Source organism: Bacillus sp. JNUCC-22 (assembly GCF_018861275.1).
Classification (GTDB): Bacteria; Bacillota; Bacilli; order Bacillales; family Bacillaceae; genus Bacillus; species Bacillus velezensis.
This window is the reverse complement of sequence record NZ_CP076408.1, coordinates 1,805,860-1,862,593: the sequence shown is the minus strand read 5'-3', so window position 1 is coordinate 1,862,593 and position 56,734 is coordinate 1,805,860. Positions and strand designations below refer to the sequence as shown.

At 42.0% G+C, this 56,734-nt stretch carries 59 protein-coding genes and 6 pseudogenes (2 of these 65 running past the window's edge); 20 read left to right on the top strand and 45 right to left on the bottom strand.

Annotation, left to right across the window (positions count from 1 at the left end; translation table 11 throughout):
• A protein-coding gene (locus JNUCC22_RS09110; protein WP_007410311.1) for an alanine/glycine:cation symporter family protein crosses the window boundary here: on the bottom strand, positions 1-1,374 show its 5' portion. The gene continues 45 nt to the left of window position 1, outside the view; the window shows 1,374 of its 1,419 coding nt (coding positions 1-1,374); its start codon is at positions 1,372-1,374; its stop codon lies off the left edge, out of view.
• Positions 1,375-1,749: 375 nt separating this feature from the next.
• Between JNUCC22_RS09110 and JNUCC22_RS09105 the strand changes: the two genes are divergently transcribed.
• Together JNUCC22_RS09105 and JNUCC22_RS19625 are read left to right on the top strand one after the other, a co-directional pair.
• The gene (locus tag JNUCC22_RS09105; protein WP_216062284.1) at positions 1,750-2,103 is read left to right on the top strand and encodes a hypothetical protein; all 354 of its coding nucleotides are present in this window, start codon (positions 1,750-1,752) and stop codon (positions 2,101-2,103) included.
• Positions 2,104-2,127: 24 nt separating this feature from the next.
• Positions 2,128-2,253, top strand: coding sequence for a hypothetical protein (locus JNUCC22_RS19625; RefSeq protein WP_007410313.1), 126 nt, complete (start codon positions 2,128-2,130; stop codon positions 2,251-2,253).
• Between the two features lie 52 nt (positions 2,254-2,305).
• Here JNUCC22_RS19625 and parC read toward each other — a convergent pair whose 3' ends face one another.
• From parC to JNUCC22_RS09090, 3 genes are all read right to left on the bottom strand, one after another.
• The gene (parC, locus tag JNUCC22_RS09100; RefSeq protein WP_216062283.1) at positions 2,306-4,729 is read right to left on the bottom strand and encodes a DNA topoisomerase IV subunit A; all 2,424 of its coding nucleotides are present in this window, start codon (positions 4,727-4,729) and stop codon (positions 2,306-2,308) included.
• 2 nt (positions 4,730-4,731) lie between these two features.
• Positions 4,732-6,699, bottom strand: a complete 1,968-nt coding sequence (parE, locus tag JNUCC22_RS09095; RefSeq protein ID WP_007611767.1) for a DNA topoisomerase IV subunit B — start codon at positions 6,697-6,699, stop codon at positions 4,732-4,734.
• Positions 6,700-7,122: 423 nt separating this feature from the next.
• The gene (locus JNUCC22_RS09090) at positions 7,123-7,530 is read right to left on the bottom strand and encodes a CoA-binding protein (protein WP_007410316.1); all 408 of its coding nucleotides are present in this window, start codon (positions 7,528-7,530) and stop codon (positions 7,123-7,125) included.
• 151 nt (positions 7,531-7,681) lie between these two features.
• Between JNUCC22_RS09090 and plsY the strand changes: the two genes are divergently transcribed.
• Both plsY and JNUCC22_RS09080 read left to right on the top strand, forming a co-directional pair.
• Positions 7,682-8,263 (top strand): glycerol-3-phosphate 1-O-acyltransferase PlsY, encoded by a 582-nt coding sequence (gene plsY / locus JNUCC22_RS09085; protein ID WP_007410317.1) that lies wholly within the window; start codon positions 7,682-7,684, stop codon positions 8,261-8,263.
• Positions 8,264-8,351: 88 nt separating this feature from the next.
• Positions 8,352-8,639, top strand: a complete 288-nt coding sequence (locus JNUCC22_RS09080) for a HesB/YadR/YfhF family protein (protein WP_007410318.1) — start codon at positions 8,352-8,354, stop codon at positions 8,637-8,639.
• Between the two features lie 33 nt (positions 8,640-8,672).
• Here the strand turns inward: JNUCC22_RS09080 and JNUCC22_RS09075 are convergent, their stop codons facing one another.
• From JNUCC22_RS09075 to acnA, 7 genes are all read right to left on the bottom strand, one after another.
• Positions 8,673-8,972 (bottom strand): hypothetical protein, encoded by a 300-nt coding sequence (locus tag JNUCC22_RS09075; RefSeq protein ID WP_216062282.1) that lies wholly within the window; start codon positions 8,970-8,972, stop codon positions 8,673-8,675.
• A gap of 15 nt (positions 8,973-8,987) precedes the next feature.
• A complete protein-coding gene (locus JNUCC22_RS09070; protein ID WP_025284790.1) occupies positions 8,988-9,404 on the bottom strand; it encodes a YbgC/FadM family acyl-CoA thioesterase in 417 nt (138 codons plus the stop codon).
• Between the two features lie 86 nt (positions 9,405-9,490).
• Positions 9,491-9,733 (bottom strand): small acid-soluble spore protein Tlp, encoded by a 243-nt coding sequence (gene tlp, locus JNUCC22_RS09065; RefSeq protein ID WP_007410320.1) that lies wholly within the window; start codon positions 9,731-9,733, stop codon positions 9,491-9,493.
• A 24-nt stretch (positions 9,734-9,757) separates the two neighbouring features.
• A complete protein-coding gene (locus JNUCC22_RS09060; protein ID WP_003153977.1) occupies positions 9,758-9,904 on the bottom strand; it encodes an acid-soluble spore protein N in 147 nt (48 codons plus the stop codon).
• Positions 9,905-9,967: 63 nt separating this feature from the next.
• Complete coding sequence (locus JNUCC22_RS09055; RefSeq protein ID WP_012117651.1) at positions 9,968-10,093, bottom strand: FbpB family small basic protein; 126 nt, start codon at positions 10,091-10,093, stop codon at positions 9,968-9,970.
• 78 nt (positions 10,094-10,171) lie between these two features.
• The gene (locus JNUCC22_RS09050; protein WP_003153980.1) at positions 10,172-10,681 is read right to left on the bottom strand and encodes a TlpA family protein disulfide reductase; all 510 of its coding nucleotides are present in this window, start codon (positions 10,679-10,681) and stop codon (positions 10,172-10,174) included.
• A 61-nt stretch (positions 10,682-10,742) separates the two neighbouring features.
• Entirely contained in the window at positions 10,743-13,469 is a 2,727-nt protein-coding gene (gene acnA / locus JNUCC22_RS09045; protein WP_094031739.1) for an aconitate hydratase AcnA, read from the bottom strand.
• A 231-nt stretch (positions 13,470-13,700) separates the two neighbouring features.
• On the opposite strand from acnA, the gene sspO reads away from it, so the two are divergent.
• The 4 genes from sspO to JNUCC22_RS09025 all read left to right on the top strand — a co-directional run bounded on the left by sspO (position 13,701) and on the right by JNUCC22_RS09025 (position 15,152).
• Positions 13,701-13,847 carry an acid-soluble spore protein SspO gene (gene sspO / locus JNUCC22_RS09040; protein ID WP_003153982.1) on the top strand — a complete coding sequence of 49 codons (147 nt, stop codon included), beginning with the start codon at positions 13,701-13,703 and terminating at the stop codon, positions 13,845-13,847.
• Positions 13,848-13,876: 29 nt separating this feature from the next.
• Positions 13,877-14,023, top strand: a complete 147-nt coding sequence (locus tag JNUCC22_RS09035) for a small acid-soluble spore protein P (protein WP_003153984.1) — start codon at positions 13,877-13,879, stop codon at positions 14,021-14,023.
• A 95-nt stretch (positions 14,024-14,118) separates the two neighbouring features.
• Positions 14,119-14,490 carry an Hsp20/alpha crystallin family protein gene (locus JNUCC22_RS09030; protein WP_007611737.1) on the top strand — a complete coding sequence of 124 codons (372 nt, stop codon included), beginning with the start codon at positions 14,119-14,121 and terminating at the stop codon, positions 14,488-14,490.
• Between the two features lie 233 nt (positions 14,491-14,723).
• Entirely contained in the window at positions 14,724-15,152 is a 429-nt protein-coding gene (locus JNUCC22_RS09025; RefSeq protein ID WP_007410325.1) for a DUF2621 domain-containing protein, read from the top strand.
• Positions 15,153-15,179: 27 nt separating this feature from the next.
• Here JNUCC22_RS09025 and JNUCC22_RS09020 read toward each other — a convergent pair whose 3' ends face one another.
• From JNUCC22_RS09020 to JNUCC22_RS09010, 3 genes are all read right to left on the bottom strand, one after another.
• Entirely contained in the window at positions 15,180-15,671 is a 492-nt protein-coding gene (locus tag JNUCC22_RS09020) for a CcdC family protein (RefSeq protein ID WP_216062281.1), read from the bottom strand.
• A 79-nt stretch (positions 15,672-15,750) separates the two neighbouring features.
• Positions 15,751-16,113 (bottom strand): response regulator, encoded by a 363-nt coding sequence (locus JNUCC22_RS09015; protein WP_007410327.1) that lies wholly within the window; start codon positions 16,111-16,113, stop codon positions 15,751-15,753.
• Positions 16,114-16,197: 84 nt separating this feature from the next.
• Entirely contained in the window at positions 16,198-16,905 is a 708-nt protein-coding gene (locus tag JNUCC22_RS09010) for a cytochrome c biogenesis protein CcdA (RefSeq protein WP_216062328.1), read from the bottom strand.
• A 201-nt stretch (positions 16,906-17,106) separates the two neighbouring features.
• Here JNUCC22_RS09010 and JNUCC22_RS09005 point away from each other — a divergent pair, with 201 nt between their 5' ends.
• Positions 17,107-17,280, top strand: coding sequence for an aspartyl-phosphate phosphatase Spo0E family protein (locus JNUCC22_RS09005; protein WP_012117647.1), 174 nt, complete (start codon positions 17,107-17,109; stop codon positions 17,278-17,280).
• Between the two features lie 73 nt (positions 17,281-17,353).
• Here the strand turns inward: JNUCC22_RS09005 and JNUCC22_RS09000 are convergent, their stop codons facing one another.
• The 6 genes from JNUCC22_RS09000 to yneA form a co-directional block, all read right to left on the bottom strand.
• A complete protein-coding gene (locus JNUCC22_RS09000; RefSeq protein ID WP_003153994.1) occupies positions 17,354-17,572 on the bottom strand; it encodes a YneF family protein in 219 nt (72 codons plus the stop codon).
• A gap of 85 nt (positions 17,573-17,657) precedes the next feature.
• Entirely contained in the window at positions 17,658-18,104 is a 447-nt protein-coding gene (sirA, locus tag JNUCC22_RS08995; RefSeq protein ID WP_216062280.1) for a sporulation inhibitor of replication protein SirA, read from the bottom strand.
• A gap of 151 nt (positions 18,105-18,255) precedes the next feature.
• Positions 18,256-20,259: a transketolase gene (gene tkt, locus JNUCC22_RS08990; protein WP_216062279.1), complete on the bottom strand. Its 2,004-nt coding sequence runs from the start codon at positions 20,257-20,259 to the stop codon at positions 18,256-18,258.
• 166 nt (positions 20,260-20,425) lie between these two features.
• Positions 20,426-20,659 (bottom strand): DUF896 domain-containing protein, encoded by a 234-nt coding sequence (locus tag JNUCC22_RS08985; protein WP_003153997.1) that lies wholly within the window; start codon positions 20,657-20,659, stop codon positions 20,426-20,428.
• Between the two features lie 68 nt (positions 20,660-20,727).
• Positions 20,728-21,378 carry a YneB family resolvase-like protein gene (locus tag JNUCC22_RS08980; RefSeq protein WP_003153998.1) on the bottom strand — a complete coding sequence of 217 codons (651 nt, stop codon included), beginning with the start codon at positions 21,376-21,378 and terminating at the stop codon, positions 20,728-20,730.
• A gap of 15 nt (positions 21,379-21,393) precedes the next feature.
• The gene (gene yneA / locus JNUCC22_RS08975) at positions 21,394-21,705 is read right to left on the bottom strand and encodes a cell division suppressor protein YneA (RefSeq protein ID WP_003154001.1); all 312 of its coding nucleotides are present in this window, start codon (positions 21,703-21,705) and stop codon (positions 21,394-21,396) included.
• Positions 21,706-21,861: 156 nt separating this feature from the next.
• Between yneA and lexA the strand changes: the two genes are divergently transcribed.
• Positions 21,862-22,482 (top strand): transcriptional repressor LexA, encoded by a 621-nt coding sequence (lexA, locus tag JNUCC22_RS08970; protein ID WP_007611720.1) that lies wholly within the window; start codon positions 21,862-21,864, stop codon positions 22,480-22,482.
• Positions 22,483-22,820: 338 nt separating this feature from the next.
• Here the strand turns inward: lexA and JNUCC22_RS08965 are convergent, their stop codons facing one another.
• Positions 22,821-23,249, bottom strand: coding sequence for a hypothetical protein (locus JNUCC22_RS08965; protein ID WP_003154006.1), 429 nt, complete (start codon positions 23,247-23,249; stop codon positions 22,821-22,823).
• A 153-nt stretch (positions 23,250-23,402) separates the two neighbouring features.
• Between JNUCC22_RS08965 and JNUCC22_RS08960 the strand changes: the two genes are divergently transcribed.
• On the top strand, positions 23,403-23,852 hold the full coding sequence (locus JNUCC22_RS08960) for a YndM family protein (protein ID WP_003154009.1): 450 nt from the start codon (positions 23,403-23,405) through the stop codon (positions 23,850-23,852).
• Between the two features lie 27 nt (positions 23,853-23,879).
• Here JNUCC22_RS08960 and JNUCC22_RS08955 read toward each other — a convergent pair whose 3' ends face one another.
• The 3 genes from JNUCC22_RS08955 to JNUCC22_RS08945 all read right to left on the bottom strand — a co-directional run bounded on the left by JNUCC22_RS08955 (position 23,880) and on the right by JNUCC22_RS08945 (position 25,776).
• Positions 23,880-24,710: a prohibitin family protein gene (locus tag JNUCC22_RS08955; RefSeq protein ID WP_042635232.1), complete on the bottom strand. Its 831-nt coding sequence runs from the start codon at positions 24,708-24,710 to the stop codon at positions 23,880-23,882.
• Positions 24,697-24,846, bottom strand: a complete 150-nt coding sequence (locus JNUCC22_RS08950; RefSeq protein WP_007410334.1) for a hypothetical protein — start codon at positions 24,844-24,846, stop codon at positions 24,697-24,699. The genes JNUCC22_RS08955 and JNUCC22_RS08950 overlap by 14 nt, the downstream gene beginning before the upstream one ends.
• Before the next feature lie 108 nt (positions 24,847-24,954).
• Positions 24,955-25,776: a poly-gamma-glutamate hydrolase family protein gene (locus tag JNUCC22_RS08945; RefSeq protein ID WP_042635231.1), complete on the bottom strand. Its 822-nt coding sequence runs from the start codon at positions 25,774-25,776 to the stop codon at positions 24,955-24,957.
• A gap of 211 nt (positions 25,777-25,987) precedes the next feature.
• Here JNUCC22_RS08945 and JNUCC22_RS19525 point away from each other — a divergent pair.
• A pseudogene (locus JNUCC22_RS19525) lies at positions 25,988-26,094 on the top strand (DUF4177 domain-containing protein); the annotation flags it as partial.
• A gap of 89 nt (positions 26,095-26,183) precedes the next feature.
• Here the strand turns inward: JNUCC22_RS19525 and JNUCC22_RS08940 are convergent.
• Positions 26,184-26,618 carry a dUTP diphosphatase gene (locus JNUCC22_RS08940; protein ID WP_216062278.1) on the bottom strand — a complete coding sequence of 145 codons (435 nt, stop codon included), beginning with the start codon at positions 26,616-26,618 and terminating at the stop codon, positions 26,184-26,186.
• A 378-nt stretch (positions 26,619-26,996) separates the two neighbouring features.
• Between JNUCC22_RS08940 and JNUCC22_RS08935 the strand changes: the two genes are divergently transcribed.
• The 4 genes and pseudogenes from JNUCC22_RS08935 to JNUCC22_RS08920 all read left to right on the top strand — a co-directional run bounded on the left by JNUCC22_RS08935 (position 26,997) and on the right by JNUCC22_RS08920 (position 31,448).
• Positions 26,997-29,414, top strand: a complete 2,418-nt coding sequence (locus JNUCC22_RS08935; protein WP_020955875.1) for a peptidase G2 autoproteolytic cleavage domain-containing protein — start codon at positions 26,997-26,999, stop codon at positions 29,412-29,414.
• 168 nt (positions 29,415-29,582) lie between these two features.
• Positions 29,583-29,744 (top strand): hypothetical protein, encoded by a 162-nt coding sequence (locus JNUCC22_RS08930; protein WP_020955874.1) that lies wholly within the window; start codon positions 29,583-29,585, stop codon positions 29,742-29,744.
• 305 nt (positions 29,745-30,049) lie between these two features.
• Positions 30,050-30,568: pseudogene (locus tag JNUCC22_RS08925) on the top strand (stress protein).
• Positions 30,569-31,349: 781 nt separating this feature from the next.
• A complete protein-coding gene (locus JNUCC22_RS08920) occupies positions 31,350-31,448 on the top strand; it encodes a YjcZ family sporulation protein (RefSeq protein ID WP_003154022.1) in 99 nt (32 codons plus the stop codon).
• 163 nt (positions 31,449-31,611) lie between these two features.
• Here JNUCC22_RS08920 and JNUCC22_RS08915 read toward each other — a convergent pair whose 3' ends face one another.
• From JNUCC22_RS08915 to JNUCC22_RS08875, 10 genes and pseudogenes are all read right to left on the bottom strand, one after another.
• Positions 31,612-32,232, bottom strand: coding sequence for a lytic polysaccharide monooxygenase auxiliary activity family 9 protein (locus JNUCC22_RS08915; RefSeq protein ID WP_003154023.1), 621 nt, complete (start codon positions 32,230-32,232; stop codon positions 31,612-31,614).
• 207 nt (positions 32,233-32,439) lie between these two features.
• Positions 32,440-33,513 (bottom strand): LLM class flavin-dependent oxidoreductase, encoded by a 1,074-nt coding sequence (locus tag JNUCC22_RS08910; protein WP_020955872.1) that lies wholly within the window; start codon positions 33,511-33,513, stop codon positions 32,440-32,442.
• 208 nt (positions 33,514-33,721) lie between these two features.
• A complete protein-coding gene (locus JNUCC22_RS08905; protein WP_020955870.1) occupies positions 33,722-34,342 on the bottom strand; it encodes a DUF3885 domain-containing protein in 621 nt (206 codons plus the stop codon).
• Between the two features lie 559 nt (positions 34,343-34,901).
• Positions 34,902-35,381: pseudogene (locus JNUCC22_RS08900) on the bottom strand (DUF4944 domain-containing protein).
• A gap of 129 nt (positions 35,382-35,510) precedes the next feature.
• Positions 35,511-35,846: a DUF3902 family protein gene (locus JNUCC22_RS08895; RefSeq protein WP_042635229.1), complete on the bottom strand. Its 336-nt coding sequence runs from the start codon at positions 35,844-35,846 to the stop codon at positions 35,511-35,513.
• 129 nt (positions 35,847-35,975) lie between these two features.
• Positions 35,976-36,215: pseudogene (locus tag JNUCC22_RS19520) on the bottom strand (hypothetical protein).
• A 273-nt stretch (positions 36,216-36,488) separates the two neighbouring features.
• Positions 36,489-37,031 (bottom strand): GNAT family N-acetyltransferase, encoded by a 543-nt coding sequence (locus tag JNUCC22_RS08890; RefSeq protein ID WP_020955868.1) that lies wholly within the window; start codon positions 37,029-37,031, stop codon positions 36,489-36,491.
• Positions 37,032-37,263: 232 nt separating this feature from the next.
• On the bottom strand, positions 37,264-38,022 hold the full coding sequence (locus JNUCC22_RS08885) for an N-acetyltransferase (RefSeq protein WP_042635228.1): 759 nt from the start codon (positions 38,020-38,022) through the stop codon (positions 37,264-37,266).
• A gap of 96 nt (positions 38,023-38,118) precedes the next feature.
• On the bottom strand, positions 38,119-38,535 hold the full coding sequence (locus JNUCC22_RS08880; RefSeq protein WP_136803540.1) for a UPF0715 family protein: 417 nt from the start codon (positions 38,533-38,535) through the stop codon (positions 38,119-38,121).
• Positions 38,536-38,713: 178 nt separating this feature from the next.
• Positions 38,714-38,929, bottom strand: a pseudogene (locus tag JNUCC22_RS08875) (hypothetical protein); the annotation flags it as partial.
• Positions 38,930-39,156: 227 nt separating this feature from the next.
• Between JNUCC22_RS08875 and adhP the strand changes: the two are divergent.
• Positions 39,157-40,173, top strand: a complete 1,017-nt coding sequence (gene adhP / locus JNUCC22_RS08870; RefSeq protein WP_042635226.1) for an alcohol dehydrogenase AdhP — start codon at positions 39,157-39,159, stop codon at positions 40,171-40,173.
• Between the two features lie 150 nt (positions 40,174-40,323).
• On the opposite strand, the pseudogene JNUCC22_RS08865 reads toward adhP, so the two are convergent.
• Together JNUCC22_RS08865 and JNUCC22_RS08860 are read right to left on the bottom strand one after the other, a co-directional pair.
• A pseudogene (locus tag JNUCC22_RS08865) lies at positions 40,324-40,578 on the bottom strand (DinB family protein); the annotation flags it as partial.
• A gap of 413 nt (positions 40,579-40,991) precedes the next feature.
• Complete coding sequence (locus JNUCC22_RS08860) at positions 40,992-41,177, bottom strand: hypothetical protein (protein ID WP_149061697.1); 186 nt, start codon at positions 41,175-41,177, stop codon at positions 40,992-40,994.
• Positions 41,178-41,989: 812 nt separating this feature from the next.
• Here JNUCC22_RS08860 and JNUCC22_RS08855 point away from each other — a divergent pair.
• Positions 41,990-42,088: a YjcZ family sporulation protein gene (locus JNUCC22_RS08855; RefSeq protein WP_003154037.1), complete on the top strand. Its 99-nt coding sequence runs from the start codon at positions 41,990-41,992 to the stop codon at positions 42,086-42,088.
• Here JNUCC22_RS08855 and JNUCC22_RS08850 read toward each other — a convergent pair.
• The 4 genes from JNUCC22_RS08850 to xylA all read right to left on the bottom strand — a co-directional run bounded on the left by JNUCC22_RS08850 (position 42,060) and on the right by xylA (position 48,555).
• Positions 42,060-42,536 carry a hypothetical protein gene (locus JNUCC22_RS08850; RefSeq protein ID WP_108724954.1) on the bottom strand — a complete coding sequence of 159 codons (477 nt, stop codon included), beginning with the start codon at positions 42,534-42,536 and terminating at the stop codon, positions 42,060-42,062. The genes JNUCC22_RS08855 and JNUCC22_RS08850 overlap by 29 nt on opposite strands.
• A gap of 275 nt (positions 42,537-42,811) precedes the next feature.
• A complete protein-coding gene (gene ppsA, locus JNUCC22_RS08845) occupies positions 42,812-45,409 on the bottom strand; it encodes a phosphoenolpyruvate synthase (RefSeq protein ID WP_216062277.1) in 2,598 nt (865 codons plus the stop codon).
• Positions 45,410-45,582: 173 nt separating this feature from the next.
• Positions 45,583-47,082 carry a xylulokinase gene (gene xylB, locus JNUCC22_RS08840; protein ID WP_216062276.1) on the bottom strand — a complete coding sequence of 500 codons (1,500 nt, stop codon included), beginning with the start codon at positions 47,080-47,082 and terminating at the stop codon, positions 45,583-45,585.
• 135 nt (positions 47,083-47,217) lie between these two features.
• Positions 47,218-48,555, bottom strand: coding sequence for a xylose isomerase (xylA, locus tag JNUCC22_RS08835; RefSeq protein WP_216062275.1), 1,338 nt, complete (start codon positions 48,553-48,555; stop codon positions 47,218-47,220).
• A 263-nt stretch (positions 48,556-48,818) separates the two neighbouring features.
• On the opposite strand from xylA, the gene JNUCC22_RS08830 reads away from it, so the two are divergent.
• Positions 48,819-49,973, top strand: a complete 1,155-nt coding sequence (locus JNUCC22_RS08830; RefSeq protein WP_025284775.1) for a transcriptional repressor XylR — start codon at positions 48,819-48,821, stop codon at positions 49,971-49,973.
• 142 nt (positions 49,974-50,115) lie between these two features.
• Here the strand turns inward: JNUCC22_RS08830 and xynB are convergent, their stop codons facing one another.
• A complete protein-coding gene (gene xynB, locus JNUCC22_RS08825; RefSeq protein ID WP_216062327.1) occupies positions 50,116-51,717 on the bottom strand; it encodes a xylan 1,4-beta-xylosidase in 1,602 nt (533 codons plus the stop codon).
• Between the two features lie 42 nt (positions 51,718-51,759).
• The gene (locus tag JNUCC22_RS08820) at positions 51,760-53,151 is read right to left on the bottom strand and encodes an MFS transporter (protein WP_007410362.1); all 1,392 of its coding nucleotides are present in this window, start codon (positions 53,149-53,151) and stop codon (positions 51,760-51,762) included.
• 561 nt (positions 53,152-53,712) lie between these two features.
• Here JNUCC22_RS08820 and JNUCC22_RS08815 point away from each other — a divergent pair.
• On the top strand, positions 53,713-54,807 hold the full coding sequence (locus JNUCC22_RS08815; RefSeq protein ID WP_216062274.1) for an L-dopachrome tautomerase-related protein: 1,095 nt from the start codon (positions 53,713-53,715) through the stop codon (positions 54,805-54,807).
• A gap of 214 nt (positions 54,808-55,021) precedes the next feature.
• On the opposite strand, the gene glnA is transcribed toward JNUCC22_RS08815, so the two are convergent.
• Positions 55,022-56,356, bottom strand: coding sequence for a type I glutamate--ammonia ligase (glnA, locus tag JNUCC22_RS08810; RefSeq protein WP_007410365.1), 1,335 nt, complete (start codon positions 56,354-56,356; stop codon positions 55,022-55,024).
• Positions 56,357-56,413: 57 nt separating this feature from the next.
• Positions 56,414-56,734, bottom strand: the 3' portion of a protein-coding gene (locus JNUCC22_RS08805; protein ID WP_007410366.1) for a MerR family transcriptional regulator. 84 nt of this gene lie beyond the right edge of the window; only the last 321 of its 405 coding nucleotides appear in the window; its start codon lies beyond the right edge, outside the window; it ends in the stop codon at positions 56,414-56,416.

The following is a 56,734-nucleotide window of genomic DNA, read 5'->3' as shown; positions in this document are numbered from 1 at the left end:
CCATGTTTCAATATGCTTGAGCTCCGGAGTATTCTCGGCTTTGAATACGGGATCAAGACCTTTTTTGCGCTGAGCGGCATAATCCTTATAGATCTTGTAGGCTACATTACTCAGCAGTAAGATTGCCACTAAGTTAATGAGAGCCAACAGTCCCATAAACAAGTTTGCCATGTCCCAGACGATCTGGAAGTCAGCCAAACATCCGTATACCACCATTACTACAACGAATACGCGGTAAATATTAAGCCATGTTTTGCTTGTTTTAATAAATTCAATATTCGTTTCACCATAGTAATAGTTGCCTACGACAGAGCTGAATGCGAATAAAAACATCGCAATCGCAATAAATGTCGGGGCCCAGCCGCCGAGGTGGTGCTGCAGTGCGGCTTGTGTCACTTGGATGCCGTCGCCTTTAGGCGTAAAGCTGTACAATAAAATGATAAAAGCAGTCGATGTACAAACGATAAATGTATCAAAAAACACGCCGAGCGTCTGAATTAATCCCTGCTTAGCCGGATGCGACACATGTGCAGCCGCTGCGGCATTCGGCGCGCTTCCCATACCCGCTTCGTTAGAAAACAGGCCGCGCTGCGCTCCGATAATAATGATGCTTCCTAAGCTTCCGCCGACGATCTGTTCAAGACCGAACGCATTTTTCACAATCGTAACAAACAGCTCAGGTACCGCCGTAATATTTACAATCACGACATACAGCGCGATCAGAATATACATACCCGCCATGACCGGAACGATTAATTGCGAAACGGAAACAACACGTTTCAGACCGCCGAATATAATGAAAGCCGTTAATACAGCTAAAATGATTGCGATAACTGTTTTATTCACATGGAATGCTTCGTCAAACGCGACAGAAATCGTATTTGACTGCACGGCGTTAAAGATAAGTCCGAAAGAAACGGTAATCAATACGGCGAATAAAATACCGAGCCAGCGGGCGCCCAGTCCCTTTGCCATGTAATATGCCGGACCGCCGCGGAATTCGTCACCGGAACGCACTTTATACAGCTGCGCCAAGGTACTTTCCACAAAGCTGGAAGCCATACCGACAATCGCTACGATCCACATCCAAAATACTGCGCCGGGACCGCCTGTTGCAATCGCCAGCGCGACGCCGGTCAAGTTTCCGGTTCCTACACGAGAAGCGGCTGAGATAAAGAATGCCTGCATTGAAGACACTCCTTTATTTCCTTGCGGCTTCTCCCCGACGATTCTGAACATTTCAATAAAGTATTGGAATTGAATAAAGCGAAAACGGAACGTAAAGTACAATCCGATCCCGACTAAAATATAAACAAGATACTTCCAAATAAAATCATTTGGAACATTTATGATTTCACTGATGAAAGCCTCCATGTTTAACCTCCCTTTTACATATCTTTTACTGTCATTTTTGCTGCATATGTTAGATCTTTTAACACAACGAGTATTATTATATCACAACAACAGTGGTTGAGAAGTTTTTTTAAGAAAATGTTTCGGTTTCTTCATCACGTCTTTTGCTGTCATGCCCCGTTTTTTATCTTACAGCCCGAAAAATGTTGTCACGTCATAAGGAATGCGTGCATATCATAACAAATAGGCCTTTAAGAAAAAAGAGATGAAAAGATGGATGGAATGGTATATACTTAACCAGGATAATAATTTTTTAAATTTAATAAATATGTTTACTTTACATTTAAATTAGGGTATTATAATAAAAATATTCAGACTTATGAAGGGGGAGAACATTTGAAAAAAATCTTGTTTTTAAAAGCTTCTATTTTATTTTTAGCGATTGCAAGCTTTCATTTGCTCTCCATTCCCCATGCGTTTGATACTGCTCATCATTTTAAAGCGGTAGCCGACCAGCAGGAAATGCACGAAATGAAGGCCGGCCAAAATGCTGATGATGAGAAAAAATCGCTGACGGGCTCTTATATCTTGACGGCGCTTTTTGCCGCTTCTGTCTCACTGATCGTGATATCAGACAGGAGACGCCCCGCTTCCCGGAGAAGACAGCGAAAGAAAAGCTTTTTAATCGCTAAATTTTATCAGTCCTCGTATTTCGATGAGCTTCATGTTGAACATCGCCTATCTATGTAACATAAAATGAGGAGGTTGTTAAACATGTTGTTTATCTTACGAATGGTGATTTTAGGGTTGTTTTCATTCACGGCATTGAATTTATTTGTATGGCAGGGAATCGAAGTCATTCACGCTATCACTGACTTATTCGGCAACCATGAAAGCTAAATAGTAAAACCTCCGCTCAATGAGCGGAGGTTTTTTTATTTTATTTTTACTCTTAAACATCAGACGCGGGGATACGCCATACATCTGTTACCGGCCCTGTCTCATCTTCATCGGTAAAGAAGGAACCGTTGCTGTATCGGTCATTCGCCCGCAAGGACTTCACGGCGATTTCGATTCTCTCGCCTTTTTCTGTTTCCGCAGCGATCATGTCGGCCAAAGCGCACGCGAATACGCCGACTGCGCGATGCGGGTTCTTTTTAAGCTCACGCAGCATGATGACACCGCGCTTCGCTCTGGATGTTTTTTCGAATTCAGATAGGTTCATCCGCTTGATTGCTCCCCGCTGTGTGACGAGGATAAGCGAATCTGTCTCATGCAGGATTTGTCCTGATACGACGGTATCACCGTCTTTTAAATTTATGCCCTTTACGCCGGCCGCACGGGCACCGACTACATTTACTTCATCTTCACCGAACCATAAGCCGTACCCGAGGCGGGTGGCGATAAACAGCTGGCTGCCGCCGTCTGTGACATGAACATCAATCAGCTCGTCGTCCCCTTTAAGGTTAAGGGCAACAAGCGCTTTCGAGTAACGCTGCGCTTTGTAATGCGTCATTTCAGTTCTTTTCACCATGCCGTTTTTCGTCATAAACAATAAATATGAAGATGGATCAAATTCTTTTACCGGTATAGCTTTCACGATGGTTTCATCACGGTCAATCGTGATGATGTTCGTTACGTGCTGCCCCATGTCTTTCCACCTGATATCAGGAAGCTGGTGAACCGGACAATAAACATAGCTTCCCTTATTGGTAAAGAGCAGGAGAACATCCGTTGTATTCATTTCAAATTGGTGAATCAGCCTGTCAGTATCCTTCATACCGAAATCCTGGCCGTTAGAAGCGGCAAATGACCGCTGGCTTGTTCGTTTTACATAGCCGTCTTTTGTGACTGTCACATATACGTCCTCAGAGGCAACCATGACTTCAAGATTGATTTTAATTTCCTCAATCTTTTCTTCAATGACAGACCGTCTGCTGTCAGCATAGGTCTTTTTCAATTTTTTCAGGCTGCTTGTAATGACTTTTAACAGCTTTTTATCATGACTTAAAATGGCTTCGAGCTCCTGAATTTTCTTGCTGAGATCTTCCGCCTCCTCTTTTAGCGCCGTAATATCCGTGTTTGTCAGACGATACAGCTGCAAGGATACGATCGCTTCGGCCTGCGGCTCCGTAAATGCGAATTTAGACATTAAGTTTTGCTTCGCATCTTTCTTGTCGCTGCTTGCCCGGATGACGGCTATGACCTCATCTAACACAGACAGTGCCTTCATCAATCCTTCAACGATGTGGTGCCGCTCTTTTGCTTTTTGCAATTCAAAGACGGAGCGGTTTGTCACCACTTCCTTCTGATGGGAAATATACGCATCCAGGATGGCCGTAAGACTCATCAGCATCGGCCGGCGGTTATGTATGGCGACCATATTAAAGTTATATGTTGTCTGCAGATCAGTGTTTTTATATAAGAAATTCAGGATGCCTTTTGCATCGGCTTCTTTCTTTAACTCAACGACCACCCGAAGCCCCGTGCGGTCAGTTTCATCCCGGACTTCAGAAATGCCTTCGACTTTTTTGTCTATGCGGTATTCGTCCATTTTCTTTACGAGATTGGCTTTGTTTACTTCAAACGGAATTTCTGTAATGACGATCTGCTCCCGTCCGCCTCTTACGGATTCCACTTCAGCCTTGCCGCGGATAATAATTTTGCCTTTCCCGGTTTCATAAGCCTTCCGAATGCCGTCGACTCCTTGAATAATGCCTCCTGTCGGAAAGTCAGGCCCTTTAATCACCTGCATCAAGTCATCGACGGTGCAATCCGGAGATTCAATCCGTTTAATGACGGCATCAATGACCTCACCCAGATGATGAGGGGGAATATCAGTCGCATAGCCCGCTGAAATTCCGGTTGATCCGTTGACAAGCAAGTTAGGGAACATGGCGGGCAAAACAACCGGTTCTTTACTAGTGTCATCAAAGTTCGGAACGAATTCAACCGTATTTTTATCGATGTCACGCAAAAGCTCTGACGCGATAGAAGACAATCTCGCTTCCGTATAACGCATGGCAGCCGGCGGATCACCGTCAATGCTTCCATTGTTGCCGTGCATCTCAATCAGCACATTCCGCACTTTCCAATCCTGGCTCATCCGCACCATCGCTTCATAAACAGAGCTGTCACCGTGCGGATGATAATTACCGATAACGTTTCCGACCGTTTTCGCCGCTTTACGGAAATTTTTATCGAATGTATTTCCGTCCGCGTGCATGGCGTATAAAATTCTCCGCTGCACCGGCTTTAAACCGTCACGAGCGTCGGGCAGCGCCCTGTCTTGAATAATGTATTTACTGTAGCGTCCGAAACGGTCGCCGATTACTTCTTCTAACGGTAAATCATGAAATAATTCTGGCTGTGCCACTATTAAACCTCCTCAGCGACCGACAAGTTTTCATTTTCTAAAATATTGCTTTCCTCATCTAATCCGAAGGCAACATTTTTTTCAATCCATTTTCTTCTCGGTTCTACTTTGTCTCCCATTAATGTCGTTACACGGCGTTCTACCCGTGCCGCATCGTCGATCTTGACTCTGACGAGCGTTCGCGATTCGGGATTCATCGTCGTTTCCCAGAGCTGGTCTGCGTTCATTTCTCCCAACCCTTTATAGCGCTGGATGGTATACCCTTTGCCGACTTTCTTTAAAACGCCGTCCATTTCTTCGTCGGACCAAGCATATTCAATAATCTCTTTCTTACCGCTTCCTTTGCTCACTTTGTAAAGAGGCGGAAGGGCGATGAAGACTTTTCCGTGCTCGATTAAAGGTTTCATATAGCGGTAGAAAAACGTTAACAGCAAGACTTGAATGTGCGCGCCGTCGGTATCCGCGTCCGTCATGATGATGATCTTGTCATAATTGATGTCGTCTATCTCAAAATCTGCGCCGACACCGCCTCCGATCGCATGAATAATCGTATTGATTTCTTCATTTTTGAAGATGTCTGCAAGCTTTGCTTTCTCTGTGTTGATGACCTTTCCGCGAAGGGGCAGCACGGCTTGGAATTTCCGGTCTCTTCCCTGTTTTGCAGAACCTCCCGCAGAGTCTCCCTCCACCAGATACAATTCATTCTTCGCCGGATTTCTGGAACCGGCCGGTGTGAGTTTTCCGCTCAGCGTCGCTTCTGATTTTTTGCGCTTTTTGCCGCTTCTCGCTTCTTCTCTCGCTTTACGGGCCGCTTCACGGGCCTGGCTTGCTTTAATCGCTTTTTTGACAAGCAGGGTTGCTGTATCGCGGTTTTCTTCCAGGAAATAAGCAAGATTCTCGGAAATGACGGCATCCGCGGCGGATCTCGCCTCACTTGTGCCAAGCTTCCCTTTCGTCTGGCCTTCAAATTGCAGCAGTTCCTCCGGGATACGCACGGAAATGATTGCGGACAAACCTTCCCTGATATCGGCGCCTTCAAGGTTCTTGTCTTTCTCTTTTAAAAGGGCGACCTTTCGCGCGTACTCGTTAAACGCTCTTGTCATTGCCGTTTTGGCTCCTGATTCGTGGGTGCCGCCGTCCTTTGTTCTGACGTTATTAACGAATGACAGCATATTTTCTGAATACCCGTCATTAAACTGAAACGCGAAATCGACTTCAATGTCATGATGCTCGCCTTCAAAGGAAACCACTTCGCATAAAGCGTCTTTTTCCTCGTTTAGATAAGCGACAAATGCTTCAATTCCGTTCTCATAATAAAATACTTCTTTTACGCCGTTCCGTTCATCAATTAATTCTATTTTCAAACCTTTTAACAAGAAAGCCGATTCGCGCAGACGTTCTGACAGCGTGTCAAAATTATAAACCGTTGCGCTGAACATTGACGGATCAGGTTTAAAATGGGTAAGCGTTCCTGTTTTTTTGGTCGTTCCGATTTTTTCAAGTGAAGTCACGGGCTTGCCGCCGTTTTCAAACCGCTGTTTATACACATATCCGTCACGCTCAATAGTAACCGTCAGCCACTCCGATAATGCGTTTACGACAGATGCACCGACACCATGCAGACCGCCGCTTGTTTTATAGCCGCCCTGTCCGAATTTCCCCCCGGCATGCAGCACGGTGAAAATAACTTCCGGCGTCGGCTTTCCGAGCTTATGCATCCCGGTCGGCATTCCGCGTCCTCTGTCCTGTACGGAGATGCTGTTGTCCTTATGTATCGTTACGATAATATGATCTCCGTAGCCGGCAAGAACTTCATCGACGGAATTGTCGACGATCTCATATACCAGATGGTGCAGGCCGCGTGCGTCCGTCGAACCGATGTACATTCCCGGTCGTTTTCTGACGGCTTCCAGGCCTTCAAGCACCTGTATGGCATCTTCGTTGTAATCAAATTGCTGTTTTCTAGCCAAACGTACAAACCCCTTTCAAAAAACCTGCTCTTAATCATTTTCTTTTTTAAATGTTTTCATGTCTTTGTTTTTCAGTATGCGCAAGCTTCGGTCCAATTCTCCTCGGACTCACAATTATAACCAATATGCTTGATTTCGCAACATATTTAAGCGAATGGCTCGTTTTTTAGGCCGCAAGACATACATTCGAACGGCTTTTCATCTTTCTGGTGCCCTTTTCAGCGAATAAGAACATGAGTTCGCTTTCTATTATATAGCTTTATGCCGGCCATCGCAAACAGACTGTAAACCCCTGTATAAAGGGGTTTCTAAAAAAGCTGTTCATGCTTTATTGTATCTGTTTCATCATCATACGCAAAGAGTATTCTTTCAATAAAAAAGCAAAAACCCCTGATTTGCCAAGGATTTTTGCCTTTTTTGTTCCTATTTTATAACAGCGCGGGCGACTTTTATACATAAATCCATAACAGCCGTCCGTCCTTTGTCTGTAATCATGCGATACGCTTCTTCATTTGCAAGGCCCTGCTGCGCCCAAAAAACGGGAGCGTCCGTCTGTAAAAATTCTTCAGCGACGCCGGGAAGCTGCTCAGAGCGTCTGAACACATTCACGATATCAATCGGTCCCTCCACGTCTTTTAATGAAGCGACGGCTTTAACGCCAAGCGCCTCATCAATCGTTGGATTGACGGGAATAATTTCATACCCTTCATCCTGCATCGCTTTGGAAACCATGTAAGAAGTCCGGTCGGGACGGTCTGACAGCCCGACGACTGCGATCCGTTTGCTCCGGTCCAGGATTTCTTTAATCTCTGATTTTGAAGGATTTTGCATCTTTACCATCTCCTTTTGATATATTGTACATGACCGCTTCGCCGGAATCAAAAAAAGCGCTTTGTCAGCTTAATTCTCAAAAAACTTGTCATCAGACGGTAACAACTCGTGTTAAAATAGAGTGAAGGGACATTGAAAAGGAGAAATGTAGATGTTGATTGCTTTATTGATTATTTTGGCCTATGTAATAGGCAGCATCCCGTCAGGTTTAATCGTAGGCAAACTTGCGAAAGGGATCGATATTAGAGAACACGGAAGCGGCAATTTGGGCGCTACAAATGCTTTTCGCACGCTTGGCGTTAAAGCGGGATCTGTTGTCATCGCAGCCGATATTTTAAAAGGCACCTTGGCCGCGGCGCTCCCATATTTACTGCACGTCCCCATTCATCCTCTTCTCGCAGGGGTGGCAGCAGTAATCGGCCATGTATTCCCCGTGTTCGCAAAGTTTAAGGGAGGCAAAGCCGTAGCCACATCAGGGGGCGTCCTGCTGTTTTATGCTCCGCTGTTATTCGTTACGATGGTTGCAGTATTTTTCGTATTTTTATTCCTTACGAAATTTGTTTCTCTGTCTTCAATGTTAACAGGGATTTATACGATTATTTACTGTCTGTTTGTAAAAGACCCTTATTTATTAGTCGTAGTGACGCTCTTAACCGCGTTTGTTATCTACAGACACAGGGCAAACATCAAACGGATTATAAACAAAACAGAACCGAAGATCAAATGGTTTTGATGAAACTTCAATTTTGACATCAAAATGCCATATGCGTTTATAATAGAGATAATTTCTTTATATGAGAAACAAAAAGGGAGTGTTCCGGATGAACATGAAAGTAACGAAAGGCGCGCTGGATTGGTACAAAGAAGAGCTCGATCTGGAAACAGGCGACCATGTCCGTTTCTTTGTCCGTTACGGGGGATGCAGCAACGTTCAGAAAGGCTTTTCTCTCGGCATTTTAAAAGACCGGCCGATGAACATCGGCACCAGCACGGAAGTTGAAGGCATTACCTTTTTTATTGAAGAAAGCGACTTATGGTACTTTGATAATCACGATTTGTCAGTCACATATTCAGATCAGGCAGAAGAGCCGGTATTTGATTACGTGTAAGAAAAAAAGAACGCAGCGGATGCGTTCTTTTTTTTACAGCCTGAACCTTTTGAGATGATCAGTCAGATGTTCTTTTTCTAATGTGCTTCTTTGCGTATCACCGAGCAGGTCAAAGTGGGGAAATTCATTTTTATGGTGAATCCACTCCGGCTTCAGCCCGTATTCCGCTCCCCATCTGATCAGTTTATTGAGATCGCTTGAACCGGCCTTCGTCACGGTCTTAGCCTCCGGAAAACGGTCATCCAGCCAGTAATGCGTTAAAAAAGCGATTTTCCCTTCCGATACATCCCGCTTCCATCTTTCCAGTTCCTTACGCGTAATTCCAAATGCCATAACTGCAGCCGCTCCTTATTTTTTTGCCTTTTCGTAAGCGGCATGCCAATCAGGAAAAGCCTTGCGAAACTGAATCGGTTTGAAGCTCTCTTTATCAACGCATATATGAGAGGATGTCGCTTTGATGGCAAGTTCTTGTTCCGGATTATAGATGTGGTAGCCGTAAACGGTTTTAAATCCGTTATATTCTTCAATCCAAGTATGTACGACAGCCGTTTCTCCGTAGCGGAGCGGCTTTTTATAAGAAATGCTGATATCCAATACAGGGGACAGCACTCCTCTATCTTCCATATCCTTGTAAAGGAATCCGAGTTCCTTAATCAGCGCCGTTCTGCCGACCTCCATCCAGACTAAGTAATTGGCATGATAGACGATACCCATTTGATCTGTTTCCGCATAACGCACTTCTATTTCTTTTTTTGACACATGCAACGTTCTCTGCTCCCTTATTATCAGATTAGCCCCATTTTATCACAACGAGCCGGAAAGAGAAAAAAACCAGGTTTCCCTGGTTTTTATTATGATTGATAGCCGTTTTCTCTTGCAGCCGATTCATCCTGGATTTCACTGCGGAACGATTCAATGCTTTCATTGCGTCTGGCATTCTTCTCTTGAATGCGCTGTTTTTCCTCATCTGTCGCAAATTCCATTGATTCTTTGGCTTCTTCTATATTTTCAATTGTATTCTGCACCATATCCTGCAGCTTTTCAACGTTATCGGAACGGTCATCCGGATTCGGTTTTTGATAATTGTTTGTCATAATGTCTGCTCTCCTTTGATGATGTTATTCGCCTTTCGTCTGCATGACAATCGGATGTCCGTTTGACTTGTCATGAAACTTTTCCCCTTTGTTGCGTTTATATTTAACGGGTTTTGTCCCTAAGTGGCTCGGAGCGTATTGCGGCTGGCCGTCTTTCTTATTTATGCCCATGTTCATCCCTCCTTAAGAGTATATTTTGCAAAAGGAGGTGCAAACATGACTGCAAATTAAAGGTTATTTTTGTTTGAACCGCTGCTCCAGCTTTTCTTCAAGCTGATTCAAATATTCCGTATTGGTCATCAGCTCACGTTTATTTTCCATAACCAATTCATGAAAAGAACGTTTTCGCATTTTTTTCAATCTTCTCACCTCCGTGTTTTCATTCATTTTTTCCAATTTTTCAAAACCTAAGCCCTTCACAATAAAAAAACTGAACCTCTATTTGAGATCCAGTTTTTCTTTCATTTCTTTTTTTGTCATCGTGCCTACGCGAATATGCTGAATGGTTCCTTTTTCGTCTAATATGTATGTTGTCGGATAAGAAAGCACGTTGAAATCTCCGTTAATTCCGCTTTTGTCAATCAGAATAGGAAAGGTCAGCTGATAATGATCAGCAAATGATTTCACAGCCTGTATATTTTTTTCAGAGGATGTAAAATTAACGGCTGCTACCGCAATATCAGGATATTCTTTCTGCAGCTCCTGCATATCGGGCATTTCCATTCGGCACGGCTTGCACCACGTCGCCCAGAAATTGAGGAGCACTTTTTTTCCTTTATAATCAGAAAGGGAGATACTTTTTCCTGACAAGGTATCAAGTGTAAAGTCAGGGGCTTTCATCCCTTCTTCCGTCCCTTCTTTCGGACTTTTTTGTACAGAATAAATGTTCCAGCCCGCATACACTAACAACCCGATAAGTAACATTCCGCCCAGCCATTTCGCAAGCATCTCAAGGCCTCCCGCATAAAAAGAGAGAAAGCAGACTGCTTTCTCTCCTTTGTTCATACTGCTACTGTTTCATTTTATCGCGAAGCACCATTTGTAAAATGCCGCCGTGGCGATAGTAATCAATTTCCACTTCACTGTCAAAACGGACAACAACTTCAAATGTTTTTACCTTACCGTCTTCACTGATTGCTCTGACAGTCAGCAAGTCGCGCGGACGTACAGATTCATCAACATCCACCTCGATGACTTCCTTACCGGTTAAGCCGAGTGTATCCGCGTTTTCACCCTGTTTGAACTGAAGCGGCAGCACACCCATGAAGACGAGGTTGCTTCTGTGAATTCTTTCAAAGCTTTCGGCAATGACTGTTCTGATGCCGAGCAGGTTTGTTCCTTTTGCAGCCCAGTCACGTGAAGAGCCCATTCCGTAATCTTTTCCGGCCAGGACGACAAGACCCGTTTTATCATCTTTATACCGCATGCAGGCATCATAAATAGATGTCACTTCCCCGGTAGGCCAATGTGTTGTGTATCCGCCTTCTGTACCCGGTGCGATTTGGTTTTTAATGCGGATATTGGCGAATGTTCCTCTCATCATGACTTCATGGTTTCCGCGGCGTGAGCCGTAAGAGTTAAAGTCACGAGGAGAAACGCCTTTTTCCTGCAGGTATTTGCCCGCCGGTGTGTCTTTTCCGATCGCTCCGGCCGGAGAAATGTGGTCAGTCGTCACAGAATCGCCGAATTTGCCGACAACGCGAAGTCCTCTTAAAGGCTCAACTTTTCCCGGCTCTACAGACATTTCCTCAAAGAACGGCGGGTTTTGAATGTAAGTGGAATCCTGATCCCACTTGTACAGCGCTTCATCCGTCGTTTCGATTTCGTTCCAGCGCTGGTTGTCGTCAAATACCGTTTCATACTCTTTGCGGAATAATTCCGGCGTAACAGTCTGTTTGACGAGAGAATTGATTTCATCCATGGACGGCCAGATGTCATCGAAATAAACATTTTGTCCGTCATTTCCGACACCGATCGGATCCGTTTTCAGGTTGATATTCACAGTGCCTGCTAATGCGTATGCGACAACAAGCGGAGGTGACGCAAGGTAGTTTCCTTTGACAAGCGGATGGATCCGGCCTTCAAAGTTTCTGTTACCTGACAAGACAGAAGTGATCAAGAGATCATTTTTAGCAACCGCTTCTTCAATCTCTGGAGAAAGCGGGCCGGAGTTCCCGATACATGTCGTACAGCCATACCCTACGAGGTTAAAGCCGAGCTCCTTCATGTAAGGAAGCAGGCCTGAGTTGACTAAGTATCCAGTAACAACCTTAGACCCCGGTGCAAGTGATGTTTTAACATAATTCGGCACTTTCAAGCCTAATTCTACCGCTTTTTTGGCTACCAATCCGGCACCGATTAATACATAAGGGTTTGATGTATTCGTACAGCTTGTAATAGCGGCGATTGCAATCGCCCCTGTTTTCATAACCGCATCTTCGCCGCTGTTAAGTTTAAATGAAATTTCTTTGTTCTCTTCATCAGCATCCGCTCCGAATCCTTGGTTGCCGGCCGGGCTGACTAGATGTTTTTTAAACGTTTCCTGCATAACGGAAAGCGGGATTAAATCCTGCGGACGTTTCGGTCCTGATAGGTTCGCTTCAATTTTTGACAGATCAATTTCCACAACGTCTGTAAAAATCGGCTCTTCCGCGTCAGGCGTATAGAATAAACCGTTGTTGCGGCAGTATGCTTCCACAATATCGATCTGCTCTTCTTCACGGCCGGTCAGACGCAGGTAAGAAAGTGCTTCCTCGTCAACCGGGAAGAATCCGCAAGTCGCTCCGTATTCCGGCGCCATATTGGCAATAGTCGCCCGATCCGCAAGCGGAAGCTCAGCAACACCAGGACCGAAGAATTCAACAAATTTATTGACTACGCCTTTTTCGCGCAGCACTTGAGTGACTTTCAGCGCCAAGTCAGTCGCCGTCGTTCCGTTAGGCAATTTTCCGACAAGTTTCGCGCCGATGACCTCAGGAACAGGGAAATATGAAGGCTGGCCGAGCATTCCCGCTTCCGCCTCAATACCGCCGACACCCCAGCCGAGGACGCCGATTCCGTTAATCATTGTTGTATGGGAATCTGTTCCCACCAATGTATCAGGATATGTCACAAGTTCTCCGTCTTCCTCTTTCGTATGAACGACACTTGCCAAAAACTCAAGGTTTACCTGGTGAACGATACCTGTTGCAGGCGGAACGGCCTGATAATTGTTAAACGCTTTCTTTGCCCAGCTTAAAAATTTATAACGTTCTGCATTTCTTTCGAATTCTAAGTCCATATTAATGGCTAACGCGTCTTCCGTACCGGCTTTGTCGACTTGTACGGAATGGTCAATGACCAGGTCAACCGGAATTTCAGGATTGATTTTATCAGGGTCTCCGCCGACAGAAGCCATGGCTTTTCTTAAAGATGCCAGGTCAACTACTGCCGGAACGCCGGTAAAGTCCTGTAGAATAACCCGTGACGGTTTAAACGGCACATCGATATCTTTTAATTCAGCAGTACCCCATCTTGCTAAATTTTCAACATGTTCTTTTGTAATGACGCGTCCGTCTACCTGACGCAAAACGGATTCCAAAAGAACCTTAATAGAATAAGGAAGTTTTGAAACATTGCCGACCCCTGCGTCTTCCAATGCTTTTAATGAATAGTAGTTGTATGTTTTCCCATTTGAAGAAAATGTTTTTCTTGCTTGGAAAACGTCTTGTGTTGCGACTTTTTGCTGATTTGTCATTTCCCAAAATCCCCCTTCAATGATCAAGATCGTTCTTTAGATGAATGTTCACATTCCATCACAATTTTCTCACAATTTCATCTTAGTATAAAATCATACATAAGTAAATATCAATGTTTTTATTAAATACAATAAGATCGTCTTATCATCATGATTTTCGGTAAATTTTGTCCGATTTTCCGCCTCATACAACGGGCTGTAAAGAGCCATATTAATGTTGAGGTGATGATCATGGTAAAACGGAAAGCCAATCATGTCATTAACGGCATGAATGATGCGAAAAGCCAAGGCAAAGGCGCGGGTTATATAGAAAATGACCAGCTCGTCCTGACGGAAGAAGAACGGCAGAACAATAAAAAAAGAAAAACAAACCAATAGCCGGAACACCTTAAAAAGGAGGCTTTAACATGACAAATAAAAATACGAGTAAAGATATGCATAAAAATGCTCCGAAGGGCCATAACCCCGGCCAGCCGGAACCGCTGAGCGGAAGCAAAAAAGTGAAAAACCGCAACCATACAAGACAAAAACATAATACAAGCCACGATATGTAAAACAGACCCCGGTGTCTGTTTTTTTTGTGCCATTCACCCATTCAAAGCTTCTGCATACGTTATAGCAAGGCTTTTTAATATGGAGGGATGCTTCCATGAATCACTCAAAAAACGCTGAAGAATTTGATGATACGGAAGAATGGCTGCGGCAGTTTTACGAGGACCCGTATGCTTGGTATGACGAGACGCTGCCGATCGATCTATATGAAACAAGCCGTCAATATATCATTGAAGCCGACCTGACGGCGCTGAAGCAGGTGCAAGCGATAACCGTCACTCTTTCGGGAAATGAGTTTATGCTCTCTGTTAAAACGCTTGAACGGACGTTAAACAAACAAATGGTGCTTCCTTTTTATCTGTATGACAAACATATTTTCACTGATTTCACCAACCATATTCTGACCGTCTCTATGAACAAGGAGCCAAATGAGACTCCTGCCTCTTTTTCCTTTCAATTTCCTCTATAACATAAAAAAGCCGCTTTCATCCCTCAATGGAAGCGGCTTTTTTGTCCGGTCATATCAGTCATATACCCTCAAAGTGAATCTCCCATGGCCAAATAGCAGAATCACTATACGATAGAATATGTTCTAGCAACCGGAATGACTGGACATCTATCATTTTTTCTATTCTTTTTTTCATGTGTTCTTCTATTCTGTCTTCGTTTACAATATGGTTAAAGTAAGGAGGAGATAGAACAATGCTGGAAGGCTGGTTTATGTGGTTTATTTTATTTTGGGTCATCGTGATGATCGGATTGCTGTCTATCGGCGGATTTTTTATGTTTCGAAAATTTTTAAAACGCTTACCGAAAGAAGACGGCCGGTCAGAACTGGATTGGCAGGACTATTATATTGAAAAAAGCAGGCACTTATGGAATGAGGGTGACAAGGCGTTTTTGGATGAATTGGTCGCCCCCGTGCCGGAGCTCTTTCGGGATGTAGCCAAAGCGAAAATCGCCGGAAAAATCGGTGAACTTTCCTTAGCGGAGGAAGCTGAACAAATAAACCGTGATTTAATCATCAGAGGTTACATACTGGCCACTCCTAAGCGTGATCATCAATTTTTAAAAAAGCATCTCCGTGAAAAACAGATTGATCTTACTCCTTATCAAGCCCTGCTCAAATAAAAAACCTTTCCGGCGGACGGAAAGGTTTTAATTCATCTGAATATCAGCGGTCTTCAGTTCATTCGAAAGTTTGCGGTAAGACAAAAACATCGCGATGCGCCACGGGACAATCATTCCGAAAGCAAGAATCCAAAACATTCCGCTTAAAGCTCCGTAATCAATCGTCGTGCTCAAAATGGATTTCATAGCGATTCTGATAACCAGCAAACCAATCAGGATAAACACAAACGCTTTTGACCGTTTTAAATAGATTTCATTATTTTTAATCTCAAATTTAGATGTTTTAATCAGAAAAACAGAGAAGATCACGCCCAGCGTAATGGCCTCCAAAAATTCTTCGCCCGTCACTCTGAAAATCGGAAAAAGGAACATAAGCGCTCCCGTACTCATGAAAATCGGCGGGAGAATTATTTTTTTAGGTGAAGCGGGCTTGTCGGAGGATTTAATCCTGACGATCATCACGGAAATTGCCATGGCCGCTGCAATAACGGATGAAATTATAATCATCATCTTTATCATTCCTTTGCTTGCACGGAGTTTGATACTATATACTATACTCCAAAAACATAAAAAAAACCAATTTGAAAAGAGAACACGTTTACGTTCCCGTTACCCGGCCTACGGCCTCCAGCACTTTAGATGCTTCAAACGGTTTAACGATAAAGTCTTTAGCGCCTAATTCAATCGCTTCCAGAACGATCCGCTGCTGCCGCATGGCGGTGCACATGATGATCCGGGCTTTCGGGTCAAAAGCTAAAATATCCTGCAGCGCCTGTATACCGTTTTTGACCGGCATGGTAATATCCATAGTCACCAGGTCGGGACGGATTTTTTGATATACTGCCAGAGCTTCCTCACCGTCAGCCGCTTCCCCGGCCACTGTGTAATTCGCCGATTCCAGAATCTCTCTGATTTTCACCCTCATGAACTTGGCGTCATCTACAACTAAAACTCGTGTCATATTCCCCTCCACATATTTAACATTAACTAGTCTTATTGTACCAAAAACAAAAGGGTATATAATAGTTCAAAAGTTATTAATCCGTTACAGACCCGTAAATCCTCCGAAAAGATTTGACAGTACGATCAGAATGTAGCTCATCCAGTTAAAAAACAGCATAACTCCGATCAGAATCATAAGAATGCCGCCGATTTTCATGATAAGCAGCTGATGCTTGCGAATCCAATTCATTCTGGTAATAAAAAATGAAAGAACAAGAAAAGGAATCGCAAATCCGAGAACATATAAAAACATATACGGCACTGCTGAAGAAGGATTTGTATTGGCCAGCGAAAACACGGCTCCTAAAATGGGCCCGCTGCACGGCGACCAGCCGGCTGCAAACGCAAGACCGATCAGAACCGAACCGATAAACCCCTCCGGACGGCGCTTAAGGTGAATGCGCCGCTCTTTCATCATGAATTTCGGCTGAAACACACCGGCAGTAACCAGCCCGAAAAGGATCAGCATGATAGCGCCAAACTGGCGGATCGCTTCATGATATTGGGTAAAAAAACTGCCGATAAACGAAGTTCCATATCCCAATGCGATAAAAATCACGGAGAAACCAAGCAAAAAACAAAGTGTATGCACGAGGCCGCGCTTTTGCAGCATCACCTTTTCTGTTTTCACCTCGTCCATACTGACACCAGTTATGTAAGATAAAAAGGCGGGGTACAACGGCAGACAGCATGGAGAAATGAAAGACAGAAATCCGGCCCCAAACGTCAGAAAGTAATTAAAACTCACGATGACACACTCCCTTCGAGTTATGACAAAATCATTTCATTTTTTTAACACTTTCCCGAGAAGGATTACTTTTTATAGAAAAAGCTTATATAATTTAATTTGACATCGAGATATTATACTCCTTCTTATTTGAAAAACAGTATAAATGTGGATATAATAATAGCGACTCAGGTGAAAGATTTATGTATGAAAGGATATATCCCTGTGATTAGAGAGCATCTATTAAATGAAATTGAAAAAAAACGGGCAGAGCTGCTTAAAATCGTCATGACAAACGGAATGACATCAAACATTACGATAGAACTCAGCCAGGAGCTTGACCACCTTCTCATACAATACCAAAAAGAACTGCACACCGGCAGTTGGGGTGAAACATGACGCCAAAATAAAAAACCCTCTCCGGGTTTTTTATTTTTATAACCATGTATCTCTATATCATAATCTGTACGTATTATTTCGCTTGATTATTCATGGCTTTCATCATTTGATTAATTTTCTTTTGAGAAGGTTTCATTCCCATTTGCATCATCATCATGCGTAACATTTGTTCATTAATAGGCGGATTCTTTTTCAAATAGCTCATCATATATTTACGAGCAATAAAAAACCCGAGTGCAACACCTATGAGCAATGCGACAACGCCCACTAGGATGCCAACCCATAAAGTCATTTTATTTCCTCCTTCATGTTGTCTAGTTTAAAGTGTACTAAACCAAAGGCTATTATACAACATTTACATCTCTTTTTCCTCGTTTTTAGACAAAATTTCTTTCTCTGACCGGATTTAACCACCCGTAGCGCCGTGTCTTGAAATCCATTGCAAGAAAACAGGGGCTGATTTTACGCAGAATCTCAAAGAAAATCGTTTCCGCCTCATAATCTCCCGAAGCTGCAATCTCAATTAAACTGTCTTTCATCATGAAGGTGGCGCGGCCCTTTTCTCCGGGCAGTGTAAGCCGGTAAATGGAATCCAAACGGCTGTAACTCATTCGGTTTAAATGCAGCTGGAGACGCTGATGCATATGTATCACCGGAATCTGTTCCGTTATATATTGAACTTGCTTTTCTGTCATTTGATATTCCTGGGGTGTCAGGTCTGTCCAATGATAGTCTCGAAACAACTCAAACATAGCCGTTTCCCGCCCGAAGTAGTGGTTCGCAAACTCATCCTTTATCAGGTGCGTATAGTAATGACGTTCCATTTCCTCATCCCCTTTTACAGCGCTTCGTTATTGCTTTCTATTATACAAAAGGAGAAAAGAAAGAATTGTCTATTACTGTTACGCCGCCCCTTCTATTTTTGTCGCATAATCAGGAAAAAGAGGATGATTTGACTCATCCTCTTTTGTCTCGTTATTGGTTTAAAAGTTTTTTCACGCGGTCAACCACGTTTTCTGCAGTAAAACCGTATTCTTTCATAATTGTTTCTCCCGGAGCTGAAGCACCGAAACGGTCAATTGCGAGAACGTCTCCTTCAAGACCGGTAAATTTGCCCCATCCGAAGCTTGAACCCATTTCGATCGCAAGACGTTTCGTCACATTCGGAGGAAGCACGCTGTTTTTGTACTCGGCCGATTGTTTTTCAAAGCGGTCCCAGCTCGGCATGCTGACTACAGATACGTGAATGTTTTCTTCAGCCAGTTTCGCTTGAGCTTCGATCGCAAGTCCGACTTCAGAACCTGTCGCTAAAAGAAGAGCGGCTGGTGATTCCGTTTGGGCTTTGGAAACGATATAAGCCCCTTTTTCCACGCCCGCATACGCTTCTTCAGCCTGCTGATCAATCGTCGGCAGGTTTTGGCGTGTCAATACAAGAGCTGTCGGATGATCTTGGCTTTGAACGGCAACCTTCCATGCAGCTGCGGTTTCATTTCCGTCAGCAGGTCTGATCACAGAAAGGTTAGGAAGTGCGCGTAAAGAAGCAAGCTGCTCAATCGGTTCGTGAGTCGGCCCGTCCTCTCCTACGGCAATACTGTCATGTGTGAATACATAAGTGACGGGAAGGCCCATCAATGACGCCAGACGAATGGCAGGTCTTAAATAATCAGAGAACACAAAGAATGTGCCGCCGAATACGCGGAGGCCGCCGTGAAGCGCCATTCCGTTTAATGCAGCGCCCATCGCAAATTCACGGACACCGAACCAGAAGTTTTTCCCGGCGTAGTCTTTGGCCGTGAAGTCTCCTCCATTTTTGATTGTCGTTTTATTTGAACCCGCAAGGTCAGCAGATCCCCCGACAAAGAAAGGAATTTTCTTAGCGATCCCGTTCAGCACCTCACCTGAAGATGCGCGGGAAGCAAGGCTGCTGCCTTTTTCATAAACGGGAACTTCCTGATCCCAGTCTTTAGGAAGCTCGCCTTTCATGCCGAGTGACAGCTGTTCAGCAAGCTCAGGATATTTTTCTTTATAAGCCGCGAACAGTTCATTCCATTCCTGTTCTTTTTTCGTGCCGGCTTCTTTTACAGCTTGATTGAAATGCCCATATACTTCTTCCGGAACATAAAAATCTTCTTCAAACGTCCAAGCATACGCTTCTTTTGTCAGCTTGCTCTCTTCTAGTCCTAACGGAGCGCCGTGAACGCCGGATGTGCCCGCGCGGTTTGGAGAACCGAAACCGATCGTGGTTTTCACTTCAATCAAAGTCGGTTTTTTATTATTCTGGCGCGCTTTTTCAATTGCGGCCGTCAATTCAGCGATGTTGTTTCCGTCCTCAACATAAAGAACTTCCCAGTTCATTGCTTCAAAACGCTGCTTTACATTTTCAGAGAAAGAACGGTCTAAATCGCCGTCTAAGGAAATGTCATTAGAATCGTATAATACGATCAGGCGGCCTAATTCAAGATGGCCTGCAAGAGAAGCGGCTTCGGAAGAAATGCCTTCCATTAAATCGCCGTCTCCGCAAATACTGTATGTATAATGATCAACTACGTTGAAAGAATCACGGTTATATGTCTCAGCCAGATGGCGTTCTGCAATTGCCATTCCCACTGCCATTGCAATACCCTGTCCAAGCGGCCCGGTCGTTGCGTCTACTCCGGCTGTGTGCCCGAACTCCGGATGTCCCGGTGTTTTGCTTCCCCATTGACGGAACTGTTTCAAGTCTTCAATGCTGAGGTCATATCCGCTTAAATGCAGCATGCTGTATAAAAGCATTGAACCGTGGCCTGCTGATAAAACAAAGCGGTCGCGGTTAAACCAGCCCGGATTCTGCGGATTTACATTCATAAATTTCGTCCACAGCGTGTATGCCATCGGAGCAGCTCCCATCGGCATGCCCGGATGTCCGGAATTCGCTTTTTCAATTGCGTCTATAGATAGTGTACGAATGGTGGCAACTGATTTCTTTTCAATTGTATCCATTATAATCCCCTTCCATATTGTTGTACCTTTTCATCATAAAGCGATGCTGACTTTTTCTCAACTCTTTCAGCTTAAATTTGAGATAAACTTGTTGAAAATTGTCGTAAAGCACATCCTGATATTAGTATATACGAAAAAAGAATACGTATTGCCGTATTCTTTCTGTTTAATGAAGATTATTTTTCTGTTGTTCTCTTTTTAATTTTTCAGGGGTGACATCGTTGCCTTCCGGATCAATCACTTTTACGCTCTTTAACGTATTTTTCATTGAGGAGCGGAATCCTTTCAAATACTCCTGGCGAAGCTTTTGCTGTTCAGCTTTTTCCTCATCCGTTATCGTGTTTGATTTAGCTTTTTGAGCCAATTCGTTAATTCTTGCGATTTTTTCTTTAGAAATCATAATAAGCTCCTTTGGTGCGTGTTGATTATATACTACTAAAACGCAGTCTTTTTTACAACTGATGCGCGTCAGCTGCCTTCTGTGTCTGCGGTATATTCCTGAAACCGCCGGTGAACCGTGGCTTTGGACACATCGTAGCCGAATCCCCTTAAGGTCGCTGCGATTTCTGCAAAGGTAAGCTTGTTGGCTCTCAGCCTGATAATTTCCGAAACCGGAACCTCTTTTTTTTCTTTTCCGCTGTTTTCATGCCTGTTTTTCAGATTCCGTTCAGGTTTGTAGCCGTTTTTCACGGCTCTTTTCATTCCCCGCCGGATTTTCATATTGTGAATTTTCCTTTGATATTCCTCAACAATACTGACGATTTCGAGTACCATCGAATCAGCTTCGGAAAGCTCAAGTTCACCTTTATGAGCCGTCGTATATATTTTTACATTCTCCCTGTAAATACAATGCAAAAGCGCAATCTTGGCGTTTCCTCTTCCCAATCTCGTTTCGTCCTGCACTAATATCGCGTCAATATGTGATTTTTTAATTTCATCAAGCATTTCAAATACTCCGTCGCGGTCCATTTCGTAACCGCTGGCTTTCTCAGAAATGACTTTCACGACTTCCATGCCGTTTGCAGCAGCGATCTCACTGAGCTCCTCTTCCTGTCTTTTTAATGACGTTTGCTGCTGTTCTTTGTTTGTGCTTACGCGGGCATAAATGAGCGCCTTCATTTCTCTCTTTCCTCTCTAATTGACAATGGCCAGCTGATATACGGCCGGATGCTTCTTCTTAACCGGAAGAATAAGTTCGTCTCCGGGCTTTATATCAGCAGTTTGGAGATGATTATTCTCCGTCACCCACTCAATGAAATCTTCTTTATTAATGTGTTTCTTTTCTGCTACATGATCCGCAAGTGACCAGAGTGTATCGCCGTCCTGAACCTTTATTTTAACATATTGGCTGAGGGACTGATCATTCCCCGCACATGAGACAAGTAAAATAGCGGCACTTAAAATTGCAGTAAACAGCCCGACAAATATAATAGATTCTTTCGCCATGTAAACAACCTCCGATAAGAATGTTTGTTCGCCTTTTATACCTTTCAGTATATACGAACAAACGTTTCTGTCAATCGTTTTTTTCGAACCTATGTTTGTACTGTCAGGAAAATCATGCTATAATCTACTTAAAATCGACGTTTTGAGGTGCGAAATATGACGAAGCTATCAAAAAGGCAGCTTGATATCCTGCGTTTTATTAAAGAAGAGGTAAAAACGAAAGGATATCCGCCTTCTGTAAGAGAGATAGGAGAAGCAGTAGGACTGGCTTCCAGTTCAACCGTGCACGGCCATTTGGCGCGGCTGGAGACAAAAGGCCTGATCAGACGGGACCCTACTAAACCGAGGGCGATTGAGGTATTGGATGAAGAAGAAGTCCAAATTCCGAAAAGCCAGGTCGTAAACGTTCCGGTCATCGGGAAAGTGACGGCGGGTATTCCGATTACGGCTGTTGAAAATATCGACGAGTATTTTCCGCTTCCTGACCGGATGGTTCCTCCGGGCGAACATGTCTTTATGTTAGAAATCATGGGAGAAAGTATGATCGACGCCGGCATTTTTGACAAAGATTACGTCATCGTCAAACAGCAGAACACGGCCAATAACGGAGAAATCGTCGTAGCTATGACCGAAGATGATGAAGCGACGGTCAAGCGCTTCTATAAAGAAGACAATTATGTGCGGCTGCAGCCGGAAAATCCGACGATGGAGCCGATTATCCTGCAAAACGTAAGCATTTTGGGGAAAGTTATCGGCGTATTCAGAGCCGTACATTAATTCTATTAAACTTCATTTATCGTAAAAAACCCCTTACAGAGGGGTTTTTTTGCATAAAAAAAGCAGATTCGCCCTGGCTTAAGAAACGAATCTGCTAAGGAGGAAAAACTTACATTCTTATTATCCGACATCACACTTTTGAAGTCAACTAATAATGTTTCCCTCGAGAAACTTTTCATTCATTTTTCAACTTTGTATATTTGTGCGTGATGAATTTACTTTTGTTTATGTTTTCTTTGGGCGGGTGCATTAAAATTTATATATGAATATTTAGTACATAGTACAATAATTTATATTTAAATATAAAAAAACCCGCTGCCTTTAGCGAGTATCTATTTTCAATCAAAATGATAATATTCTACACCGTAAAACCCTTTAATATAGACGGGGCCACAGACGTTTGAAGAACTTTCAACCAGAATTCTGTATTTGTGATACGGATCAATTGATTTTTTATCCTGGGCACTGAGGTTTAACCAGCTGCCGCTGTAGTTTTTAGAACTTAATGTATAAAAATTCCCGTTCAGCGCCATCCGCTGGAGTTTCATGCTTAAACCGCACGAAGAGTTGTTCATTATGGTGAACTTATATCCTAAAAAGTAATCGTCGGCAGCTACAGCCCCCGGATTTTCAATATGAAACTCTTTTGCATTTCCCTCCAAAGTGAAGCTTGTTTTTGATCCGAATTCAGTGGTAGCCGCTTTAGCTGAGTGTATTCCGCTAAAACATAATAAAAAAACAGCAATACATATCCAGTATTTTTTCATTTGCATCCCCCTTTTTACATATTTTAACTTGTGAATCCTGTGATGTCTATTCACATTTTATTAAAACGTATGCTTTATAACCACTATATACCAGTTTAAAAATTTGCGGATTGCTTACAATGAAGACTAAACGAAATAACGAAGGTGGTTCAAATGAAACACGTAATTGCTTTCGCTTCTAAAACGGCGCTCACACTTGCTTTACTGTACATTGTTCTGGATCTTATGTACCAAGTAACCTTTTTAAACGTTCTGTTTATTACAGTGATCTTAAGTTTAATCACTTATTTTGCGGGTGATTGCATGATTCTGCCGAGAACAAGCAATTTCACAGCCGTTGCAGCTGATTTCGGGATTTCATTCATTATATTATGGATATTCCTTATGAACATTGGTGGATTTAATGTCTCTCCTGCCGCGGCATCGGTTATCTCTGCACTTTGCATTTCTGTTTTTGAGGCATTTTTTCACCGGTATTTGCAGCAATATGTACTTCCCGAAGATTATCAGGACACAACAGAGACGGATAGCACGCTATGGAGCTATCAAACCGAGGCGTCTGAAGAATTAGTGCCGGAAAAAGACCCTCAGGAAAAAACATAAAAAGGAGGCAATCGCCTCCTTCTCATTTTATTTTTGCTTCTGATCGTCCAGCGGCAGCTGCAGCAGTGAGTCTGTGCCTGTCGCTTTCGGCGTTTTTCCGTCCCATTTTTCAATCCATTTATATTTGATCATCTCATCGGACATTGATTTCTTTATGATTTCGTTATAATCAGCGATCCCTTCCGCTTCAATTTTTTTCTTTTTCGCTTCGGCTTCGGCTATTTTAATTTCAGTTTGTGTCCGTTCAAGTTCCTGTGAAGACTTCACCCTTGCATCGATAGCTTCCTGTGTGGCTTTATCCGGCTTCGGTACGCCAAGCGTCAGATCATCAATTAAAAATCCAAGACTCTTCATATCATCAGCAAATCTCTTTTGAACATCAGCAGCGGCTTCTGCAGATTTTTGCCCGTATGTGTCAATAACCGAGTATTTGCTGATTGATTTTCGCGCCGCATCCCACAGCCTTGTTTTTAAATATGTATTTTCAATCGTTTCAACGTCTACCGCTCCGAATTTGTTAAACAGATCGACTACTTTATCAGGCTGCACGACATAGTTGTAAGCGATATCCATTTCTATATTTTTACCGTCTGAGGTTGCCACTTTTATATTTTCATTATTCACTGTCTGCATACGCACCGGATATTCCGTTACTTTATTAAATAATCCGACTAAGTGCCAGCCTTGGTCCAATGTGTCGGATTTTACCCCGCCATTCGGTGAGTATACAACCCCGACATAACCGTTCGGTATTTTTTCAATGAATAGTGACGCTGTAACGCCCGCAATTAAAAGGGCTGCACCTATAATCACACCGCCGATAATTTTTTTTTTGTTTCCGCGCTTATTTTCGCTCATGCTGATCTTCTTCCTCCCATGACTTTTTGAATTTTTTGGCTCCGCTTCCCACTTGTTTAAAGATTGGACTAAGCATCAGCCATAAACCGAATCCGATGATGACAAGAAGAATGATAGACCCGATCATCACTTTCATTTGCCCACCTCTTTTCTTTCATCCTGTCAATTATGTATACGATCTTAAGAACTTAAAGTTTCATAAATTTCAAAAGAAAAAGCCCCGCCGACAAAATAGGCGTGCTTATTAATATTTGTCACTGATAAAATCAGAAATCGTTTTTGTGAATTGGTAAAAGGTCCCGTTTTGTGTGGATGCTCTGCTTTTCAGCGTAAAAGTGTCAAATAGTGATTTTCTGAAGCCGGTGCTCATTTCGATTTGAATACTCAATCCGGATGAAGATTGATTGGCAAGGTTGTTCGGACTGACGCCTGCATATTTATCATTTATGCCAAGAAGAACGGCAGGATACCCGTGCCGTTTCAGCACATCGGTCAAAAGTTCGGCCCGTTCTCTGTCTGTACCGCCGATTTTTATCTTTTTATCGTCACTGCCGTAACCGTGCAATGAAATGACATGAGAGTGCTCTTTCACCATTTGCACGGCCTTAGGTTCATCGAAATGCGAACTTGTCAAATGCAGAGCCGCATTACCGGCTGGTTTTAACCCTTCAAATAAATATAAACTCCGGTTTTCGGCAATTTCTCTGGCTAACTCACTGGTCCCCGGCTCTATGCCTCCGCCGTGTATAGCTAATATGAGGACAGAAGGGTCATGCTCTCGCGTTGAAATGGAAAAATCGGAAGGATCTTCATTCAGCTTTAATTCCTCGAAACTGCCGTAAATATCTGAAGCGGCATCAGCCCGAAAGAACGGCAGAAGCAAAAACGGTAAAATTAAAACTAAAATTCCTTTTTTGGTTATTGATGGCATTTGTATGTTTATGTTACAATACAAATGCTTCAGCCTTTGAAGCGAACGGCAGAACAGGGTGACTTTGGACGGTTTCTTCTGCTCTGCCTCTTTGCCAGCTGCTTTACGGTCTATTCTTCTAACCCTTTTTGCCATAACATCATCCTTTCTTTTGTTTACACTTTTGTCACAATATTATATACGTTGGACAAAACCTCCGTTCATCTTGAAGAATAAAAACATCAAAACAACTTCTATCCTTTAACCTAAAAAAGTCTTTCTGTTCAAAGAGACGGAAGGCTTAAATGATAAAAATGAAACCCTTCTCCAGTTTTGGAGGAGAGTGAGGACTGCAGGGAAATCATTTTATCAATATGCTGAGCTGGGCTGGCGTCCGGCTCAAATATTTGCTCCGGCATAGACGGTTACGGAGCGGCCGGTTATTTCGAAGTCAAATTCGAACGTGACGTATGATTTCCCAATTCAAGAATCCCCGAAACAAATTGAATGTAACTGCTGTTTCCATAAAAAAAAAGACTGCTGTTAAGCAGTCTTTTTTCGTTTTATTTCGTACCTGTTGATCCCAGTCCGCCGCGGTCATTGTTCCCGAGCTTGTCTACTTCGATCAGCTCCACTTCAGGCATTTTCTTCATGATTCTGAATTGGCAGATCCGCTCCCCCTTGGAAATGTCGGTATCCCGAAGCGCGAATGCAGGAAAAAACCAGAAGTCATTGTCGCCTTTATAAGATTCATCAATGACTCCCATTGAATTTGTCTGAATGATATCGAAATGCTTATATGTACTTGAACGCGGAACGACATGGGCCTCATATCCTTCCGGCAGTTCCATCGCAACTCCAAGCGGGATAAGTTTGAATTCACCTTTTTTGATTGTTATATCTTCAGCTGCCCGCAGATCAATCCAATCGCCCTGTTCAATTTTACTGATTCTCGTTTGCGTATCATCTGAATATTTAATTTTGATTTGTAAAGTCATTTTCGCTGCTCCTTTTGCTTCCCTATTTCAGTCGTATTGATGACCAATCCGTGCCCCATTATACCATTTAACTGATAAAAATGTTGATTTTGGTGTATATGCAGCCGAAGAGGAAGCACTGCGAAGCCAATGAGAATAAACCTAAAATGAGGGCCCCTCCTATCAGTTTTTCCTCCATTTTCACATGACAGCTTCAATTACAATAATACAAAGCTTTATATCCGTTCTTTCAACAGAGCTTTTTTAAAATTTCACCTTGGTTTCAAAAGGAATTTCGTTCTGAATAAAGAATTTGAAGAATAAGCGCTTAAAGGGCGCACGACTCTTTTCTGTCCCCTGCCTCAGGCGCTTATATCAAAAGAAAGAGGTGTCTTTAGAATGGTTCAATTTAAAAACTTTCCTGATCCGTCTTTAAACGCCCCATTGCAGTCTCGCCCTGCACAGCCCTCTGAATTGGAGCATCTCAAAGCAAGGATGCAGAATTTTATTAAGCATTCCGCAACGGATGATAATCTTGAGATCGCAGATGCCCGGGTGACGGCGGAAGGAATGGTCACCTCACTTTTAAAAGAACGGCTTGATACCGAATACGAAATGCTTATGAATAAAATCACCCGGGAAGTGAATGTGGAGGACTACGGAGCGGTCCCTGACGGCCGGGACAATACAGAAGCTTTTCGGAGAGCGATCGGGAACGGCCGGGTCAAAGTAAATGTTCCCGCAGGAGAATTTTTGGTTCAAGGGATAAAACTCCCCTCATGGACTACCATTTCCGGTGAGGGACAAGGGATTACCGTGCTTAAGCTTCATGAGGACACTCCCGCATTCGAATGGGTCATTACTAACGATGATTACGAAAATGGAAACCGTAATATTTTTGTGGAAAACATGACTTTAGACTGGAATCCTGATCGTCAATGCGGGGTCAGGAACCCCGGAGGACAGTTTTCCAGCTGTTTAACGTTTGCTAATGTGCAATACGGCTGGATTAAGAATGTTGAAACGGTTAACGCGGGTCTCCATGGTATTGATATTACATCTCCGACTTACGATCATTTGCCTGAAACAGAATGGACGAAAGACGGCTGCCGATATATATGGATTGATAACTGTGTGGCATACGGCGCCGGAGACGACGGCATTACCACCCATTACAGCGAGTATATTTTCATTTCCAACTGCCATTCCGGAAACCCCCGCGGCACAGAGCATGCTGAGGGCAGCGCAAACTCGAACGGCATTGAAATTGACGACGGCTCTAAACATGTATGGCTTTTAAATAACTATACGAGCGGAAATATCCGCGGGATTGAGGTAAAGGCGCACAGCCTGTGGCCGGCTTCTCAAAATGTTCATATTATCGGTCATGTTTCGTATCGTGATGTACGTTCATTTGATATTCGTCATATCGGCCATCATCAGGCCTCAGACCCCGAAAGCACGACGGCTTATGATGTTACTTTAACCGATTGCACCGCGATTGAACCGGTATTCAATGCTCTCTATGACGGTGTGACCCCGAGGGCGCTGGTCATCTCTGCCTATAAAAACGTTAATGTAAACGGATTCACAGCTATTGGTGATCCCTCATACGACTATGGCGGGAATCCAGTCGTGGCTCTTCAATACCGCAGTCAAAATATCACGATCAACGGCATTAAAATACGCGGCTTTACACAAGCAGGTGTTGACATCAATATATCCGGCGGATCAAATAAAACCGATTATGTTAAAATTTTAAATTTTGATATATACAAGTCATCTCCTAAAGGCATCTCAATCGGCGGAGGCCAATATAACGTAAATATTATGAACGGTACGATGATCGGAGACGGCGGTTCCGTCGGAATTACGTCCCCTAACAGTCAGGCCGTCATTCTCGGGGTGCAAGCGGAAGGTTACAGCGCGGCCGCATCTATAAAAGGACAGACTTATGAGCAGATCCCCGTCAATTTAAAGGGAGGCGCACAGCTCGCGACCAGCTCCGGTTTTGCATTCAACCCGACAAGCGCCGTTATTGCGGGAACAGGCGATATTACGGCCAGAGGTGACAGAAATGCGATCATCAGCTCTTCCGGAGGTTCAAGTTCTGAAGGTTCAAGGGCATTTATCGCCGCTTCTAACAATGTCCATATTACGGGCAGCAAAGTCTCCAGAACAATTCTGTCATCAGAAAGCATTACATTGGAAGAACCATACACGGTTGCCGGAGGGCATCAGTCCATCAAATGGAAACTTGATTCAGCGGGCGGTCACGGTACGTTCGCCGGAGCTGTCACCTCTTCCCTGTCAGGGTACGGAGAATATTTTGAAAGTGTAACCGGCCAGACAATTCCCGCCGGGACGATCGTCACAGTGAAAGGCGAAAAAATTGAATCGGCTCACGTCGGAGATTACATGCTCGGCGTCATTTCAGAAACAGCCGCTTTTATCTCAGGAGCCGCAAGCTTCGGATGGCAAAGCCGCTTTTTGACAAACGAGTTCGGCGGTTTCATTTACGAAAATGTGACTGACGAGGAAACAGGAGAAACGGTACGCGTGCCGAAACAAAACCCAGACTGCAGTCCGGCTCTTGAAGCTGACTATGAAGCACGCGCGGCCAGAGACGAATGGCACATTGTCGGACTCAACGGCCGGCATTACGTACGGGTCGACGGTACGGTCAGCCCGGGAGATTATATCACGGCTCATAACGGAATCGGGACTAAAGCCGCGGAAGGCTGGAAGGTATTGAAACTGACGGCCTTATACAGTTCTGAAAAAGGGTACGGCATTGCAATTGCGGTTATCAAATAGGGTCTCAATATCAGGATCATCTCCTCTCTTTTCTATCGGGCGGGTATGATCCTGTTTTTTATACCGAATGAGATGCCTCTTTTTCAGCATACCGTTTCATTTGTCCAAGCCATCCATGCTTTCTGTCATAGAATACTACCGTCAGATGAAAAAAGGAGGAATATGAGTATGGATATGGGTATGGATATGGACATGGATATGAACGGACATTATGATCACCACCCAAAGCAGCCTAAACAAAAAAAGAAGAAACAAGATAAAAAGCATCTTGATTATGATTACATCGTTGTTTATAAAAGAAAATGCAAAAAATGTAAAAAATGCTGCTAACTTGACATATCAACACTTTTTACACCCGGTAAACTCCGGGTGTTTTTCTTATTATGGCGTTTCTCCGGGCTATTTTCACCCAAAATCCGGTCATCCTATCACAATACATAAAAAGACTCTATTATTTTCTTCCCTTTTCGCCTAATTAAAAGTATTTCATTTACAGAAAACAACACAAATAGAATGACATGACTTTTGAGAAAATCTACTCTTTGCTTGGTCAATTTTTCTGCGATACCATGAATTTGCAACAATTTTTAAAAATTTCCTCAGGAGGTCATAGCCATTAAAAAATCGCCAGAACGATAGTCGGATCATGCTTAGCTTTATCTCTAACAATTCCTTTCACAGCCAGTGCCTCAGCAGCCAGTCAGTCTAAACACGCAAACGCGCCTCACGTTTCACCCGTTGCAAATCCGTTAGAAAGTAAATTATCCAAAACAGCAGACCAAAACGTAAAAGCAGCAGGTGTTGATGCCGGGCTGAACGTAAACGTAGATGTTCTCGGAATCTCAGATCGCATTGCTGAAGCGGTTAAGTAAGATCAAAACCGAACCGGCTGGGTAAAAAATGTCATGGAAACAACATTTTACGCATCAGGACAGAAGTACAACGTCATGGTGTTCAATTTAAATCAAGAATATGAAGACCGCTTTAACGGCGTTCAGTTTTACGGATCAGCCGTTTATGACGGTATTACTTACGGAATCTGGGTCTTCGAAGACGGGTCCTTCGATAACAAAGGAGACGGGGGCTGGATCAATTGGGCATTCAGAGGGTGGTTCGATCGTGATAATCAGCGTATTGAATTCCACAGACCTTAATACGGAGAAAACTTGCGGCAGCGCCCGCAAGTTTTTTTTAACTGGACTGCACATTTTTCACCGTTATAACGACTATACTTGAAATGCGGGCTCCGATCGCAGCCCCGGTAAAGTCTTTCAAAGTGAGGGTATACCATGTCAAAGTCTTTAAAAATAGTGTTGTGGAGCATATTGGTGTTCATCATCTTGTTAGTGATTATCGGAATCGTTTCTTACAATCAAACTCCGTCTGCAGAAAGCACAGCAAAAAGAATGCTTTACAGCGTCTAATCAATGTTAAATCTTCATCGGCTTTTTTTATTTACCGCAGAACACTTGAAGTTCTTCTATTTAGATCGTTAACGTTCCCATTCGGAATGGAGTATACGCGTGTATCATCAGGCAATCCGTTTTGATACATGGTTCCGATTATGCCCTTCGCATCTTTTTTCTCGATTCCCCATCACATTCCCTTTTTTCATAATACTGCTCTTGAAACCAACCAATCATTTCTTCAGCCTGTTCCGTTGAATCAAAAGGTTCCAATCCTAATAGCGTGTTGCATTTTCATTTTTAAAAAAACAAGCCAACTGCGCATCCTCTTCGCAACTTCTCAATGTATGAGCCTACTCGTTTCTATTACAGGAAGCAGTACGATGCCTCCTTTTACTCATTTTAACGGATGGTCATGTAAAGGAAATATAGACTAAAAAAACTTTTTTTCAAAAAGTAAACTAGCATCCCTATCAAACTTTTCATTTCGGCATAATATGTATTAATCCTCTTTAGGAGGTGAGATTATATGGGATTCTCAGGTGGTTATGGTAGCTCCTTTGCGTTAATCGTGGTGCTATTCATTTTATTAATCATCGTTGGGGCTTCTTTCCTCGGCGGTTATTAAGAATCCTCTTACCTCCGCATCCATGTCAGCAGCACCTCCATGATCGTACGGCGCCATAAATGAAATGTTTATGGCGCTCTGCTGTTTTCCCCTTTTCATTCACACATTAAAACTAAAAAGATCGGCCGATGTATCAACATGCAGCCGATCAGTAATTCATAAATTATTGTGTAAGGTTTACATCGATGACGTTATAGAAGGCATTGGAAGTATCCGCAACGTCCCATACCCCTAAAATGACATGATACCCGCTTCGATCAGTCGGCACAAAAATCTTATGAGTCAGATTCGTATCTGCCTTGGAACCGTCGTGGTTTACCGTTCCGATTAATTCGAATTCATCTCTTGACAAAGGTTTATTCGGATTCCAGTTTTTCTTGGTGATATAATAGTGCCACTTTGATGTCGCATGAGGGGCCGTGTAGTACCAAGTAAAGGTGTTAAAACCGCCGCGGATGTTTTGTTTCACCCAATAATCTGCAGTCTGCTTGTCTAAACCGAAGTCAATTTGTCCAGATCCCCCATTTGCAGACGCAATTCTTCCATCAGGCGGACCTGCGGCCGGAAATCCTTTCGGCCCTTCTACAGACTGAGGATTATCAATGACGGAGCCATATTTCTGCGCAGCGGCCGTCCAGCCCAATGTTTGTTTCTCTAATGCTCCCATGTACGCTCTGCTGACGGGCTCTTTTATATACCCGTGCGCAGATGCATCACTTGAATAAAAAGCGCCTCCAATACCAAGAGTAACAGTTAAAACTGCAGCTTTTACTAAACCTTTCATTACTGCATCATCCTCCCTCTTTTGTTAATAAAAACCCTTCAGTGTATACACTTCACGATGGAGGATGAAATGACCTTCCTTTTCTTGATAGGAAAAAGCAATGAGGTTGGCGCTTTTCCCTTTGTTTTTTATAATCATAAAGAAAAAGCCGGGCCGATTCTGTTATCGAATCCGCGATTGACCGGCCCGCCCCTTTTGCGCAGAACTTCATTCGCTGGATTTGCCGGTTTCCTTTCGGATAACCGGTGCTACTTCCGCTGCTAATCGTTCGATGTTTTCCGCGGCTTTTTTAAACGGCATACCTCCTATATCGATTTGCGCGAGAAATCGCTGATGTCCGAATAACTCGTATTGATGCATGATTTTTTCAATGATCTGCTGTGAGCTTCCCACAAATAAAGCTGTTTCTTTTCCGGACGCCCGCGCAAAATCTTCCTTCGTTAAAGGCTCATCGATCCCGTGATATGAATGAACGTGAGACCAGTAATTTGAATGATACGGATAAAATTCTTGTATTGCCTGTTCATTCGTTTTTGAAATGAACATATGTCCGGTTACGGCAACCTTCACATTTTCCGGAGGATGACCGGCTTTAGAAGCCGCTTCCCGGTATTTGTCAACAAGCGGCTTAGATGACATCGGATCACCGCTCAGTACAGCTAATGCCAACCCCGCACCTGCACGCCCGGCCCGTTCTGCGCTTTCCGGAGTCCCCGAAACACCTAACCATAGCGGAATGCTTCCGCGAAAAGGCCGAGGAGAAATTTCTGCCTCGCGCAGCGGCGGCCGGTAACGTCCTTTCCAGGTAACCGATTCTTCCCCGGAATTTAATTTTAAAAAAAGGTCAATGTGTTCTTCAAACAGTTCTTTATAATGGCCTACGTCATAACCGAAAAGAGGAAACGAGTCTAAAAATGCGCCCCGTCCCGCAATGATTTCCGCCCGGCCGTCTGAAATCAGATCAAGCGTTGCAAAATCCTCAAATAAACGGACGGGATCTGCGGTGGATAATACAGTCGTGGCACTGGTCAGCTTAATATTTTCAGTGATCTGTGAAATCGCTGATAAGATGGCCGGCGGCGAAGATACCGCATAATCAAGACGATGATGCTCGCCTACACCGAATACATCAAGCCCTGCGTCGTCAGCCAGTTTCGCCAGCTTCATCAATTCATCTATCCGCTGCTTTGCGCTGACTGTTTTCCCTGTCAGAGGATCGGGATATAATTCTGCAAATGAATAAATTCCAATTTCCATACAATCACGGTGTTCAGCCCTCACATTTCTCTCCTCCTGCACTGAGTAAAAAAGCTTTTATGTTATTCTATTCAGCCGTTTTACAAATAGGAATTCGTTCAAAATAAATACAGAAGGTGGTATGAGAGAAAAAAAGTTTCTGGCGTCCTTCAATTCTGCCCATTATACTCATGCAGCCGGACTAGGCAAGAACAAAGCCGGCACAAGCGGATTCGAATTCATGTGTTCATTTTCAGTCCAATTCAATCCAATCGTGATATTGATCATAAAGCTTTCGTATTCTTCCGGCATCAAGAGCAATGACTTCACACCCTCTGTCATCATACAGAAAGAAAATAATATCTTTTGTCATATTCACAAAGAAAACATCGGGATACCCAACGGAACAGCCCCCGAACCTTGGCTTCAGCGGAAAATCTTCGTGGACGGCTGCCTTAAGTAATTGGGGGATACGCAGATCTTTCCGTTTACATAATAAAGAAAACTGCTGCATTTCATATTCTTCTTCGACCGGGCATGGACAGGTCTTCACTTGAATCCGATATAAGTCATCCTTACACTTCAGAAACGGCTGATAAACCTTTAATTTTCTCGCATGATTACCTTGAGATTTGTGCTTATACACGTTGGCAACAAGAAACAAGTCATCGCTATGTTCAAACAGCTCATTGAAAAGTGCGGCGGTTTGATGATGAACAAGCTGAAAATACTCAAGATTCAAAGCACCGCTTTCATTAAATTGATACATATTGCCGCCGAGAGAAAAATGAATTCCCACGTCCCATTGATGATAAATGCCGGGCACTAATTTTAAAGTCGGAAACCTTTCCTTCAGATAATCATTTATTTTCATTCAAACATCTCACTTTCCTTTTCCCGCTCCAGAAGCAGAAGAAGCCGAAAACATTCCGCTTATTTCTTTTTCACCCTTGTAATATTATTCCGATTGGAATACAATGAAATAGAACACTGTGAACCCCATTGATCAGGGTGGATGCTGGTCACATTCATCCTGATCCTTTCTTTTACATAAAATCTCCCCAACTTTGAACCCCTCCGTTTCCAACCTTATTCATTGATGTTACATATATTTCAATGGGTTTATTTTCTTATCATAAGCATCAAGAGGTGTCAGCTTTGAACAACATCAGAAGATTAAGAGCATATTTTCAGTCTCACCGTAAAATAGGTCTGGCTGCAGACTTGCTTACGGCTGTATTGCTTATCTCATTATCCATTCTTTTTTACGGATGCCGGCAGGGAGCTGTTAATGGTTTCTTTATGTATGTCTTAGTAAGTAATTTTATCGGCTCCAATCCCTCTTTTATCGACTTCAGCACATCGAGGAAAAAACAGACAAAAATAAAGGCTCTGCGTCAAAAAGAGGGTTATACCGCCCTCTTTTTATTCTTTCAGTCATACCAATGCGTTCTTTTCAGATTGAATTTTTCTGAATAGGACTCATGATCGGTTTTCCATGCTGCTTCAACAGTGATTTCATGACCGATTACTTCATGTTCCGGCATATATTCAAACGTCTGAATATGGTCTTCTCCCGTTCCGCCGCCTTCTAATTTCTCTCCGGTGTATTCTGAAAGATGATAGTCTTTATCTTCACCATATTTCCGGCCGTCAACAAATAATGTTTATCTCTTAATCACCGTGTTCTTTTCATTCACTTTATTACCTCTGTAATACAAATTCAAGAAATAGTTAGGGCCGATAGAGGTCTTGCCTGATTTTTCGATTGACGCCTCCCACGTCTTGCTTTGGCTATAGCCGATATATTTAACTTTTTCTCCTGAAATTAAAGAAAACAGTGCAAATCCGGCTGCTATTATGAGAACAGTGATAATAACCAGCAATGTTTTAATGACTTTACGTTTTTTCATGACATCCCGCCTTTATCATTTAGAACGTATGAATATTAGAATTGTTACATTTAATTTGAAAGAATAATAAAAAGGGATTCTAATCCCAGGAATAAAAAAAATACTAAGAAGATCATATTCCCCTTAGCTTCACATCCCAGATTGCCATGCAATAATGATAAAAGTCGTCCAAAAAGTTGTGACGAAAATAAGCATAACGGTTACAATCATTAAAATGAGACAACTTATTGTTAGAATTGAGTCTTTGTTTTTGTTAAGAATCAGAGTAACCATTGATCCTGCAGCAAATAGATACGACAAAACCGCACCGACCCAATACCACAGCATAGAGTCATTGCTCCAGTAAGCCATTGACTGCATATAAATACTGAATATAAATCCTGACAATGCTAATAGAAACGAAACTAAATTTGATTTCACGTTAGAGTTCCTTTCTTCATAAGTTTTATTTTTAGGCACGGTCATACATCTGATAACACCTTTTATGCGTTATGCTTCGCTGCTTTGTCTGCATATTTTAATTCTTATTTCGTTTTTAAATATGTTTACGAAAACAGAAATCATATAAAGTTCACCTGAAACGCCGATTTAAAATTAAATAGATGTTTTATAAGCGTTAATTGCTTGATTTCTCAAAAGCATATTATCTTTCGCAACCATTCCAAGATTGTATGCTTGTTTGATGATATCCAGCACTTGATTATCAGTTTCAGTTACAACTCGTCCACCAGTTATTCTGGATTTCCAATAATCAAACTGGTGATTTCATTCTGAACAGCTTTTAACATTTTGATTATCAACCACTTTTCCATTCTCGAGCGCATCATTGCTGATTCGATTACTTCCCGCTCCTTCTGTCGTTAAACTGCAAAATGTCCATCACATTCATCCTCTCTCCAATTTTACAACGTTGCTATAACGAATTTTATGTTTTTCCCAACCTTCAAGCTTAATCTTTTTGATCGTTACTAATCTAAGTACTTTTTTCAATTCCATAATCCATTGGTATGATCGGTAACCTAATGAAGTATTTAACTTAAATACAAAAAAACCTGCTTTCAGCAAGGTTTTTTCGACAAAGGGGAGATTATTTCCCCACAAATTCTATTAACTATGTTTTTGTTTTAACCATTCTTTCTTTAGCAATGCGTATTGGTAAGTGTTTTCATATTTAGGTGTTCCATCCTCGTGTGCAGTAAATGAAATAAATTCAAGAAAATAACCTTCTTTACGCATTCCTAATCTTTCACATAATTTTTGTGACCTGCAGTTATCATCTTCAACATATGCATAAAGCCTTCTTGCTTCTTTTTGCATAAAGAGATACTCAAAGAAAGCCTTCGCACTTTCACTTGCGTATCCCTTCCCTTCAAAACGGGCATTGAAATTCCAACAAACAGAATAGGTATCTGGCTCTTCTTTTAAATAAAATAGTTCTCCGACCAGATCTTTACTGTCTTTTAAACAAACTGCAATATAAGAGTCATCTCGGCTTCTTTTTTGAACGTTTACGGCAGCTTCTTCTAACGTAGACATTCTGTCATCAAGAAAGCAATTCACTCTCGGATGTGCCGAATATTCCAACAAACCTTGCGCATCTCTCTCCGTAAAATTTCTTAAAATTAAGCGATGGGTTTCAATTTCTTGCATTTGCAGTCTCCTGTTTCATTGTTATCGATCTTTGAAAAGAACTTCTTCAACAGATCTTCTTCGTTTGTTGAAGAACTTATCTCAATCTATTTTTACTATAATGATGGACGTTATCATCTTTGTCAAAAACAATAATCATTCATTTGCCGCCCGCGATGTAAAGTACTGAACAATTTTCGTGAAAAACCCTCAGTATCGAATATAGAAACGAGGAATAGTAATTAAAACAAAGTTAAGCCATTAAAAGCTTATTGAGTATTTTTTCAAACTTATTCACGCTCATCATCTCATGAGTGAGAAATGTCCCCTTATAAAACACGCTGAAAGTCGTCCAAACTGCCGGGGATTTTTGCGCCATATCTTTTGACGTTATTCGCCGGGCCTGAAAATTTCCTTTCTTTTCAGTCAGTTCCTTTAAATCCTTTAACAATCCAACTGCAAATGGGCATTGGGCTGTATAAAATATTGTGATTCCCTCATCATTAACGAAATTACTTTTCACCTGTTTTTTAAATACAGGAGGATGTGCATGTTCATTCCACGTCAGTGACATCCACTGAAAATAGGGTTCTGCTTCATCTTGCACAGCAAATCCCATATGTTCAAAGAAATGCTTATCACTTAAATAAGGGAGTTTTTTCTTCCCCACTATATGAACTATCCCATCCATACCGCGGGATTTTGCATCTGACACACATTTTTCTAACAAGTGTTTCGCATGTCCGTTATTCTTATATTTACCTGAGACCCAAAGACAATTAATAAACATAAAATGAGGTGCGCTTACCGGAACCCACGCTTCTTCTGCAGGTAAATATTCAATAAAAACTTTTGCCCGTTCGTTTAGGCGATAGAACACCAAGCCATCAATCATCCGATCTTTGAGCCAGCTCTTCTTTTCATTTACCGCATCCTCATATTGTTTCGCACCTAATGCACAGCAAATATGATTGTCATTAATATTGTCCCTAGTCAACTCAATGTATTCCATTTTTCCTCACCCGCTTTCTGGATTCATCACATGAATTTCAATTTGAACAATGCAGACTGGGCATGGCGCTAGTCGGTCTTTTTTAGAACATCAGCTTTACTTCTGGGGAGTATTGTAATTTCTCAGAAATATAGAGTCCCAGAACCAATATATGAACGCAGCAACAATGCTCATTATGTAATAAATGGGCATTCTGAAAACTGTGAAATCAATTGGCGGATTATCTATGTACCAGAACAAGAACACAGCTAAAAAAGCGACTGCTGTATAAATGAAAAGATGAACCAAACTAAACTTTTTAGGCTTCTTTCTTAGCCATAGTTGCACAGGAACAGCAAACAAAAAGTAAGTAATAAATGCATAAAAAGCAATGATAACTACAGTAACCAATGCAAATGGCACAAAACCCGAGTATACAAACATATATAGCCCGAAGATCAAACCATACGACAAACTTGAAAAAGCCAATGTGTAGGTATAGCTTTGCCTTTTGCTCCAAGTCGCCGCTCCCATATAGTTCACCTGCTTTTTATAAAAATAAAATTTCCATTTTTTCATTGTTTAAAATCAGTATAAATCCATTACTTTAAAAGATCTATGTTTTTTGGCAGATCATCAATTCACTATCTTAATATCCAGAAATTTTATTGCCATTAAAAAAGGTCAAGGAAATACCTTGACTGTGTATCGCTCACCAATCTACATCCGGCTCATCGTGTTCGAATCCGTAAAAGCCTTTAATCCACACATCTCCGCAGCCAGCTCCTTTTGTGATCAATAAGTAATGATTTCTGTTTGCATCACCATTCACCTTATCAGCCGCGCTCAAGTTCAAATGATTACCCGTGAAATTCTTTTCACTAAGGGGAAAATCATATCCTGCCAGTGTAATTCTCTGCAGTGCAATTCAAATATCGGCAGAAAGATTACGACCACAAATTCAAAGCATTCTGTGCATTTGGAGACTACCCCCCCCCCATTTAAACACCATTCGGATGACAAATGCATAGCTCCCTCAACTTTTGTAGAGACACTTGTCCGCAAAAAAATGTAAGGGTTTTCAAAAGGAGAGCAGTGTGCTAAATTGTAAGATAAGTAAAAATTTTCTGCCAATATTCGAAAGGGGTGCATGATTTGAAAGCAGTAGTAGCAACAAAAGACAAAAGTATAGCGATCGTACAAAAAGAATTACGTCCTTTACGACATGGTGAAGCCAAAGTTAAGATGGAATACTGTGGTGTATGTCATACTGACTTGCATGTTAAAAATGCTGATTTCGGGGATGTTACAGGCGTCACTTTAGGTCATGAGGGAATAGGCATTGTAACTGAGATTGGTGAAGGTGTAACAAGTTTGAAAAAGGGCGACCGCGTCTCTATTGCCTGGATGTTTGAAAGCTGTGGCTGCTGTGAATATTGCTTAACTGGCCGTGAAACCTTGTGCCGTGATGTAAAAAATGCCGGTTATACAGTTGACGGCGCAATGGCTGAAGAAGCAATCGTAGCGGTTGATTATGCAATAAAGGTGCCGGAAAATTTAGACCCTGCATCAGCAAGCAGCATTACTTGTGCAGGTGTAACAACTTATAAAGCCGTTAAAGTCAGTGAAATTAAGCCAGGTCAATGGATCGGTGTATTTGGAGTCGGCGGTTTAGGCAACTTGGCTGTTCAATATGCAAAAAATGTCTTTAACGCTAAAGTGATTGCGTTCGACATTAGCGACGAAAAATTGAATTTTGCTAAGAGCTTAGGCGCTGACGCGGTTGTAAACAGTTTAAACGAAGACCCCATCGCTAAAGCAAAAGAAGTGACTAACGATTTAGGGCTTGATGCTGTGGTCATCACGGCTGTCTCTAAAACCCCTTTCAATCAAGCGATTGATGTTGTAAAAGCAGGAGCTCGCGTAGTCGCTGTCGGTTTACCGGTGGACAAAATGGATTTAGATATTCCCCGTCTCGTGTTAGATGGAATTCAGGTTGTAGGTTCATTAGTAGGTACCAGAGAAGACCTGAAGGAAGCTTTTCAATTTGCTGCAGACGGTAAAGTTGTACCTAAAGTGACAAAACGCCCGATTGAAGATGTGAATGATATTTTTGAAGAAATGGAGCAAGGTAAAGTGACCGGCCGCATGGTTATCGATTTTACTTCCTAATCATTAAGGCTGCCGGGAATGATACGGCAGCCTTTGATCTCGATTCTTGCTCGGCGCCCCACCCAGACTGAATGAGACTTTGTCATTTAGTTCAGAAAAGAAGCTCTACAGATCATTCGGCGGTTATGCATTTTGCAAGTACTCTCTGAACTAATCCTGATACCAATATAATGCAAGGTCATTCATTGCCGAAGCGTAGCCCTGCTGTCTTAACATAGTTGTTATGCTGCCCTGATGATAAGTTCCGTGATTGGCAACATGGAATAAAATTTCTGAGTAAGCAGTTTCTCTGTAACCTAACCAAGGGTTATTTAAGTTCATTTTTTGTTCTACATCGGTTTGGCTATTCATCCATTCTTCAAACTGTGAAGCCAGTTCTTCATAAGACGCCGCAAATTCATCTGATATTCAATAAAACGGCTGTTGAACCTTTGCTATGTATACAGCTTCATCTTCACAGGCCCAATTTAACCTGCATAATAGTTCACTGAATCTTTCAACAATTTTAGATAAACATCTTCTTTTTATAGAGATGTTCGTTCAATCGACATCCTTGTGATATATATGGTAAAATTTATAGAAACAAAGGAGTGTTGTTACATATGAGTCTTATCATTTTAGCATCCATGCTTTTATGGGGTGCAGTGATCCACGAGCTAAACAAACCTTCAAAAAAGCAAAGTAAACGAAAAATGATCCCTTTGGTATCCCTCAGTTCTTTATCTACTTTAATCATCACAATTTCGCTTTTTTCTAATTTAATTGGTTGATATTTGTTATGAGGAAACCCGCCAGAGGTTCCTCATAACACTAAAAACCTACTCACTGCACTTTTTACAGCAGACCTTATCAGAGTGTTTGCTTAACACTTTATCCATTCTCCCCACAGGCATCTTCTTCTCACTCGGAAGTGTAAGATAAGCTGTTATCTCATCCCCTGATTTTATTGTTTTTCCGCAGATAGAGCATTTTAACTCAGTATTAAAGAAATTTTTTAATCCCATTCAGAAGCCTCCTTACTTACCTTTATAAAGTAATACGTTAATGCTTTATAAAAGTTTCAGGTTAAAGAAATATTCCTTGCCCGGGAATATACTTCGTTTCAGTTGATCCGCAGCCGTCCCGGTCATCGTTATACCTCACTCAATCAGGCAACTTCTTCCTTATATCCTCTACGACATTAAATGCGGGGAAAACGTTCATTCAAGAATTCAGCGTTAACCAAAAAGGAGAATACATCCTGAAATATGATAGCGGCACCGGTGATAGTGTCAATGGTTTCTTTAGATCTGTTGAGATCTAAATTCCGTTAGGAAAGTCGGCAGTTTTGCCGACTTTCTTTTCCAAGCATTCTGCAGGAATAAAGGTGAAGTGTCGAATAAACATATGACCTTTTTGAAACGGAAACTTTATCGGCATCACAAACCCGCAAGCAGCCTCCTTGTATCGTACCTTCCGTCCCTTTGTGATTTGTTTTGATTTGTCGTATACTGCGCTTGCCCGGGAAATGATGAATATTTTCGTTAACTATAATTTCCCTGTACCTCTTCGTATGTGGCTCTGCATGATGAAGTAACTTCATGGCTCACCACTTTCATACACAGTTTTATTGCATGTTTAGCCATATCCCTCCTCTTTAAACAGCAAACCGTCCCATCCATTTCTCTCTTTCAGTTAACCTCCCATTATTTTATTGTTTTAGAAGCTCTTCATTTTAGACATAACATTCATTTTTTCTTATTTAGACTTAAATCTATGTCGAATTTTATCGTCCGGCATATTATGTACTATCCTAACAACAGGAGGTGGCAATAATATGGGGAACTACGGTGGAAATTATGGCGGAAGCTCTTTCGTATTGATCGTTGTGCTGTTCATTTTGTTAATCATTGTAGGTGCTGCATTCCTTTTCTAGCACATTGACGATTTATATTCGTCTCCCAAACATTGCATCCCTTAGTTCGGACAGACGCCATAAGAAGTTTTATGGCGTTTTTACTTTTTAAAAAAACCAATCTGAGATAAACATTTTTTATTTTTACTCTGGTAAGCGGGAGAGTTTCCTCCCCTGCCTGCGCCAATATTGCCGCTATGAAGAATGAGGCGAACAATCCAAAAGGTGTTGTGATCCATTCTTTAAAAACGATTCCGAAAATCAACAATTCGCAAGCAGTTCCATATAAAATAGCTAAACCTGTGATTGCCCATTGGCTTATATTCTTATCGCCTAAACAACCTGATACATATCCAGTCCAACCACTCATCATGTTTGATGATGGGCCCGTTGTATCTTCTGCAGACTTTTCTCTTTCAAAGACACCAGACTTATCTTCATCTTTAACGCCATTAACCCAATAGGTCATTTTGTTTTGAATAAAGACTTGTTCATGAACATAGCTCCTAAATAATTGTTACTAAGGCGTTTTTAATTCATCGGATTACAGATGTTGTGAACTTAAAAAGGATATTACTCACCTTCATAAAAAGATTTAGTCACTGAAGGGCTCACCCACAAAATGCGGTGTTCACACATTGAGTCATTTTCACATAAAAAAACCGGATTCCTCCTTTAAGAGGTTCCGGTCTTTTTTAGTTAAAATGCGGGAAATATCTGGTGACGTGCTGCACACCCCCGCTATTATAATATTTCAATAGAGCCTTCTGTTCCATGAACGCGTATTCGCTGCCCATCTTTTATCAATTGGGTTGCATTTTCAACTCCGACAACTGCAGGTAAGCCGTATTCACGCGCGATAACCGCTCCGTGGGTCATCAGTCCGCCAACTTCAGTGACCAGGCCTTTTATGGATACAAACAATGGTGTCCAGCTGGGATCAGTATAGGAGGTAACTAATATATCCCCATCTTCCAAATCGGCATCTTCCATGTTTAAAATAACCCGTGCCCGCCCCTCTATGACTCCCGAGGAAACGGGCAGCCCTGCAATCGCTCCGGCCGGGAGATTTTCTCGTTTGTACTCGCCTGTAACGATTTCACCGTCAGATGTGATAACACGCGGCGGAGATAGTTTTTCATATACTTGGTACTCGGCTTTTCGTGTGCTGATGATTTGGTAATCCAATTTATGTGTGCGTACGACTTCCTGAAGTTCTTCAAAAGTGAGATAGTATATGTCCTCTTTTTCATGAATAACGCCCGCTTTTGCGAGTTGTTCGGCTTCTTTCAGTAAAGCCTGCTTATAAACGAAGTAGCGGCTGATCATGCCGTATTTTGGATATTCTCTGAACCCGCTGAAGTTCCGGATGATGCGGATCATTCGTTTGGTTTCTTTGGCTTTTTGTTCACCATCCGGTAATTGCTTCAATCGGTCTAATAACTCTTGTTCTTTCTTCAACGCCTCCCGCCGCCCTTGCTCAAATTTCCGCTGGCTGGCATTTGGCTCAAAGTTTTTGAGATTATTAAGAATCATAGGGACAAGTGCAGTTGGTTTTTCGCTCCATCGAGTTCTTGTCATATCAATTTCTCCGGCACATCGCATTCCGTACTTGTTGAGATAAGCATAGATAGCGTCACGGGTTTCCCGCCCGCCTTCAAACGTCACCAGCCCATCCAAAAAGTGATCATCTTTTACATTCTCTAAATAGGCAATTACTTCTGGATAAGGGCGGATCACATCGGCGACGTCCAATAGCGCAAGCCCCATTTCTGAAGTAATATTATGGGGTACAGATTGAGAAAGCGTATCTGCTGCGTTTTTTTCACCTAACCACTCGTTCATTTTTTCGTTAATCCATGATGAAGCATCCATTGCAGTTCGAATCAACACCGAACTTTTTGGGTTAAATAGAATCTTCTTTAATTCCTTGATATCTTCCAAAATAAAACGAAATAAATCAGATCCTGATTTCGTCTGGATGTTTTGTTTTAACTCTTCTATCGATGCTTGACTGCTCTTAATCAAATCAGAAACAATTGCCGGATCGTTTTCAGCTTGTTCCGGCATATCTGCATTGCCTTTGCCGGGAATCGGCGCCGTTTTATCAGGTATCGGCTTAATGAAATCATCTCGCTCTATTATGGTCATAAGTGCGTCTTTTAAGAGCGGATCGTGCTGCCCCATGCCTTTTAAGAAAACTTCTCTGACATTAGGGGATGCCAGTTGATGTGTGACATCAACGAATAGCCTTCCGCCGGCTTTACGCATGGGTGCAGCAGTCGTCAACAGAAAAAAAGACAATCCAAGGGGTTTTATGGGATCCGTCATCATTTGCTGATGACCAACAGAGATATAGACGTGATTTTCTTGATCGTTCGCTTCAGGAACGGGATATAACGTTGTGATCGGACGGCTTTGGACAATATAAAAAGTATCGCGGTCCAAACACCATTCGATATCTTGCGGCTGGCCGAAATGAGCTTCGATCTGTCTCCCGATACGTGTCAGCTGTAAAATTTGTTCATCAGTCAGTGTTTGAATCTTTTGCTGATCAAGAGCGATCTCCTGTGTTTCTGTTCCGCCTTCTTTTCGTCCATAGATAGCCAATTTTTTAGTTTCTATTCTCTTATCGACGATTTGCCCGTCCTGTACTTTATAACAATCGGCAGAGACTAAGCCGGAGACCAGTGCTTCACCAAGTCCAAAACCGGCATCGATGGATAGCAGCTTTCGGTTTCCGGTCATCGGATCAGCGGTAAATAAAATTCCCGAAGCCTGAGGGAACACCATCCTTTGGATGATAACGGATAAATAAACTTGGCTGTGTTCAAACCCATTTTTCATACGGTAAATGACAGCGCGATCCGTAAATAGGGACGCCCAACATTTACTGATATGCTGCAAGATCGTATCTAAGCCGGTAATATTTAAATAGGTGTCTTGTTGACCGGCAAAAGAGGCATGCGGTAAATCCTCAGCTGTCGCACTGGAACGTACGGCATAGGCATGTTCTTCGCCGAACCGGGAGAGATGGCAAGCAACTGCTTTGACTACATCTGAAGGAATTTCTGCTTCCATAATGGTTTGCCGGATTTTTTTGCTGACATCACCAATTTGATCCCGATTCTCCACTTTCAGCATGGTCAGTTGATCCAACAGCGCTTGTAACGTTTCGTTTTGTTCAATGGCTTTTTGATATCCTGCGGTTGTGACACAAAATCCTTCCGGTACTTGTATTCCTTGAATTTTTGATAATTCCCCTAAATGTAACCCTTTTCCTCCAACGAGCAAAGGCTGTGTTTTTTCAATTTCGTGAATGCCGAGAACCAAAGAACTCATTCTATATCTCCCCTTCAAAAAAATTTGACAAGAGCTTTTCAGCATGATATAATCATAATATAAGATGGATAACTATGACTTTCATACAAAAAGCGCGCGTGTTCTGATTATATCACCGTGTCTGTTTTTGTGCAATATAAAAAGAACCTGGCCAATTTGGCGAGGTTCTTTCTTCATCTTTGTCGAAAGCTCTTTAAAGCTGTATTGAGATCTTTTGTGTGAACGTAAATGTTCTTATACAACTCGAATAGTTTTTTATATTTTTGAACATTTTGTTCTTTTGGATAAAATGCAGCTGCTTCATGAATGAACTGCTCTGCACATTCTTCAAGAGAGTCAAACCACCCGCTTCCGAAGGCAGCTAACATCGCAGCCCCCATGGCGGGACCTTGTTCATTCTCTAACTTAACCACCCTCGTATTGAAAATATCAGCCTGCATTTGAAGCCACGTTTCATTTTTAGCTCCCCCGCCAATAGAGACAACCGTATCAACTGATTTTCCCGCTTCGCGGAATAGCTCAATTGATTCATATAAAGAGAATGTGATGCCTTCCATTATCGCCCTCAAAAAGTGCTCTCTTTTATGGGCTCCGTCCATTCCGATCAAGCTTCCCCGAATAGATGAATCAGCATGCGGGGTTCTTTCACCGACTAAGTAAGGAGTGTACAGCAGTCCATTTGCTCCTATCGGAACAGATTCCACCCCCCGCAATAATTGTTCAAACGATTCGTTCGGCGCAAACGTTCTTTTGAACCAGTCTAAGCTGTATCCAGCAGCGAGCGTGACTCCCATCGTATAAAAAGAATCCTTCTTTCCATGATTAAAAAAGTGCACTTTCCCTTTAAAGTCCCTTTCTTTGTCTTCTTCACAGGAAAGTATGACTCCTGACGTCCCGATACTGCATAATGTTTTTCCGGAAGAAAGAATACCGGCTCCGACAGCACCGCAAGCATTGTCTGCTCCCCCGGCGTACACTTTTGTTTTTTCCAACAGCCCAGTCTCCGCCGCAACGCTCGGAAGCAGCGATCCTACACAGTCATGGGATTCAACAAGCGGAGGACAAATTTCCGCTGAAATACCATATTGATTGCAAATCTCATCGCTCCACTCTTTGCGGGTCATATGTAAAAGTAACGTTCCCGCCGCATCGGAGTATTCGGTGTGAATGGCGCCAGTCATGCGGAATCTCACATAGTCTTTCGGAAGCAAAAAAACAGCGGTTTTGTTAAAAAGTTCAGGCTCATGTGCCTTCACCCATAACATTTTAGGTAATGTAAACCCTTCAAGGACACGGTTTTTTGTGATATCAAGCAGATGATCGCCAAATGTCTCGGTCATCCTGCTACATTGAGGCGTCGTTCTGGTATCATTCCAAAGAATCGCATGACGCAGCACCCGCCGATCTTGATCAAGCAGTACTAACCCATGCATTTGTCCTGAATAGCTAATCCCGTCAATATCCCCGGCTTGAACGTTGGATATCGAAATCAATTCAGCCAATGCTTCAATTGTTTGCTGCACCCAGTCTTCAGGATTTTGCTCACTATATCCCGCCTTCTCTTGGATGAGCGGGTAACTTTTGGACGTTTCTGCACAAACCTTGCCGTTTTGATTGACTAAAATGGTTTTAACGGCACTCGTACCAAGATCTATTCCAATGACATACTTCATTTTTTCACTCCTTCCTCTCTAAATAGATCTCCATTGAAATGACCCGCCATAACAGTAACTTCATGACGGGCCATTCCGGGAACTCGGCTGCCTGCATCTTTTTATAGCGGGATCTGGAGCTTCTTTTTTCATTTGTTATACCTCTAAAATGTATTGGTTTAATATCGCTTTTAACCGCTCCTGTCTCCCTGATTCGTTTTTAATTGGCTGATTGTTCAGCGCATATTGCTCAAGCGTCTTAAAATCAGCTCTTCCTTCTGCAATTTCAAGCCCAATCCCTTCAGTAAAGCTGCGGTAACGGTGTTGAATCACATCTTCAAACACACAATCTTCGATTAATTTGTGGGCGGCTTTCAACCCTCTTGCAAATGTATCCATCCCTGCAACATGGGCATATAGTAAATCATCAGGCTCAAAAGAAGATCTCCTGACCTTTGCGTCAAAGTTTAATCCTCCGCTTCCAAGACCGCCATTTTGCAGAATTTCGTACATTGCTAATGTCGCAGAATATAAATCTGTCGGAAATTCATCTGTGTCCCAGCCTAAAAGCGGATCACCCTGATTCGCGTCAACAGAGCCAAGAAGGCCATGCACTCTCGCCATGCGTAATTCATGTTCGAATGTATGCCCGGCTAATGTGGCATGATTGGCTTCGAGATTTAATTTAAAATGATTGTCTAAGCCATATTGCTTTAAAAAGGCAATGGTTGTTGCTGCGTCCGTATCATATTGATGGGTGGTCGGCTCTTTTGGTTTTGGTTCAATCAAAAACTGCCCTGTATACCCGATTTCCTTCGCATAATCCACTGCCATATGCATAAATCTGGCCATATTATCAAGCTCAAATTTTAAATCGGTATTTAACAAAGTTTCGTACCCTTCACGTCCGCCCCAAAATACATAGTTCTCGGCGCCAAGCTCTTTTGCTGTTTCTAATCCTTTTTTTACTTGGGCTGCGGCATACGCAAATACATCTGCATTACAAGAAGTCGCCGCACCATGGACGAAACGGGGATTCGTAAACATGTTTGCAGTATTCCATAATAGCTTAACGCCGCTGGTTCTCATGTAGTCTTTTATCATGTCCACGATTATATCCAGATTTTGATTTGTCTCTTTTAACGTACTTCCTTCCGGTGCGATATCCCGGTCATGAAAAGCAAAAAATGGCGCATCCAGTTTTTCAAACAGCTCAAATGCTGCATCTACCCTCGCTCTCGCCAGATCCAAGCCTTTATAGTAATCCCACGGTCTCTGCATCGTAGCTGCGCCAAAAATGTCTGTGCCGTCAGCGGTAAATGTATGCCAATAGGCAATAGAAAATCGCAAATGCTCTTTCATCGTTTTTCCGCCAATTACTTCTTGAGAATTATAGTATTTAAATGCTAAAGGATTCGTGGATTCTTTCCCTTCGTAAATCACTTTGTTTGCGCTTTCAAAATAGTTGACCGAACCGGAATGAGAGTGAGCCATGTGTGATTTCCCCCTTAAAAATAAATTCTAAACATGATCATTCAAATACAAATGCTTTTATGTCATGTTGCACATTAGTTTGTTGACCAAACAAACTAACTTATTTTCATCTTATATAACCTCATCAGTATTTTCAATATTTTTTTTAGTTTTTTACGAACACATTAGATATAATAAAGGTTGGATTCGCTATGTACTGCGTTTCGCACGATAACACAGAACGTTCAACTTAATTTAAAGATTATACAAATGGAGTGGATGAAGTGGATATCGCTGATCAAGCCTTTGTCAAAAAAGTTAACCAAAAGTTATTACTAAACGAAATACTTAAGAATTCTCCTATTTCAAGAGCAAAATTATCTGAAATGACCGGATTAAATAAATCAACTGTTTCGTCACAGGTAAACACATTAATGAAAGAAAACCTCGTATTTGAAATCGGTCAGGGACAATCAAGCGGCGGCAGAAGACCTGTTATGCTTGTTTTTAATAAAAAAGCAGGATACTCCGTAGGAATAGATGTTGGCGTGGATTATGTTAATGGCATTTTAACAGATCTTGAAGGGACGATCGTCCTTGATCAACACCACCATTTGGAATGCAATTCTCCAGAAATCACTAAAGATATTTTAATTGAGATGATTCATCACTTTATTGCAAATATGCCGCAATCTCCGTACGGTCTTATTGGTATAGGGATATGCGCGCCCGGGCTGATTGACAAAAATCAAAAAATTGTTTTCGCTCCGAACGCCAACTGGAGAGATATTGACTTAAAATCTTTCATCCAAAAGAAGTTCAATGTGCCCGTTTTTATTGAAAATGAGGCAAATGCCGGCGCATACGGAGAAAAAGTATTTGGAGCTGCAAAAAATCACGATAACATCATTTATGCAAGTATCGGTACAGGAATAGGGATCGGCGTTATGATCAACAATCATTTATATAGAGGGGTTGGCGGATTCTCTGGAGAAATGGGACATATGACAATAGACTTTAAGGGTCCTAAATGCAGCTGCGGAAACCGAGGCTGCTGGGAATTGTATGCTTCAGAGAAGGCTTTATTAACATCTCTTCAGACGAAAGAGAAAAAAGTGTCCAGCCAAGATATCATAGACCTTGCCCATCTGAATGATGTTGGAACTTTACAGGCATTACAGAATTTTGGTTTCTATTTAGGAATAGGCCTGACCAATATTTTAAATACATTTAATCCGCAAGCCATCATTTTAAGAAACAGCATCATTGAATCGCATCCTATGGTTTTACATTCAATTAAAAGCGAAGTGTCATCCAGGGTTTATTCCCAACTAGACAATAGCTATGAATTATTACCATCTATCTTAGGAAAAAATGCCCCTGCTCTAGGAATGTCCTCTATTGTTATTGATCATTTTCTCGACATGGTTCATAACTGAATGTACATACTTCTATGTTTTACGCTCATCTTTAAAGATGGGTTTTTTTATTCTAGGAGTATTTCTGAATCAATACTGACATAGGCACCTTCTAATATGAAAAAGGAGTTCTAAAATAGAAATCTCCTTTTTCATGTGCTAATTATTTTTCTTTATAACGAAAATATCTGAAGTCGGCCGGAATATGATGACCGCTCGTATCTTGGCATTGCATCCCTACAAAAGCTCCTGTAAAGAATCCCCCGCCGCGGATGTAATCATCTGATAATTTTTTCGATTCTAATGCAATGTCGATTTTGTGCCAATCTTCTTTGTTAAATGAATACAAATAATAATATTTTTCGTTTTCAATATTCACTTTTAAATAGACATACTTGACTTCACGAGGAATCACAATTTTATTTTTTAACGGTTGTGAAAAAGAAAAGTTATCACATATCGTTAATTCAAGAATACGGCCAAGTTCTTCATCATACGTGACTTGGAGAGCCGTCCAATTCTCTGTATTGTAATAGTTCACCAAACCAGCGGCTTGCTGAAAATTTTCCGGATAAAACGCAACAGCCGTTTCCGCTTCAAAATGGAGGCTTTGCCAGCGTCTGGCTACAAATGCCTGAGTAAATGTCGAAGTTAAGGATTCATGGCCGTATAATCGTAAATGATTTGGCGCTTGAGTTAATGAACCTAATTTCTCCGTAAACGGGATTCTTAACGTTTGAAAATTAATATTTAATATTGCATCCTCAAATTCATCAACTTCCGGATAGGTTTCTTCAAACATTGTTTCAGGTATAGAAGGCGCTTCCACTTCCAAGCTCCCTTCTTTTCCGCCTTCTACATAAGGCCAGCCATCTTTCCAATAGAGCTTTTGAATAGCTGTTTCTCTGCCCAGAGGACAATATCCTCTCTGCTGAAAAATTGAATCATCGTCCGGGTGAATGGGACGTCCCGTTAAATGAGCTAAATACCACTCGCCTGTATGTGTTTGTACAATGGATGCATGTCCGCATTTTTGCAGCGGATTTTCCGGCGCATGCCATGACGTTAAGATAGGATTATCAGGATGTACTTCATATGGACCCTCAATATTTGCAGAACGGGCAATTGTAGCAGCATGTTCGAACCGTGTTCCTCCTTCTGCGGTTAATAAATAATTATAGTTCCCGATACGGTAAAGGTGCGGCGCTTCTGTCAGCTTTCTTTCAGTTCCTTTAAAAATCACTTTCGGTTTACCGATTAGTTTTTGCTCCTTATCAGAATATTCCTGCATGACAATGCCTCCAAAGGAGTGCCGATCAATACGCTGATCCCATAACATATTTAATAAATATTTTTTCCCATCCGTATCATGGAACAAAGAAGCATCAAAACCCGAGCTGTTTAATGTGATCGGCTCCCCCCAATCACCATCAATCGTGTCACAAGTCACTAAATAATTGTGGCAATCTTTCCAGGCGCCATCTACTACCTTAACATCCGTATAGATCAGCCAAAACTTTCCGTCGCTGTAACTTAAACATGGCGCCCAGACCCCGCCTGAATTAGGATTTCCTTTCATGTCTAATTGCGAAACTCTCTTTAATGGATGTGCAACTAAGCGCCAATTGACTAAATCTTTTGAGTGGTGTATCTGGACTCCCGGAAACCACTCAAATGTAGATACAGCGATATAATAATCCTCTCCAACCCTGCAAATACTCGGATCGGGGTTGAATCCTTTAAGTACTGGATTGATGATCTTGATTTTGAACTCCTCCTCAGCTATTTTCTGTTGACTCATCATGTTTTAAGCTTTGAAATCGTCAATATGATCCAAATAAACTTTGTCTCTATTCTCTAATTCTCGAACCATGCTTTTATATTTTTTCTCATCTAAGTTATAGAAATTAATATCAATCATGGCCAGAACCAGTAAGAACACGGGAATAATGGTTGTTGTAATTAAAATTCCCGTCAATGCCTCCGGCGTTTGCACCTGATTTGCCACATATCCAAACTGATCTAGAACCAAACCCGGTACAACCCCTCCCAAGGCCATGCCGAATTTAAAGAAAAATCCGATAATAGCGTATATAAGACCGCCCATTCTTTTCCCGGTCTTATACTCTCCATATTCTATTGTTTCAGGAATAAGCGCCCACATATATCCCCCGGCAGTGAGACTTCCTGCAGCAGCCAGCAATCGAAAGGAAAGTATCAGGAATACATTACTTGACGGAACGAAAAGTAAAGCTAAGAGGCCGATCATATTCAGTAATAATGCATAGTTTAGTAATTTCTTCTTCCCTAATAATTGATGAAGCTTTGGAATAAACGGTAAAATGACCAAAGCAGGCAAACTTCCCAACAAACCGTACCACTTCACTAAATCCGCTCTTTCTAAATTATACGTTACGTAATAGATGCCAACCGAATTACTGATTGAATTCACTCCAAAAATAATAATAAAGAAAATACTTAATACAACTAGAGGCCGATTAACACGAAATTGCTCAAATATATCCGAAAATTTAATTTTTTCTTCCGATTTTTGAAGCGTGACACGCTCTTTTGTGCTTTTAAAACAAAAGATTAAAAGGCACCCGCCTATAACTCCCATAATACCCATGGTTAGCTGCCAGCCAAGAGATTCGCTGCCGGAATTATCGCTTAAATAAGCAGCCAGTAAGGGAACAAAAAATGCAACGACAAGTCCTCCAAGATTTGCAAATAACATACGGACAGACGTTATACTAACAACTTCTTGATTATTTCTGGTCATTGCAGATGTTAACGCGCCATATGGCACGTTTATCATGGTGTATGTAAGCGATAAGCCGACATAGGTGATATAGGCATATATTAATTTCCCCATATCCGAAAAATCCGGGGTTGTAAAACAGAGTATTGCCAATATGACAAAGGGAAAAGCTCCGAATAAAAGATACGGTCTGAAGCGGCCAAACCTGCTATTTGTTCTGTCAACTATTGTTCCAATAAAAGGATCAGCGAGAGCGTCGATGATTCTAACCACTAAAAACATCGTACCGGCTGTTGCTGCCGATAAACCAAAAACATCTGTATAGAAGAACAAAAGATACGTAGACACTGTTGCATAAATTAAATTACATGCAAAATCTCCAGACGCATATCCAACTTTTTCAACCATGCTGATCTTCTTTACATTTTCACTGAGCATGATTTCTCCCCTTTTCGATCCTTTACATAAGGAACATGATGAATGGTATAACATTTCTTTAAAATTATCAGCCAGTGAGCGGCGTATAAAAGCGCTTTCAAAAATGACAACGGTTTACTTTCACAGAGCATTTTCAACATCCAAATGGTGATCAGATAGCAGTGAACAGGATAAAAGCTTGGCTTTCGCTTTCTATACACCTACAATTAAATCGAGCCTTTTATCCCCCTCCCATTTAAGACCTTTATATGATGGACAATTAAGTGGTTTTATTAGTTTGTTGACCGAACAAACTAACTTGATTTCATATTATAAAATCTTTTCTGCTTTTTCAACTCTTTTTTCAGAGAATTTAAAACCGACCAAAGAACATACCATGTTGTAATTGCCGACTGCTTCGACAGACGTTAAGTAAAAACCCCCTGTGTCACCTGACTGACTTATTAAATGATAAGCACTTCCATCATCTTGTGTTTAGAAAAACTTATTAAGAAACATGCACTAGAAAAAATGCGAATCATATATAAGTGATATCCCGTTTAATTGGTTGAGGAGGATATTATGAAACCTATGCTGCCTTTTGAAAAATATTTTGGGGATTTAGAACTGGTTTATGCATTTTATGGAGCTATGCCTACTGGTGTTACTGTTTCAGAAACTGGTCGTATTTTCATTTGTTTTCCGAAATGGGGAGACAATGTTAAATTTACGGTGGCGGAAATAATTGGGGATAAATTGCAGCCTTATCCTGATTTACAAACCAATTTGGTTAACCCTGAGAATATCAAAATGACTTTCATCAGTGTCCAAAGTGTAGTTACTGATGGAAGAGGAACCCTTTGGGTACTAGATACGGCGGCACCCAATTTTTCTGAACCAATTAAAGGCGGGGCAAAATTAGTCGCTGTTGATTTAAAAACCAATACAATCAGCAGAGTTTATACCTTTACAGAAGATGTTGTCCTTCCAACAACTTACCTGAATGATGTCCGATTTGATTTTCGTGTTGGAACTGCAGGTTATGCCTATATAACGGATTCTTCTTCCAAAGGACCAGGAGCTATTATCGTCGTGGATTTAGAAACCGGAAACGCATTTAGACGGTTAAATGGAGCAAATCCAACTTCACCGGATTCCTATTTTATACCGAAAGTAGAAGGCAAAATTTTGATGAATCGTAACAGGGATGGTTCAACTTCCCCATTTAGGCTGGCATCCGACGGTATTGCGATTTCTCCTGACGGAAAGGTATTATTTTTTTGTCCACTGACCAGCCGTCATCTGTTCTCGATCTCAACAGAAGCCCTGAGAGATAGAAATATACCGGACATGGATTTACTTTATCATGTGGCGTATTGGGGAGAAAAAGGCGCGTCTGATGGAATGATTACAGATGCAAAAGGAGCCATTTATGCCGGAGATTATGAGAACAATAGTATTCGAAAGATGCTGCCGAATGGCACAATGGAAACCATCGCACATGATCCGAGAATTTTATGGCCGGATACTTTTTCGATTGGTCCGGATGAATACTTATATGTCATCGTGATCCAATTACATCGGCAGGCTAGATTTCATTATGGAAAAGACTTACGACAGAAACCTTATAGTTTACTTCGTATCAAAATTGATGAATTTCCTGCTCCTGCTTTTTGAAAATAAAAATGGCCGGTTCAATTTTAGAACATAATTAGCTTCATTTAGCCTTCATCCTAAACCGAATAAGGGATTACAATAAATACGTGTCCTCAATTATAACTTCAATTTTTTTTGGTCATATTCTGGTCAAGGACCAAAAATGTTGTTCTTTTAATCTTATGACCAAAACCAAAAAATCCCCTGGCACCAATAGTGCCAAGGGATTGAGAGATTAATACTGAGACATGTATTGTTCGCGCTCCCACGGATGAACCTGTGTGCGGAACATATCCCATTCGATTTCTTTTGCTTCGATGAAGTGTTCGAACAGGTGCTCACCGAGTGCCGCAACCATGACTTCGTTTGATTTGAATTCGTCGAGAGCTTCCGCCAGCGTCGCCGGAAGATCTACGATGCCGTTTTCCATGCGCTCTTCTTTGCTCATGACGTAGATGTTGCGGTCAATCGGAGCCGGTGCTTCAAGTTTGTTTTTGATTCCGTCAAGGCCTGCTGCAAGCAATACGCTTAACGCCAGGTACGGGTTTGCCGCCGGGTCTACGCTGCGGACTTCAACACGCGTGCTGATGCCGCGGGAAGCCGGGATACGGATCAGCGGGCTTCTGTTTTGCGCGCTCCATGCCACGTAGCAAGGTGCTTCATAGCCCGGAACAAGGCGTTTGTAAGAGTTCACTGTCGGGTTTGTGACAGCCGTAAAGCTTGTCGCGTGTTTTACGATACCGGCAATGAAATGTTTTGCTGTTTCACTCAGCTGAAGATCAGCGTCTTTATCAAAGAACGCGTTAACGCTATCTTTAAAGAGTGATAGGTTGCAGTGCATACCGGAACCGTTTACGCCGAACAGCGGTTTTGGCATGAATGTCGCATGCAGACCGTGTTTGCGGGCGATCGTTTTGACAACCAGTTTGAAAGTTTGGATGTCGTCACAAGAACGGATGGCACCAGCATATTTAAAATCGATTTCGTGCTGACCCGGAGCAACTTCATGGTGAGATGCTTCGATTTCAAAGCCCATTTCTTCAAGCTCAAGCACGATATCGCGGCGGCAGTTTTCTCCCAAGTCAGTCGGAGCCAGGTCGAAGTATCCGCCTTTATCGTTCAATTCAAGCGTCGGTTCGCCTTTTTCATCTAATTTAAACAGGAAGAATTCAGGCTCAGGTCCAAGATTGAAATCGCTGAAACCGAGTTCTTTCATTTCTTTCAGAATCCGTTTGAGGTTGTTACGCGGGTCACCTTCGAACGGCGTGCCGTCCGGATTGTAAATGTCACAGATGAAGCGTGCTACTTTACCTTTTTCAGCCGTCCATGGGAAGATTACAAATGTGTTCAGATCAGGATATAAGTACATATCAGACTCTTCGATACGGACGAAACCTTCGATGGAAGAACCGTCGAACATGCATTTATTATCAAGTGCTTTTTCAAGCTGGCTCACAGGAATTTCCACGTTTTTAATCGTTCCGAGAATGTCTGTGAATTGAAGGCGGATATACTTTACGTTTTCCTCATTTACTAATTTTACGATGTCTTCTCTTGTGTACTTTGCCATTTCGTAAAACTCCTCCTCTAAAAGGTAAATGTATATAGCAAAACAGTTGCTAACGGATTAATGAAAGAATCGGGACATGTCACCTTGGCGGAAAGTATTTCCCCGCTGGAAACGGCCTGCCTGCATCAGTTCGTTTTTCAGAAGCTTTCTGAGTTCGTCATCAGACAGATTGTGCTTCATCGGTTTGGCGGTTTTTTCGGATTTTTCTTCCGGTTCGGCAGATGCCTTATCCAGAATTTGTTTGATCCCCGCCATATTGACGCCTTGTTCAATCAGATTTTTGATTTCTAACAGTTTATCTACATCATGGAATGAAAATAATCGTCTATTTCCTTCGCTTCTCGCTGGAAATATCAATCCATTTTCCTCATAATATCG

Excerpts from the sequence above, each read along its gene's own strand:
- JNUCC22_RS08935 (WP_020955875.1), top strand. The coding sequence starts at position 26,997 with ATGGTTCAATTTAAAAACTTTCCTGATCCGTCTTTAAACGCCCCATTG.
- sirA (WP_216062280.1), bottom strand. The coding sequence starts at position 18,104 with ATGGAACGTCATTACTATACGCACCTGATAAAGGATGAGTTTGCGAAC.
- JNUCC22_RS08855 (WP_003154037.1), top strand. The coding sequence starts at position 41,990 with ATGGGGAACTACGGTGGAAATTATGGCGGAAGCTCTTTCGTATTGATC.
- JNUCC22_RS09090 (WP_007410316.1), bottom strand. The coding sequence starts at position 7,530 with ATGCAAAATCCTTCAAAATCAGAGATTAAAGAAATCCTGGACCGGAGC.
- JNUCC22_RS08815 (WP_216062274.1), top strand. The coding sequence starts at position 53,713 with ATGAAACCTATGCTGCCTTTTGAAAAATATTTTGGGGATTTAGAACTG.
- JNUCC22_RS08885 (WP_042635228.1), bottom strand. The coding sequence starts at position 38,022 with ATGGAATACATTGAGTTGACTAGGGACAATATTAATGACAATCATATT.
- JNUCC22_RS08950 (WP_007410334.1), bottom strand. The coding sequence starts at position 24,846 with ATGAAAGTGATGATCGGGTCTATCATTCTTCTTGTCATCATCGGATTC.
- JNUCC22_RS08940 (WP_216062278.1), bottom strand. The coding sequence starts at position 26,618 with ATGACTTTACAAATCAAAATTAAATATTCAGATGATACGCAAACGAGA.
- JNUCC22_RS08930 (WP_020955874.1), top strand. The coding sequence starts at position 29,583 with ATGGATATGGGTATGGATATGGACATGGATATGAACGGACATTATGAT.
- JNUCC22_RS09025 (WP_007410325.1), top strand. The coding sequence starts at position 14,724 with ATGCTGGAAGGCTGGTTTATGTGGTTTATTTTATTTTGGGTCATCGTG.
- ppsA (WP_216062277.1), bottom strand. The coding sequence starts at position 45,409 with ATGAGTTCTTTGGTTCTCGGCATTCACGAAATTGAAAAAACACAGCCT.
- yneA (WP_003154001.1), bottom strand. The coding sequence starts at position 21,705 with ATGGCGAAAGAATCTATTATATTTGTCGGGCTGTTTACTGCAATTTTA.
- JNUCC22_RS09075 (WP_216062282.1), bottom strand. The coding sequence starts at position 8,972 with ATGGCATTTGGAATTACGCGTAAGGAACTGGAAAGATGGAAGCGGGAT.
- tlp (WP_007410320.1), bottom strand. The coding sequence starts at position 9,733 with ATGACAAACAATTATCAAAAACCGAATCCGGATGACCGTTCCGATAAC.
- JNUCC22_RS08915 (WP_003154023.1), bottom strand. The coding sequence starts at position 32,232 with ATGAAAGGTTTAGTAAAAGCTGCAGTTTTAACTGTTACTCTTGGTATT.
- JNUCC22_RS08850 (WP_108724954.1), bottom strand. The coding sequence starts at position 42,536 with ATGACCTATTGGGTTAATGGCGTTAAAGATGAAGATAAGTCTGGTGTC.
- JNUCC22_RS09050 (WP_003153980.1), bottom strand. The coding sequence starts at position 10,681 with ATGCTTGCGAAATGGCTGGGCGGAATGTTACTTATCGGGTTGTTAGTG.
- JNUCC22_RS08905 (WP_020955870.1), bottom strand. The coding sequence starts at position 34,342 with ATGAAAATAAATGATTATCTGAAGGAAAGGTTTCCGACTTTAAAATTA.
- JNUCC22_RS08945 (WP_042635231.1), bottom strand. The coding sequence starts at position 25,776 with ATGGCAAAAAGGGTTAGAAGAATAGACCGTAAAGCAGCTGGCAAAGAG.
- JNUCC22_RS19625 (WP_007410313.1), top strand. The coding sequence starts at position 2,128 with ATGTTGTTTATCTTACGAATGGTGATTTTAGGGTTGTTTTCATTCACG.
- JNUCC22_RS08985 (WP_003153997.1), bottom strand. The coding sequence starts at position 20,659 with ATGATTTCTAAAGAAAAAATCGCAAGAATTAACGAATTGGCTCAAAAA.
- JNUCC22_RS09020 (WP_216062281.1), bottom strand. The coding sequence starts at position 15,671 with ATGATAAAGATGATGATTATAATTTCATCCGTTATTGCAGCGGCCATG.
- xylB (WP_216062276.1), bottom strand. The coding sequence starts at position 47,082 with ATGAAGTATGTCATTGGAATAGATCTTGGTACGAGTGCCGTTAAAACC.
- sspO (WP_003153982.1), top strand. The coding sequence starts at position 13,701 with ATGGTAAAACGGAAAGCCAATCATGTCATTAACGGCATGAATGATGCG.
- JNUCC22_RS08955 (WP_042635232.1), bottom strand. The coding sequence starts at position 24,710 with ATGAGCGAAAATAAGCGCGGAAACAAAAAAAAAATTATCGGCGGTGTG.
- JNUCC22_RS08965 (WP_003154006.1), bottom strand. The coding sequence starts at position 23,249 with ATGAAAAAATACTGGATATGTATTGCTGTTTTTTTATTATGTTTTAGC.
- xylA (WP_216062275.1), bottom strand. The coding sequence starts at position 48,555 with ATGGCTCACTCTCATTCCGGTTCGGTCAACTATTTTGAAAGCGCAAAC.
- JNUCC22_RS08980 (WP_003153998.1), bottom strand. The coding sequence starts at position 21,378 with ATGAAGGCGCTCATTTATGCCCGCGTAAGCACAAACAAAGAACAGCAG.
- lexA (WP_007611720.1), top strand. The coding sequence starts at position 21,862 with ATGACGAAGCTATCAAAAAGGCAGCTTGATATCCTGCGTTTTATTAAA.
- JNUCC22_RS08960 (WP_003154009.1), top strand. The coding sequence starts at position 23,403 with ATGAAACACGTAATTGCTTTCGCTTCTAAAACGGCGCTCACACTTGCT.
- acnA (WP_094031739.1), bottom strand. The coding sequence starts at position 13,469 with ATGACAAATCAGCAAAAAGTCGCAACACAAGACGTTTTCCAAGCAAGA.
- JNUCC22_RS09030 (WP_007611737.1), top strand. The coding sequence starts at position 14,119 with ATGAATCACTCAAAAAACGCTGAAGAATTTGATGATACGGAAGAATGG.
- glnA (WP_007410365.1), bottom strand. The coding sequence starts at position 56,356 with ATGGCAAAGTACACAAGAGAAGACATCGTAAAATTAGTAAATGAGGAA.
- JNUCC22_RS08880 (WP_136803540.1), bottom strand. The coding sequence starts at position 38,535 with ATGGGAGCGGCGACTTGGAGCAAAAGGCAAAGCTATACCTACACATTG.
- JNUCC22_RS09000 (WP_003153994.1), bottom strand. The coding sequence starts at position 17,572 with ATGACTTTATGGGTTGGCATCCTAGTGGGCGTTGTCGCATTGCTCATA.
- JNUCC22_RS08920 (WP_003154022.1), top strand. The coding sequence starts at position 31,350 with ATGGGATTCTCAGGTGGTTATGGTAGCTCCTTTGCGTTAATCGTGGTG.
- JNUCC22_RS08860 (WP_149061697.1), bottom strand. The coding sequence starts at position 41,177 with ATGGGATTAAAAAATTTCTTTAATACTGAGTTAAAATGCTCTATCTGC.
- JNUCC22_RS08895 (WP_042635229.1), bottom strand. The coding sequence starts at position 35,846 with ATGACCGTGCCTAAAAATAAAACTTATGAAGAAAGGAACTCTAACGTG.
- tkt (WP_216062279.1), bottom strand. The coding sequence starts at position 20,259 with ATGGATACAATTGAAAAGAAATCAGTTGCCACCATTCGTACACTATCT.
- plsY (WP_007410317.1), top strand. The coding sequence starts at position 7,682 with ATGTTGATTGCTTTATTGATTATTTTGGCCTATGTAATAGGCAGCATC.
- JNUCC22_RS09015 (WP_007410327.1), bottom strand. The coding sequence starts at position 16,113 with ATGACACGAGTTTTAGTTGTAGATGACGCCAAGTTCATGAGGGTGAAA.
- JNUCC22_RS08820 (WP_007410362.1), bottom strand. The coding sequence starts at position 53,151 with ATGCTCAGTGAAAATGTAAAGAAGATCAGCATGGTTGAAAAAGTTGGA.
- JNUCC22_RS09035 (WP_003153984.1), top strand. The coding sequence starts at position 13,877 with ATGACAAATAAAAATACGAGTAAAGATATGCATAAAAATGCTCCGAAG.
- JNUCC22_RS08890 (WP_020955868.1), bottom strand. The coding sequence starts at position 37,031 with ATGCAAGAAATTGAAACCCATCGCTTAATTTTAAGAAATTTTACGGAG.
- JNUCC22_RS09060 (WP_003153977.1), bottom strand. The coding sequence starts at position 9,904 with ATGGGCATAAATAAGAAAGACGGCCAGCCGCAATACGCTCCGAGCCAC.
- JNUCC22_RS09080 (WP_007410318.1), top strand. The coding sequence starts at position 8,352 with ATGAACATGAAAGTAACGAAAGGCGCGCTGGATTGGTACAAAGAAGAG.